The 57,671-nt window shown below is 28.3% G+C and carries 53 protein-coding genes and 1 riboswitch (1 of these 54 running past the window's edge); of the genes, 27 read left to right on the top strand and 26 right to left on the bottom strand.

Annotated elements, in window-relative coordinates; genetic code table 11:
• Positions 1-1,213, bottom strand: a 1,213-nt coding sequence (locus tag X275_RS03645) for an AAA family ATPase (protein WP_047267585.1), incomplete at its 3' end; no start/stop codon positions are given.
• 797 nt (positions 1,214-2,010) lie between these two features.
• Between X275_RS03645 and X275_RS03650 the strand changes: the two genes are divergently transcribed.
• The 8 genes from X275_RS03650 to X275_RS03685 are packed head-to-tail and all read left to right on the top strand — an operon-like array spanning position 2,011 to position 12,700.
• Positions 2,011-2,346 (top strand): L7Ae/L30e/S12e/Gadd45 family ribosomal protein, encoded by a 336-nt coding sequence (locus X275_RS03650; protein ID WP_047267586.1) that lies wholly within the window; start codon positions 2,011-2,013, stop codon positions 2,344-2,346.
• A complete protein-coding gene (gene infB / locus X275_RS03655; RefSeq protein ID WP_047267587.1) occupies positions 2,339-4,516 on the top strand; it encodes a translation initiation factor IF-2 in 2,178 nt (725 codons plus the stop codon). Before X275_RS03650 ends, infB begins: the two co-directional genes overlap by 8 nt.
• 57 nt (positions 4,517-4,573) lie before the next feature.
• Positions 4,574-5,854 (top strand): DegT/DnrJ/EryC1/StrS family aminotransferase, encoded by a 1,281-nt coding sequence (locus tag X275_RS03660; RefSeq protein ID WP_047267588.1) that lies wholly within the window; start codon positions 4,574-4,576, stop codon positions 5,852-5,854.
• 8 nt (positions 5,855-5,862) lie between these two features.
• Positions 5,863-7,704 (top strand): nucleoside-diphosphate sugar epimerase/dehydratase, encoded by a 1,842-nt coding sequence (locus X275_RS03665; protein WP_047267589.1) that lies wholly within the window; start codon positions 5,863-5,865, stop codon positions 7,702-7,704.
• A 13-nt stretch (positions 7,705-7,717) separates the two neighbouring features.
• Positions 7,718-8,623, top strand: coding sequence for a glycosyltransferase family 4 protein (locus X275_RS03670; protein ID WP_047267590.1), 906 nt, complete (start codon positions 7,718-7,720; stop codon positions 8,621-8,623).
• A 12-nt stretch (positions 8,624-8,635) separates the two neighbouring features.
• Entirely contained in the window at positions 8,636-9,832 is a 1,197-nt protein-coding gene (locus tag X275_RS03675; RefSeq protein WP_047267591.1) for a hypothetical protein, read from the top strand.
• 54 nt (positions 9,833-9,886) lie between these two features.
• Positions 9,887-11,557: a phosphoenolpyruvate carboxykinase (ATP) gene (locus X275_RS03680; protein WP_047267592.1), complete on the top strand. Its 1,671-nt coding sequence runs from the start codon at positions 9,887-9,889 to the stop codon at positions 11,555-11,557.
• Positions 11,558-12,700, top strand: coding sequence for an MFS transporter (locus tag X275_RS03685; protein WP_047267593.1), 1,143 nt, complete (start codon positions 11,558-11,560; stop codon positions 12,698-12,700).
• Positions 12,701-12,740: 40 nt separating this feature from the next.
• On the opposite strand, the gene sufU is transcribed toward X275_RS03685, so the two are convergent.
• From sufU to X275_RS03725, 8 genes are all read right to left on the bottom strand, one after another.
• On the bottom strand, positions 12,741-13,163 hold the full coding sequence (gene sufU / locus X275_RS03690) for a Fe-S cluster assembly sulfur transfer protein SufU (protein ID WP_047267594.1): 423 nt from the start codon (positions 13,161-13,163) through the stop codon (positions 12,741-12,743).
• Positions 13,160-14,374 carry an aminotransferase class V-fold PLP-dependent enzyme gene (locus tag X275_RS03695; protein ID WP_231588284.1) on the bottom strand — a complete coding sequence of 405 codons (1,215 nt, stop codon included), beginning with the start codon at positions 14,372-14,374 and terminating at the stop codon, positions 13,160-13,162. Before X275_RS03695 ends, sufU begins: the two co-directional genes overlap by 4 nt.
• Positions 14,328-15,554, bottom strand: coding sequence for a SufD family Fe-S cluster assembly protein (locus tag X275_RS03700; RefSeq protein ID WP_047267595.1), 1,227 nt, complete (start codon positions 15,552-15,554; stop codon positions 14,328-14,330). Before X275_RS03700 ends, X275_RS03695 begins: the two co-directional genes overlap by 47 nt.
• A 116-nt stretch (positions 15,555-15,670) precedes the next feature.
• Entirely contained in the window at positions 15,671-17,086 is a 1,416-nt protein-coding gene (sufB, locus tag X275_RS03705) for a Fe-S cluster assembly protein SufB (protein ID WP_047267596.1), read from the bottom strand.
• 1 nt (position 17,087) lies between these two features.
• Positions 17,088-17,858 (bottom strand): Fe-S cluster assembly ATPase SufC, encoded by a 771-nt coding sequence (gene sufC / locus X275_RS03710; protein WP_047267597.1) that lies wholly within the window; start codon positions 17,856-17,858, stop codon positions 17,088-17,090.
• Between the two features lie 198 nt (positions 17,859-18,056).
• Positions 18,057-18,770: a hypothetical protein gene (locus X275_RS03715; protein WP_047267598.1), complete on the bottom strand. Its 714-nt coding sequence runs from the start codon at positions 18,768-18,770 to the stop codon at positions 18,057-18,059.
• Positions 18,754-19,353 (bottom strand): hypothetical protein, encoded by a 600-nt coding sequence (locus X275_RS03720; protein ID WP_047267599.1) that lies wholly within the window; start codon positions 19,351-19,353, stop codon positions 18,754-18,756. Before X275_RS03720 ends, X275_RS03715 begins: the two co-directional genes overlap by 17 nt.
• 25 nt (positions 19,354-19,378) lie before the next feature.
• Positions 19,379-20,779, bottom strand: a complete 1,401-nt coding sequence (locus tag X275_RS03725) for an aminopeptidase (protein ID WP_047267600.1) — start codon at positions 20,777-20,779, stop codon at positions 19,379-19,381.
• A 434-nt stretch (positions 20,780-21,213) separates the two neighbouring features.
• Here X275_RS03725 and glpX point away from each other — a divergent pair, with 434 nt between their 5' ends.
• The 12 genes from glpX (at position 21,214) to X275_RS03785 (ending at position 33,958) form a co-directional block, all read left to right on the top strand.
• Positions 21,214-22,260 carry a class II fructose-bisphosphatase gene (glpX, locus tag X275_RS03730; RefSeq protein WP_047267601.1) on the top strand — a complete coding sequence of 349 codons (1,047 nt, stop codon included), beginning with the start codon at positions 21,214-21,216 and terminating at the stop codon, positions 22,258-22,260.
• Positions 22,261-22,262: 2 nt separating this feature from the next.
• The gene (locus X275_RS03735) at positions 22,263-23,066 is read left to right on the top strand and encodes an SAM hydrolase/SAM-dependent halogenase family protein (protein ID WP_047267602.1); all 804 of its coding nucleotides are present in this window, start codon (positions 22,263-22,265) and stop codon (positions 23,064-23,066) included.
• Between the two features lie 125 nt (positions 23,067-23,191).
• Positions 23,192-24,313 (top strand): sensor histidine kinase, encoded by a 1,122-nt coding sequence (locus X275_RS03740; protein ID WP_047267603.1) that lies wholly within the window; start codon positions 23,192-23,194, stop codon positions 24,311-24,313.
• A 175-nt stretch (positions 24,314-24,488) separates the two neighbouring features.
• Positions 24,489-25,793, top strand: coding sequence for a 30S ribosomal protein S12 methylthiotransferase RimO (gene rimO / locus X275_RS03745; RefSeq protein ID WP_047267604.1), 1,305 nt, complete (start codon positions 24,489-24,491; stop codon positions 25,791-25,793).
• Complete coding sequence (gene pgsA, locus X275_RS03750; protein ID WP_047267605.1) at positions 25,790-26,326, top strand: CDP-diacylglycerol--glycerol-3-phosphate 3-phosphatidyltransferase; 537 nt, start codon at positions 25,790-25,792, stop codon at positions 26,324-26,326. Before rimO ends, pgsA begins: the two co-directional genes overlap by 4 nt.
• Before the next feature lies 1 nt (position 26,327).
• Positions 26,328-26,915: an RNA 2',3'-cyclic phosphodiesterase gene (thpR, locus tag X275_RS03755; protein ID WP_047267606.1), complete on the top strand. Its 588-nt coding sequence runs from the start codon at positions 26,328-26,330 to the stop codon at positions 26,913-26,915.
• Positions 26,908-28,011 carry a recombinase RecA gene (gene recA / locus X275_RS03760; RefSeq protein ID WP_047267607.1) on the top strand — a complete coding sequence of 368 codons (1,104 nt, stop codon included), beginning with the start codon at positions 26,908-26,910 and terminating at the stop codon, positions 28,009-28,011. The genes thpR and recA overlap by 8 nt, the downstream gene beginning before the upstream one ends.
• Positions 27,989-28,456 carry a regulatory protein RecX gene (locus X275_RS03765; protein WP_047267608.1) on the top strand — a complete coding sequence of 156 codons (468 nt, stop codon included), beginning with the start codon at positions 27,989-27,991 and terminating at the stop codon, positions 28,454-28,456. Before recA ends, X275_RS03765 begins: the two co-directional genes overlap by 23 nt.
• A complete protein-coding gene (gene rny / locus X275_RS03770) occupies positions 28,456-30,027 on the top strand; it encodes a ribonuclease Y (protein ID WP_442914808.1) in 1,572 nt (523 codons plus the stop codon). The genes X275_RS03765 and rny overlap by 1 nt, the downstream gene beginning before the upstream one ends.
• Positions 30,028-30,074: 47 nt before the next feature.
• Positions 30,075-31,502, top strand: a complete 1,428-nt coding sequence (locus X275_RS03775) for a clostripain-related cysteine peptidase (RefSeq protein WP_047267609.1) — start codon at positions 30,075-30,077, stop codon at positions 31,500-31,502.
• 80 nt (positions 31,503-31,582) lie between these two features.
• The gene (locus X275_RS03780; RefSeq protein WP_047267610.1) at positions 31,583-32,584 is read left to right on the top strand and encodes a rod shape-determining protein; all 1,002 of its coding nucleotides are present in this window, start codon (positions 31,583-31,585) and stop codon (positions 32,582-32,584) included.
• A gap of 153 nt (positions 32,585-32,737) precedes the next feature.
• Complete coding sequence (locus X275_RS03785; RefSeq protein WP_047267611.1) at positions 32,738-33,958, top strand: GAF domain-containing sensor histidine kinase; 1,221 nt, start codon at positions 32,738-32,740, stop codon at positions 33,956-33,958.
• Between the two features lie 33 nt (positions 33,959-33,991).
• Here X275_RS03785 and X275_RS11335 read toward each other — a convergent pair whose 3' ends face one another.
• The 3 genes from X275_RS11335 to X275_RS03795 all read right to left on the bottom strand — a co-directional run bounded on the left by X275_RS11335 (position 33,992) and on the right by X275_RS03795 (position 35,092).
• Positions 33,992-34,156 (bottom strand): PDZ domain-containing protein, encoded by a 165-nt coding sequence (locus X275_RS11335; protein WP_197072590.1) that lies wholly within the window; start codon positions 34,154-34,156, stop codon positions 33,992-33,994.
• A gap of 109 nt (positions 34,157-34,265) precedes the next feature.
• The gene (locus X275_RS03790) at positions 34,266-34,757 is read right to left on the bottom strand and encodes a hypothetical protein (protein ID WP_047267612.1); all 492 of its coding nucleotides are present in this window, start codon (positions 34,755-34,757) and stop codon (positions 34,266-34,268) included.
• 5 nt (positions 34,758-34,762) lie between these two features.
• A complete protein-coding gene (locus tag X275_RS03795) occupies positions 34,763-35,092 on the bottom strand; it encodes a hypothetical protein (RefSeq protein ID WP_047267613.1) in 330 nt (109 codons plus the stop codon).
• A 277-nt stretch (positions 35,093-35,369) separates the two neighbouring features.
• Between X275_RS03795 and X275_RS03800 the strand changes: the two genes are divergently transcribed.
• Positions 35,370-36,611, top strand: coding sequence for an AAA family ATPase (locus tag X275_RS03800; protein WP_047267614.1), 1,242 nt, complete (start codon positions 35,370-35,372; stop codon positions 36,609-36,611).
• A complete protein-coding gene (locus tag X275_RS03805; RefSeq protein WP_047267615.1) occupies positions 36,608-37,204 on the top strand; it encodes an RloB family protein in 597 nt (198 codons plus the stop codon). The genes X275_RS03800 and X275_RS03805 overlap by 4 nt, the downstream gene beginning before the upstream one ends.
• A gap of 188 nt (positions 37,205-37,392) precedes the next feature.
• Here X275_RS03805 and X275_RS03810 read toward each other — a convergent pair whose 3' ends face one another.
• Together X275_RS03810 and X275_RS03815 are read right to left on the bottom strand one after the other, a co-directional pair.
• On the bottom strand, positions 37,393-38,820 hold the full coding sequence (locus X275_RS03810; protein ID WP_047267645.1) for a radical SAM protein: 1,428 nt from the start codon (positions 38,818-38,820) through the stop codon (positions 37,393-37,395).
• A gap of 31 nt (positions 38,821-38,851) precedes the next feature.
• A complete protein-coding gene (locus X275_RS03815) occupies positions 38,852-39,436 on the bottom strand; it encodes a TetR/AcrR family transcriptional regulator (protein WP_047267616.1) in 585 nt (194 codons plus the stop codon).
• Positions 39,437-39,926: 490 nt separating this feature from the next.
• A riboswitch (TPP riboswitch) is annotated at positions 39,927-40,037 on the top strand.
• A gap of 60 nt (positions 40,038-40,097) precedes the next feature.
• Here X275_RS03815 and X275_RS03820 point away from each other — a divergent pair.
• The 4 genes from X275_RS03820 (at position 40,098) to X275_RS03835 (ending at position 44,622) form a co-directional block, all read left to right on the top strand.
• Positions 40,098-41,075 carry a thiamine ABC transporter substrate-binding protein gene (locus tag X275_RS03820; protein ID WP_047267617.1) on the top strand — a complete coding sequence of 326 codons (978 nt, stop codon included), beginning with the start codon at positions 40,098-40,100 and terminating at the stop codon, positions 41,073-41,075.
• Positions 41,076-41,300: 225 nt separating this feature from the next.
• Positions 41,301-42,578 (top strand): SLC13 family permease, encoded by a 1,278-nt coding sequence (locus tag X275_RS03825; RefSeq protein ID WP_047267618.1) that lies wholly within the window; start codon positions 41,301-41,303, stop codon positions 42,576-42,578.
• Positions 42,579-42,598: 20 nt separating this feature from the next.
• Entirely contained in the window at positions 42,599-44,254 is a 1,656-nt protein-coding gene (locus X275_RS03830; protein ID WP_047267619.1) for a nucleoside kinase, read from the top strand.
• 11 nt (positions 44,255-44,265) lie between these two features.
• Positions 44,266-44,622, top strand: a complete 357-nt coding sequence (locus X275_RS03835) for a PadR family transcriptional regulator (RefSeq protein WP_047266708.1) — start codon at positions 44,266-44,268, stop codon at positions 44,620-44,622.
• 35 nt (positions 44,623-44,657) lie between these two features.
• Here the strand turns inward: X275_RS03835 and X275_RS03840 are convergent, their stop codons facing one another.
• Together X275_RS03840 and X275_RS03845 are read right to left on the bottom strand one after the other, a co-directional pair.
• A complete protein-coding gene (locus tag X275_RS03840; protein WP_047267620.1) occupies positions 44,658-45,794 on the bottom strand; it encodes a DegT/DnrJ/EryC1/StrS family aminotransferase in 1,137 nt (378 codons plus the stop codon).
• 3 nt (positions 45,795-45,797) lie between these two features.
• Complete coding sequence (locus X275_RS03845; protein ID WP_047267621.1) at positions 45,798-46,448, bottom strand: winged helix-turn-helix transcriptional regulator; 651 nt, start codon at positions 46,446-46,448, stop codon at positions 45,798-45,800.
• Between the two features lie 442 nt (positions 46,449-46,890).
• Between X275_RS03845 and X275_RS11025 the strand changes: the two genes are divergently transcribed.
• The gene (locus tag X275_RS11025) at positions 46,891-47,547 is read left to right on the top strand and encodes an HAD family hydrolase (protein WP_052913600.1); all 657 of its coding nucleotides are present in this window, start codon (positions 46,891-46,893) and stop codon (positions 47,545-47,547) included.
• Between the two features lie 67 nt (positions 47,548-47,614).
• On the opposite strand, the gene X275_RS03855 is transcribed toward X275_RS11025, so the two are convergent.
• From X275_RS03855 to X275_RS03900, 10 genes are all read right to left on the bottom strand, one after another.
• Complete coding sequence (locus X275_RS03855) at positions 47,615-48,367, bottom strand: N-acetyltransferase (RefSeq protein WP_047267622.1); 753 nt, start codon at positions 48,365-48,367, stop codon at positions 47,615-47,617.
• Positions 48,368-48,371: 4 nt separating this feature from the next.
• On the bottom strand, positions 48,372-49,448 hold the full coding sequence (locus X275_RS03860) for a Gfo/Idh/MocA family protein (RefSeq protein WP_047267623.1): 1,077 nt from the start codon (positions 49,446-49,448) through the stop codon (positions 48,372-48,374).
• Positions 49,445-50,749: a nucleotide sugar dehydrogenase gene (locus X275_RS03865; protein ID WP_047267624.1), complete on the bottom strand. Its 1,305-nt coding sequence runs from the start codon at positions 50,747-50,749 to the stop codon at positions 49,445-49,447. The genes X275_RS03860 and X275_RS03865 overlap by 4 nt, the downstream gene beginning before the upstream one ends.
• A gap of 131 nt (positions 50,750-50,880) precedes the next feature.
• Positions 50,881-52,272, bottom strand: a complete 1,392-nt coding sequence (cysS, locus tag X275_RS03870; protein ID WP_047267647.1) for a cysteine--tRNA ligase — start codon at positions 52,270-52,272, stop codon at positions 50,881-50,883.
• A gap of 2 nt (positions 52,273-52,274) precedes the next feature.
• Complete coding sequence (gltX, locus tag X275_RS03875; protein WP_047267625.1) at positions 52,275-53,735, bottom strand: glutamate--tRNA ligase; 1,461 nt, start codon at positions 53,733-53,735, stop codon at positions 52,275-52,277.
• Between the two features lies 1 nt (position 53,736).
• The gene (locus X275_RS03880) at positions 53,737-54,273 is read right to left on the bottom strand and encodes an NUDIX domain-containing protein (RefSeq protein WP_047267626.1); all 537 of its coding nucleotides are present in this window, start codon (positions 54,271-54,273) and stop codon (positions 53,737-53,739) included.
• A 1-nt stretch (position 54,274) separates the two neighbouring features.
• Entirely contained in the window at positions 54,275-55,420 is a 1,146-nt protein-coding gene (locus X275_RS03885; RefSeq protein ID WP_047267627.1) for a SpoIIE family protein phosphatase, read from the bottom strand.
• Entirely contained in the window at positions 55,395-55,820 is a 426-nt protein-coding gene (locus tag X275_RS03890) for a cytidine deaminase (protein ID WP_047267628.1), read from the bottom strand. Before X275_RS03890 ends, X275_RS03885 begins: the two co-directional genes overlap by 26 nt.
• Positions 55,795-57,129, bottom strand: a complete 1,335-nt coding sequence (locus tag X275_RS03895; RefSeq protein ID WP_047267629.1) for a hemolysin family protein — start codon at positions 57,127-57,129, stop codon at positions 55,795-55,797. The genes X275_RS03890 and X275_RS03895 overlap by 26 nt, the downstream gene beginning before the upstream one ends.
• Positions 57,130-57,139: 10 nt before the next feature.
• Positions 57,140-57,671: the 3' portion of a YitT family protein gene (locus X275_RS03900; RefSeq protein ID WP_047267630.1), read on the bottom strand. It continues 368 nt past the right edge of the window; only the last 532 of its 900 coding nucleotides appear in the window; its start codon lies beyond the right edge, outside the window — the gene reads right to left on this strand; the stop codon is at positions 57,140-57,142.

Raw genomic sequence — 57,671 nt, forward strand, 5'->3', positions numbered from 1 at the left:
CTTTTTTTTCAAATGTCATGAATCCAAGATAGAATAATAATGATTTTATATCTTTTATTTCTATCCTTTTTCCTGGGTTGAACATTGTTGTGAGTTCTGGTAATGTTGTTCTTCCTGTTAATAGTATTTCATTTAGTAATTTCCCTATTATTTTTTTTGGACTTTCTTTTGCTTCTTGTTTTTCTTTTTCTGTTAGTTCTTTTTTGTTGTTTTTGTCTATTTTTACTCCAAGTAATTCACCAAGACTAAATAAATTCTGTACTTTTTTGTAATCGCTCATTATGTTGTCATCTATTATTTTTTCTGGTGGTTTTTTTTCTGAAAAATATTCTGTTATAAAATAAAATACCATGTCTGGATTATATACTTTTTCTTTTGCGTTTATGTTGAATATATATCCATTATAATTTTCCTGCATTTCTTTTAATAATTTTTCTGAATATATGTCATAATATTTCAATAATTCTTTTACTTCTTCTTCTTTAAATCCAAGCATCTCGTTGAATTTTATATCTATTGTTTTATTTTTAGTTATATTAAATCCACTGGTTAATGAGTCTAACATTATTGGACTTACTCCTGTCATGAATAGTCTTTCTATTATTGTTTTTGTTCCTTTTTTTATTTCTTCATAGAATTTCCTTACAAATCCATGTTTTGTTACGCTGTCTTTGAATAAATCAAGATTGAAACTCAATAATTCATTTGCAAAATGATCATATTCGTCTATTAATAAGTATATTGGTTTTCTTATTTCATTCTTTATTCCGTCAAGAAATGAGCCAAGAATATCTGCTGGTTCTGTTAGTTCTTTTTCTATTTTTATTTTTAATTTATAATCATTTTTAAAATTATCAAGAGAACGTATAACTTTATTTTTAAAACTATTTATTAATTTTTCTTTATTTTCTGTTTGTATTCCAGAAAAGTCCATATACAAGATATAATAACTGCTTTTTAACGATGTTGGATTTTTTCCTATGTATAAGTTTTTAAATAATTTTTCAAATTTCCCTGCATAATTGATATCATAATACTTTGCAAGTGTATCTAAGAACAATGTTTTTCCAAATTTTCTTGGCCTTAAAAACACTATATTTTTTTCATTTAATGATTCTAATTTTTCTATATATTTTGTTCTATCTATGTAATAATAATTCTGCATTATTACTCTTTCAAAATTTTGTTCTCCATATGGTATTTTTTTTCTCATGGCTCACCTCCGGTGTTACACGCCTGCGGCGGGTTATAGGATAAAGATTTAAGATTTTTAAATTAAAACATTTCAATATTTTCAAAGAAAACATACACGCCTACGGCGGGTTTTTGGATTAAAAATTGGATTTTAATTAAAAAAACTTTTGAGCTGTCGCTCTCCTTTGGTAAAGATTAGGATAAAATCATTTTATTTTAAAAAATAAATTCTTAAAATATTTGCAAAGCAAATATTTTCGCTTACGCTGGTAATTTGATGTCTATATCTATTATATCATAATTATTCTATCAACATCTTTTTAATAATATCTTTATTTTAAAAACTCTATTTTAATGTTCATATGAATTTAAAATATTGGTTTAGAATAATAAAACTAAAATTGAAATTTTGATTGATGATATTTTTAAAATAGTGTTTCCAAAATACAGCTTATCTTTAATATTCATTATAGGAATTATTTTGTTTCTCAAATTAATAACCCCTTTCTATTTTATTTGCTATTTCAAAGGCCTTTTTCAGCTTTTCTTAGAAAATCAAGTTGAAGATAGAAGAATATAAAAAATCAAAATTATTATTTAGACATCGTAATTATTATTTTTTTCGAAGCAAAATATGTTAGAGTTAATGAATGAAAGATTTTTTTTAACTGCTTACAGTAGTTAAATTGTATTCTATTTTATAGATATTCCTTTGTTAAGGATTTGTTATTTAATTTCTATGATATAATGAACATTTCTTTATTCCTGTTTTATATGTTATAATTATTTTGAAAAGTGAGAATTGGGGGTAAAGAAATGAATGAACAAAAAATTATAAATTTATTAGGTTTTGCTGCTCGAATGCGAAAAATAATTTTTGGAAAAGATAATATAAGAGAATATATTAGAAATCCAAAGAGAAAATCAAAATTTATTATTATAGCTTCAGATGTTGGTGAATCAATAAAAGAAGAGACTATAAAAAAATGTAAGACATATAAAGTTCCTTATGTTTTGTTAAAAAACTTTTCTAAAATAGATTTAGGAAGATCTCTTGGTAAAGAGGAAATTAGCGTGGTAGGTGTGTTAGATGAAAATATAGTTAAAGGAATTAAGGATGTAGTGAATGCTGGAGGTGATTCAATTGTCTAAGACGCGGGTATATCAATTAGCTAAAGAATTGGGGTTTCAGGCTAAAGATTTTTTAGAAGAATTAAAAGACTTAGGATACAATTTAAAAAGCCATATGTCTTCATTGGAAGATGAAGATGTTAAAACAATAAAAGAATATTATAAAGAGAAATTAAATAAAAATAAGAAAAAAGAAGAAATAAAAAAAGAAGAGTTCAAAAAAGAAGAAGTCAAAAAAGAAGAAGTCAAAAAAGAAAGCAAATTTGATAAAAAAGATAAACATAAAAAAAATGATAAAAAACATATTCAGAAAAAATCAAAAAATGAAAAGACAAAATATAAAGAACAAAAGAAAGATGATGATGAAATAAAAGAAATAAAAGTTAAAAAATCTGAGTTAAAATTAGATATATTAGCTCAGAAGTTGGGAAAAGGGCAAAACGATATTATAAAAGAATTTTTTATGAAAGGTAAAGTCTTAAGACCTGGTCAAGCATTAACAGAAGATCAAGCCGAAGAAATCGCTATGATGTTTAATGCATTACTGGAAATAACTGAAGAAAAGATTGAGAATCAGAAGAAACACTTGGACAAAGTAGATCCAGAAGAAGTTTTAAAAGAAAGATGGGCAAAATTATATGAAGAAAAAGCAGATAAACTCATAGAAAGAGCTCCAGTTGTTACTATTATGGGACATGTTGACCACGGTAAAACCACGTTACTTGATAATATAAGAAATACAAAAGTTGCTGAAAAAGAAGCTGGAGGTATTACACAGTCTATAGGTGCTTATCAGGTTAATTATGAAGGTAAAAAAATAACATTTATTGATACCCCTGGACACGAAGCTTTTACAGAAATGAGAGCAAGAGGAGCACAAGCTACAGACATAGTTGTTTTAATAATCGCGGCAGATGACGGAGTAATGCCTCAAACAATAGAAGCATATAACCATGCAAAAAATGCTAATGTACCAATAATTGTAGCTATTAACAAAATAGATAAACCAAATGCTAATATAGATTTAACAAAACAACAAATGGTTGCAAAATTAAATCTAATACCTGAAGATTGGGGCGGTGACACAATAACTGTGCCAATTTCTGCAAAGGCAGGTCAGGGAATAGATGAATTATTGGAAATGATATTGCTTGTTTCAGAAATGCAGGAAATAAAATGTTATCCAGAAGGTTTAGCTCGTGGGGTTATTATAGAAAGTAAATTAGATAAGTTTTTAGGGCCAGTTGCAACAACTATAATAAAAGATGGAAATTTAAAAGTTGGAGATTATTTTGTTGCTGGTAGTACATTTGGAAAGGTTAGAAGGATGATAGATCCAAATGGTAAGAATGTCAAAGCTGCCGGACCTTCAGATCCAGTTCAAATATTAGGTTTTGAAGAAGTCCCTGATATGCATTCAATATTATATGGAGTAAAAACTCTACATGAAGCAAGAGAATATGTTGAGAAGAAAAAGGCTCTTGAGGAAAAAGTTGTTCAGAAAAGGCATATAAGACTTGAAGACGCTTTGAGAATGATGAGAGAGGATGGGGAACAAAAAACATTAAATATAATTTTGAAAGCTGATACATTTGGTTCGTTAGAAGCGTTAAAGAATGCTATTGCAAAACTTAAAAATCCTGAAATAGAATTGCAAGTTATTCACGGTGGAATTGGTGCAATAACAAAAAGTGATATTATGCTTGCAACAGCCTCTGATGCCGTTGTTTTAGGATTTAGAGTAAAAGCAGATAGTGGAGCGGTAAAATATGCAGAACACGAAAATATACAAATCAAAAGATATGATATTATATTTAATTTAATAGATGATTTAAAGAAGGCCTTACAGGGTATGTTAGAACCTGAAGAAAAAGAGGAAATTACAGGTTCTGGTGAAGTAAAACAGGTATTTAAAATAAAAAAAGTCGGAAATATAGCCGGGATACAGTTAAAGGAAGGTTATGTTGAAAGAGACGGCGGGGTTAGATTATACAGACAGGGTAAATTGGTTTATGATGGCAAAATAGAATCATTAAGACATTATAAGGATGAAGTAAAGAGAATAGATGCTCCAAAAGAATGTGGCATAAAAATACTGAATTTTGATGATATTAACGATGGCGATGAAATGGAATTTTATAGATTTATTCAAGTGGAAAGAACTCTGGAATTTGGAAAAAAGGATGAATAATAAATATCTTTAAAAAAGCTCGCTTTTAGCGAGCTTATTAATATAGGGGTGAGTGTTTTGAGTAATTCCTTAACTGTTCCGCTTTCTTCTGCTAGTTTAACAGATGCAGAAAAAAGAATAATAAATAAAATCTTTGATAGAAAAAGACTTGCACTTGGATCTTATTTGAATAAATTTGAGGAAATTATGAAAAATTATTTTAAAGTTAAAGAAGCAATAGCAGTTAATAGTGGGACATCAGCCTTGCATCTTATTTTAAAAGCTTTGAATATCAAAGAAAATAATGGTATGATTGTTACACCATTTACATTTATTGCTTCTGCAAATGTAGCGCTCTTTGAAAGAGCACATCCTGTATTTATTGATATAGACCCATATAATTATAATATCGATCTTGATAAAATAGAAGAGTCCATAAAAGATTCCAATCATCCAATATATAGACGAATAAATAAACTTAATGATATTAATTTTTTTATGGGTGTTGATATATTCGGGCAACCAATAGACTGGGATAAAGCTCTTGTATTATGTAAAAAAAATAATTGGAAAGTCATCGAGGATTCATGCGAGGCAATAGGTGCAAAATACAAAGGAAAATATGCAGGGACATTTGGTGAAGCGGGAACATTTGCATTTTATCCAAATAAACAAATTACCACAGGTGAAGGTGGTATGATTGTTACAGATAATTTCGAATTAGCAAAATTATGCCGTTCTATGGCAAATCAGGGAAGAGGAGATTCCGAAGAATGGCTGGAGCATGTAAGATTGGGATATAATTATAGAATGGATGAACTCTCAGCAGGGCTTGGATATATTCAAATGAAAAGATTGGATGAAATACTGGAAAAAAGAGAACAGGTTGCAAAAAATTATTATCAGTTATTTAAAGACGATAACAGAGTAATTTTACCTAAAATAGAAGAATATACAACAAAGATGAGTTGGTTTGTTTTTGTTGTAAGATTATCAATTGATTGGATTTCTGAATTTATTGATATTCCAGAATATGTAAAAAACGGAAATATACCTTTATATATAGATGCTGAGGATAGAAAAAATTGGAGAAATTTATTAAAAGAAATTAAAAGTATTACTTATAATGTAATAAATAGACTTAACATGAAAGGAATTCAATCTAAAAATTATTTTTCTCCTGTACATTTACAAAAATTTTATAGAGAATTATATGGTTATGAAGAAGGTGATTATCCGGTTACAGAACTGATATCATCATTAACTATAGCAATTCCATTTTATACTGATTTAACAATTGATAAACAAAGATATGTAGTACAAATGCTAAAAAAAATACTGAATGAGTTTAAAAAGTAGGGGAGAAAATGAAAAAGAAAATAGAATTAATGACTATAGATTATATAATTTTTCTTTTAAGTTATTTTATAGCATTATTTTTTAGATTTCAAACAGATTTTATTGAAATGCAAAAATATATATATCCCGTTATACTTTTTCCAATTATTATGGTTCTGGTAATGTATTATCATAGAATATATGATCATATATGGCGTTTTGCTACATTAAAAGAAATAAAACCCATCATTTATTCCTCGTTTTCAGGATATTTATTGAACTTTTTGATTATAGAAGCATTAAGAAGATTATGGTTTTATAATCTTGTAATACCCATTACTGTTGGTTTTATAACTGCATTACTAGGAGCTTTATTAATTATTTTCAGTAGAGTTTGGTGGTTTTCAAAGCAGAGAAATAACAACATCCAAAATAATTCAAATAAAAAGATAATTATAATAGGAGCTGGTGAAGCTGGTGTTGAACTTTTAGACGAATTTTTAAGACATCCTGAATATGGAAAAGTTATTGGTTTTTTAGATGATGATGAATCAAAGGTTGGTAGAAAAATAAGAAATATAAATGTACTTGGAAAAACCGATGAAGTAATGTCTGTTGTAAAAAAATTTGAAATCAATGAAGTAATTATAGCCATACCTTCCGCTACATCCGAGCAATTAAAAAATATAATAGATAGAATAGACACTAAAAATGTTAGATTAAAAACATTACCAGGAATTTTTGAAATACTAAATAATAAAATATCACTTGGTTTCTTAAGAGATGTAAATATAGAAGATTTATTGGGAAGAAAGGAAATAAAAGTAAATTTTGAAGAAATAAAGTATTATATAACGGGTAAAAACGTTCTTATCACCGGAGCAGGAGGAAGTATCGGATCAGAAATCTGCAGACAGATTGCTGCATTTAATCCTGAAAATTTGCTAATCTTAGGACGTGGAGAAAATAGTATTTTTCATATATCTAAAGAACTTAAAGAAAAGTTTCCAAACTTAAAAATAGTAGAAATTATAAGTGATGTAACTAATGAATATAGGATAAAACATATATTTAATAGATTTAATATTGATGTTGTGTTTCATGCTGCAGCACACAAACATGTTCCTTTAATGGAAAAAAATCCTTCAGAAGCATTCAGGGTTAATGCATATGGAACATATATACTTGCTAAAAATGCTATAGAAAATGGAGTAAAACGCTTTATTTTTATATCAACAGATAAAGCAATTAATCCAACATCAATAATGGGAAGTTCAAAAAGATTTGGAGAAATAATAATCAGATCTATAGCAAGATATTCTGATACAAAATTTGGAATTGTGAGATTTGGAAACGTTTTAGGAAGTAGAGGGAGTGTTGTTCCTATATTCAAAGAACAGATAGAAAAGGGCGGACCGGTTACAGTAACACACCCTGAAATGAAAAGATATTTTATGACAATTCCTGAGGCGGTTGCATTAGTACTGCAGGCTGGAGCCTTTTCAAATAAAGGCGAAGTATTTGTTTTAAATATGGGAGAGCCTGTATTGATAGATAAATTGGCAAAGGATATGATAAAACTTTCGGGGTATATTCCTGATCAGGATATAGAAATTGTGTATACAGGTATTCGTCCAGGAGAAAAATTATATGAAGAATTATTTTTAGATTCTGAAGAATTTTTAAAAACAAAAAATGAAAGAATCTTTATATTAAAAGAAAACAATATATTAAATAACTTAGAATTGATAAAACTTATCGAAGATATAGTAAAAATATTTGAAGAAAACGATTTTGAAATGGCAAATAGATTGATAAAAAACTATATACCAGAAGCAACATCAAAAATAAAATATGATATAGCTTATTGATAAGAGGTGTGAAATGTTGTACTTAACCGTTTTTTTATTATCTGTAGCAATTACCTATATTATGATACCTATTGCAAAAAAATTTGATATCGTGGATAAACCAGATGAAAATTTAAAAATACATCAAAAAGTTACACCGTATCTTGGAGGAGTATCTATATATTTATCAAGTATATGGTTTATAAAAGATATTAGATTTATTATTTTTGGAACATTGATGTTAATTTTGGGATTAATGGATGATATATATAATGTTTCTCCAAAATTCAGATTGTTTAGCGAGCTTATAGGAATTGTATTGACATTGATACCTTTTTATAACTCTATTGGTGTAATATATTTTATTATATTGACGATACTTGGAGTTACTTTAATAAATGCTGTTAATATGATAGATGGTATGGATGGAATTTGTGGAGGAAATACGCTATTTGTTATATTATTTTTAAGTATAATTTCAAAACATTTTGATTACGTATATATAGTTATGGCTATTATTGGCTTTTTAATATTTAATTTTTATCCCGCAAAAATTTTTCTTGGTGATGCAGGTTCGTACTTTTTAGGATATACTATATTCTATTTAACTGTTATAATGGTTTCAAATCATGGTTTTGGCGGTTTTGCAATTTCTGTAATAGTTTCAACGTTATTTTATACAGATATATTTTTCAGTTTTTTGAGACGAGTCCTGAACAATCGTTCTCCATTTTCTGGAGATAGAGATCATATTTATGATAAAATAAAAAGAAAATATAATACCACTATAAAAAAAACTGCAATAATTACATATATTTTTTCATTTTTATTTGGTATAATTGGAATTATAAGTTGGGATTACCCTTATGTTGGATTAGGATTGGCAATAATCGAATTTTTATTTTTAGGAATATATTTAAAGTTATATTCCTATGATTAATGGAGGGAAAATATGGCCTTATTAAAAGGTATAGATGGATCGTATTTTGAATTATATCCAAAGGTTATAAAGAAATTCTGGTTCGCAGATTCTATTGATGATGATGTTGAAGAAAAATATATATTTGAAATAAAAGCCAAAACAGGTAATTTTATATGGAGACCTGATGAATTTAGTGTTGAAATCTCTAATTCAATAGATGTGGAGCTGGAATATATTCCAACCCTTTTAACGATTTTTAGATTAAACAAATATTTTAATAGCAGAATGAAAACCATGTTTTCATTTATTTCAACGGATTCATTAATGCTTACTGAGAATATAATAAATCAAGAATTAATGATTTATACAATAAATGAAAGTGTGGACTTTTCCGCCATTTATATAAATAAAATTGGCAGATATTATGAACATCATTTTATATTTTCAAGATATGATTATCAAAGTGTATTTGATATAAATATTAAAACAACCATGACTGAAATAAAAAAGTTTTATAAATCATTGATAGGTGAATTTAATAAATTCAGATTAAATGTATTACCTGAAATTATAAATCAGGAAGCATTTTTAAAACACGTATCTGAAAGAATAAAGATTGTTGGTTATAATGAATTAAAAAATATTGAAGATAATATCTTTCAATTATATAATATTAATAATTTATCCCAGAGCATGTCACTCAACAATCCTGAAGAATCTTTAAAAACATTCACAAACTTTATAGCAGAAATGAAAAAACAAAAGAAAGATAATGATGATATAGATATAGAAATATTTATGGAAGATGATGAAAACAGTGATGAAAACGAAACATTATGGGAAATAATAGATGAAATCGAAGAAGAAATACGAAACATGCTCGATGAAAGTGAATATGAAAATGATTATACGTTAAGCCGTGAAGAAAAACTACAAAGCATATATATTGAAATACAAAAAAGCTATGAAGTGTTTAATAAAAAAGTTTTGGACGATGATGAAGAAAAAAAAGAAGAAAAATTATTAAAAAGTTTAATTCTGATTTATGGTATAGAAACTATTTATGAACTAAAGGATAAACTTAAAGCTGATTTTAAAAAGATAAATTTGGAATATTATATTGAAGAATATTTGAAAAATTCTGATGAAGGAATGATTATGGAGTATAAAAAATGGTATAAAAAACTGATGAAAAAAATAGGAAAAAACTTAAATCAAATAGCATAAAAAACAACATAAATATTTTTTTATTTTATTTTTCGAATCAGGAGGTATTTAGAATTGGCAACAAAAAGTTTTTTTACCAGAGATGAAATATCATATAAAAATCCAATATTTTCAAAAATAAGAACTACTATTGAAACTGCTTTTTATGGAAATAATGTAATAAAGGTTGATTCTCCAAAAGAAGCTTACAAACTGGCTAAAAATTCACCTGGAACAATTGTTACAGATATTAATGTTTACAAACCAGAATTATTGGCCCTTGATGAAGGAACAAAAATATTGATATTTAATGATGGTGCAATTACAGGAAGATATGCTGCAGGAAGAAAAATAATTGGAGAACCTGGTGTTGACGAAGAAAAATATGCAGAAATAATTAGAGAAGCTGTTTATAAAACAAGATTTAAGAAAATGTACCATGCTATATCCTTTACAGGATTACATGAAGATTTTATAGTTAAAAACCATTTGTTAATACCGGAAGGACATGAGAATATTTTATATAATTGGTTATTGAATTTTCAACCATTAACCGTTGACTTTATAAAAATTTATGAAAAATCCAGAGTCCTGAATGAAGGCGATATATATATTTTTTCTGATCCTGATTGGAAACATCCTGATTTTCCGTTGGGATTATCTTTTTTTGATCCACAACATAATTGTGCTGCAATATTGGGTATGAGATATTTTGGAGAATTTAAAAAAGGAACTTTAACTCTTGGATGGGGAACTGCTAATAGGAATGGTTATGCATCATGTCATGGAGGGCTAAAAAAATATACCCTAAAAGATAATGAAAATTATGTTGCTGCATTTTTTGGACTGTCTGGTTCAGGAAAGTCTACACTAACTCATGCAAAACATAATGGTAAATATGATATAACCGTTTTACATGACGATGCTTTTATAATTTCAATGGCCGATGGATCAACAATATCGTTAGAACCTTCATATTTTGATAAAACGGCTGATTACCCTGCAAATTCCGAAGATAACAAATATCTTTTGACTATACAAAATTGTGGAGCAACATTAGATGAGGAAGGAAGAATAATTCCAGTAACAGAAGATATAAGAAATGGTAATGGTCGAGCATTAAAATCAAAATTATGGTCTCCAAATAGGGTATATAAAATAGAAGAACCTATAAATGCTATATTCTGGTTGATGAAAGATCCGGTATTACCACCTATAGTAAAAATAAATGATCCAATATTGGCGTCAACTCTTGGAGCAACATTGGCCACCAAAAGAACATCTGCAGAAAAATTGGCTGAAGGAATTGATCCCAATGCTCTTGTATTTGAACCATATGCTAATCCATTTAGAACATATGCGTTGTCTGAAGATTATTACAGCTTCAAAAAATTATTTGAAAAAGGGATACAATGCTATATTCTTAACACGGGATATTTTATGAACAATAAAATTACAAAAGAGATAACCTTATCTGTTATAGAGCAAGTAGTAGAAGGGAAGGCAGAATTTAAAAAATGGGCAGAGGGAATGGAAATAATGGAGGTTGATGGATTTATACCAGATATGAACGATAAAAACTATATTTCAAATTTTATAAATTCAATGAAAAGAAGAATTGAATTTATAAAATCTCGGGAAACAGAAAGAGGCGGAATAGATAAATTGCCTTCTGAGTGCAGTGAAACAATAGAAAATTTAATCAATGTATGTAAAAAAAATAAAAAAGAGTTATTGGAGGAATAAATGGAACCGTTAGCAATATATATAACATTTACCAATTTTTTTACAAGTTTTTTTAAATCTTATTTTAAACCTTTGATTCCATTTTTTATGGAGTATTTTAATGTAAATGAACCAAAAATTTTTGTAATGATGGCATCGATTTTAACTCTGGTGTCCTCTTTCAGTCAAATTTTTTTTGGATATATTGCTGATAAATCAAATAAAAAACTCGTTTTCTTATATTTATCAGTATTAATAACAATGGTTCCTATATTATTTTTAGGTTATACAAAGTCGATATGGTTTTTATTTGTGATATTTTTAATTGGATATCTTGGAAGTGCTGCTCAAGAACCTCTTGGAGCAGGTATTAGTGGAACTATTGGAAAAGAAAAGAGTACTACACTTGCTATTTATATGGTAGGCGGAACATTTGGATATGCACTGGGTCCTATATTTATAACCTTTTTTGTCAGTCACTATAATTTGAAAAATGCTACATATATTGGAATCATCGGAATTCTAATTTATACAGTATTATTCTACTTCGCATATAATTATTTCAAAACTCATAAACATTTAAAACCCAAAAATAAAAAAGCAAAATTTTTTGAAAGTTTTAGAGATTTTAAATATATTGCTCCTATATGGTTTTTAACCATACATAGAGCTTTTATTAGCATAATGTTTAGATCGTATGTTCCGATAAAATCTAGAATGCTTGGATATGATCTGACAATAGGGGGACTTTTAGTAACATTAGGATTTCTTGCAGGAACATTTTCAAATTTATTAGGTGCTAAATTAGAAGAAAAAAAAGGAGTTAAATTTATAAATCTATTATATTTTTCTGCTTTTTCCATACTGGTATTTTTATTTTCAGCCTCTGAAAACATATGGATACTTGCAATTTCATACATTCTGGCTGATGCATTTATGTTTTTGACTATGTCAGTAAATGTTCATTATGCACAACAATTATTACCTGAAAATAAAAGCTTTGCATCAGGAGCATTAATGGGATTTACCAGAGCAATAGGAAATGTTTTGATCACAATATATTCGTTCTTCTTTGGGAACAATGTGGCATTTATTTTAAATAGCCTATGGATATTCGGTATTTTTGGAATAATATTAACTATAATATTAATAAAAAACAAATAATCCCTGATACAGGGATTATTTGTTAATAATAAACAGCTTCTTATTTTATTTCATCTAATGAATTTTCAAGGGTGTGCCAGGCGAGAGTAAAGCATTTTACTCTAACAGGAAATTTTGATATTTCAGAATATACTGAAACATTGCCAACTATCGACTCATCAAATTCATCTCCCTGAGCCATTTTTTCTACTTCTTCTAATATCTTTTCTGCTTCTTCTAAAGTTTTCCCTTCAATTACTTCACACAATAGAGCGGCTGATGATTGGCTTACAATACATCCATGACCACTAAATTTTACTTCTTTAATAACTTTATCTTCAACTCTTAAAAATAAAGTTATTTCGTCTCCACACGAAAGATTTTTCCCTTCTTCTTTTATAGTTGCGTTCTCTATTTTACCCTGAAATTGCGGATTTCTTGCATAATCCAATATTATATCTGAATATAAATCTTCTAAACTCATGAAAACCACTCCTTGATATATTTTAAGCCATCGATGAATATATCCACTTCTTCTTCTGAATTATAAAAATAAAAACTTGCTCTGCATACCGATTTTGTTTCAAGTCGTTTTAAAAGCGGTTGAGCGCATAGGTGCCCGCTTCTAACGGCAACTCCAAATTTATCACTTAAAATTTGTGCGACATCATGCGGATGAATATTATCTATATTAAATGATATTATCGATATTCTATTTTCTGGACCATATAATTTTACAAAATTTAATTCTTTTAATTTCTCTACAGCATATTTTGTCAATTTTTCAGAATGCATTTTTATTACATCTATTCCTATTTCATTAATATAATCTATGGCAGCTTTTAATCCTACAGCTCCGCCAACATTTGGAGTTCCTGCTTGAAATTTTTCTGGTAGTTCTGCAAAATCTGTTTCTTCCATACTTACCCAGTTAATCATTTCACCTCCATAATGAAATGGGGGTAATTTTTTTAACAATCTTTTCTTTCCATAAAATACTCCTATTCCCATAGGACCTAACATTTTATGACCAGAGAATGAAAGAAAGTCTACATCTAATTCACTAACATCTACTCCTAAATGCGGAACTAACTGTGCTCCATCAATATGAACTAAGATATCTCTTTTATGTGCAAATTCTATAATTTCTTTTATTGGCATTATTTGACCTGTTACATTTGAAAGACCTGTAATACTAATTAGTTTTGTGTTTTTGTTCACGTATTTTAGAAACTCTTCTAATACAAAAATACCTTTTTCAGGATTATAGTATCGTACAGAAAAACCAAATGTCTTTGATAATTGTTGCCATGGAACAAAATTAGAATGGTGTTCAATAGTAGTAATTAAAATTTCTTTGTTATCAAGCCATCCGCTTTTACCTATTGAATATGCAAACAGATTTATAGATTCTGTTGTTCCTCTTGTAAAGATAATTTCATGTGTTTTTGCATTTATAAATTTAGCAACCGTTTTTCTTGAATTTTCATACATTTCTGTTGCTTCATTGGAAAGCAAATGTGCACCTCTATGCACATTTGCATTATGATAATCATAAAATTCTTTGATTGTATCTGTAACTCTAACAGGTGTTAATGTTGTTGCAGAATTATCAAAATATACTAAATTTCTACTGTTTATTTTTCTTTTAAGAATTGGAAAATTCTCTATCAAATCTCTTTTGTATAACATCATTTAATTCCCCCGCTATCTTAGAATTATATTTATTAATAAAAGATATTGCTGGTTCAAATATTCCTGAAGCAATTTCTTTTTTTGCATCATTTTTACTATATCCTCTGGTCATCATATAATAAAGCTTATCCTCTTCTATGCTTCCAACACTCGCTGCATGACCTGCATTTACTTCATTTTCATCGACATATAATGATGGATATGCCATAACCTTTGCTTTGTTTGATAATACGAGATTGAAATCCTGCTCTCCTGCATCTGCATTTTTAGCTCCTTTTTTAATATCCAGATTACCCCTAAAAATAACTCTTGATTCATCCATTAAAACACCATGTCCAAGTATATGTCCAAATGTTTCTGGTGCATAATATCTTATTAAATAAAACATATCTATAACTTCAGACTCCTGGGAAAGATAATATGGATATACATTTACATTCCCATTTTCCTGAGCCATTCTCACAACTATATGTGGTGCAGTTATTTTTCCACCGATATTTATATCATATAAAGTTAATTTAGCTTTTTTACCAATATCAAAAAACATATTATCAGTTGAAATATCATTATTATATAAATTAACGTTTATCAATGTTAATTCTGAATTTTCTTTTAATTTTCCCCTTAACGAAGCTATTCTCGAACTACTTCCTTTAGATTTTACAAATCTAATTAATGTTGCTTTGCTGTTTTCCTCCAAATTTATAACTCCCAGATCATATAAAGGATTTTTGTTATCAATTAATGCTTCAAATGCATATATTTCATCTTCTTGATTTTCTTTTGTATGTAAATAATATCCTGCGTTAAAAAAAGTGTCTGTCATTAATAAAAATTTTCTATGTGAACCGTCAAAATCCATTTCGTTTAATATTTTCATTCCATCATTGTCCATATCATTTAAACTAATTAAATTTTCGGAGATCAGTGCATTAAAATCTGAAATATATTTTATTGGATCAAATCCATTTAGTTTTGCTCTTTTCCATTTTGGAAACCCTAATCTTTTATACTCTTCAAATTTATTTATACGAAATTTATTTAATTCTTTATTAGAAAAAAAATTTTTTGCTTCTTCCAATTCTATTATACCATAATCTTTTTCAGATTTTATTTCAGGCACACTCCATTCTGTTGCAAAAAAGTCATTATGATTCAACACTAAAGATTTTTCATACATAAATACACCTCCAATATTATCCCATCAATAAAACAAGTTTTTTTATTTTCATAGATTGCTGAACATTCGAGCAAATTAGCTGAATATTCGAGCTAATTACTAAATATTCAAAAACCTCATCCAATAGACGACTCTACTTCTAAATTAATTAGCTTATTTAATTCAAGAGCATATTCTAAAGGTAATTCTTTTACAAGCGGTTCTATAAAGCCTCTAACTATCATATTTTTTGCATCTATCTCAGATAAACCCCTTGACATTAGATAATATATTTGTTCTTCGGATATTCTTCCGATTTTAGCTTCATGTCCAACGTCAGCATCATCTGTGAATACTTCGATTAATGGAACAGTGTCACTTTTTGATTTATTATCAAGCATTAATGCATTACATTCGACAGATGATTTAGCACCTTTTGCATTTTCTCCTATTTTTACCCAACCTCTATAAAAAGCCCAGCCTCCACCAATACTTATACTTCTTGCATTTATTATTGAACTTGTATAAGGAGCAAGATGAAAAACCTTAGAACCTGTATCTAAATGTTGGTTTGGCCCTGCATAAGTCAAAGTAACTGAACTATTTTTTGCACCTTTACCTCGCAATATAGTCATAGGATACAACATTGTTTTAAAGCTTCCCAATGAACCAGAAACCCATTCCATAGAACCTTCTTCATCAACAATTGCACGTTTTGTATTCAGATTGTATGTATTTTTACTCCAATTTTGTATGGTAGAATATTTCATTTTTGCGCCTTTCTTTACATATATTTCAACCATACCAGCATGAAGATTCGTTACATTATAAAATGGTGCGGAACAACCTTCAATAAATTCCACTTCCGATCCCTCATCAGCAATTATTAATGTATGCTCCAGCTGACTCATACCTGGATTATTCATTCTGAAATATGCCTGCAATGGTAGAGGAACCTTTACTCCTTTTGGCACATATAAAAAAGAACCTCCACTCCATAACGCACCATGAAGAGCTGCATATCTATGATTATGTGAAGGAACTAATTTCATAAAATATTCTTTTACCAGATCAGGATATTCTTTTACAGCGCTTTCCATATCAAGAAAGATAACGCCTAAATCATTTAATTCTTTCTGTATATGTTGGTATACAACTTCTGAATCATATTGTGCACCAACTCCAGCTAATGCTTTTCTTTCAGCTTCAGGTATTCCTAATTTTTCAAATGTATCTTTTATTTCTTCAGGAACATCTTCCCATGAAGTTGATTTTTTAGCATCAGGCTTCATATATGCTACTATTTTACTTAAATCCAACTTTCTTATATCAACACCAAAATTAGGCTCATGGTAATTTTCAAATATTTTAAAAGCCTGCAATCTATGTTCTAACATCCATTTTGGTTCATCCTTTGCCTCTGAAATTTCTTTTATTATTTTCTCGTTTAACCCCGGAGGAGTTTTATAAGAATATTTCGCTTCATTTCTAAAATCAAATTTTGATTGATTTATCATCAAATCTTCATAATTTATATCATTTATATCTTTCATATTACCACTCCTTCACTGTATCTACATCAACATATTCACTCAATATATTATAACCCTTTTCTTCTATTTCTTCAGCTAATTTTGCATCGCCAGTATATACAATTTTTCCATCTACATAAACATGAACATAATCTGGTTGTAAATATTTTAATATTCTTTGATAATGTGTAATCATTAAGATACTCATATCATCTTTTTTAAGTTTATTAATAGCATCAGCAACATCACGCAACGCATCTACATCAAGTCCGGAATCAATTTCATCTATAATAACTAATTTTGGTTCCAAAAAGAATAATTGCAATATTTCACTTTTTTTCTTTTCTCCACCAGAAAATCCTGCATTTACGTATCTATCTAAAAATTCTGGTTTTATATTTATTTCTTTGCATAAATTAATCAATTTTTTATTCAATTCAATAGGAGATACTTTTTTATCTGGATGCATATGCCTATATGCATTAATTAAAAATTGTCTCATTTTAACTCCTTCAATTTCCTGAGGATGTTGAAAAGTTAGAAATAACCCCATTTTCGCTCTTTCATTTGTATCTAATTTCAATATGTCTTTACCTTCAAATAATATTTCACCATCTATAACTTCAAATTTTGGAGATCCCATAATTACATTTGATAACGTTGATTTACCGGATCCATTCGGACCCATTAAAACATGTATTTCGCCTTCATTTATATTTAAATTTACCCCTTTTAATATCTCCTTGTTATCTTCTATTACTTTTGCTTTCAAATTTTTCACTTCTAATAACATTTTAATTCCTCCTTTTTTTGTCGTATTTATTCTAATATTATTATACTAAATATGATTATAAAAGTCAAATTATATTTTGTACTTTTTGTAACTATTAAATAAAAAAATACTCTTTTTATTTCATTTATGAGATTAAACTCAGAAAAATAAAAACGCCAGTTGCTTCCTGGCGTTTTTATAACATTTATTAATTTGAATTTATATATATTTTAATAATACTTCTATTTTTTTCTTATCAAATTTTGTTATCCCGTTTTTTATCTTCGATAAATTTTTTAAATTAAATTTTAGTATAAAATGTTCTTTTAATTTATATTCAACAGAATTATTATTTTCAGGCTTATATATTACAATTTTATCATTTTCAAAAGATAATAGATATAAAGATAATGCTGAAGAGATAGAATTAAGTTCATGTTTTTCCAGCTTACAAAATATATTATTAATACTTAAAAATTCCGGGTTTTCCAGCCTTATATCCATCAATTGATATAAAAAATCAGATGGATTATTCAAAAAGTAAGTTTTTATGGTATTAATATATATTATATTATTATTATTATATATTTTTTTTATAATATTTTCTCGTATAAAATATAAATCTTTTTTATAAAGAAATACTATCGGAATACCAAAAATTTCTGCTATTTCAGAAATATACTTTATATATTTTTTTGAAAAAATATTTACGGTTAATATTCCTACTTTATTTTTAAATTTCTTTGAATTTTTAAATTGATTTATCAACGCAAATAATTGGTTTAATTTGAAAATATTTAAAGAAATTTCTCCATAATTAATGACATAAAAACAGTTATCATCATAAATAGGTTCGTTATAATTCTTATAAAATATATTCTTTATTCTTTTAAACAATAACTTTTCAATTATTGTATCAATAATATTCTTCATTTAAATCACCGACTTTTTTCAAAAAATATTCTAATTTATTATGCAATCTATTTCTATAGTATCCATGAAGCATAATAATATTATCATTTTTTTTATCTATTTCTATATATGCATATGGAGAATCCTTAAAAATAAAATAATTATTTCTATCTGGATATAAATATGAAATTTGATGTTTTTCCTTATAAATTTTGAATAGTAAAATCGGTATTTTTACAAGAAACATATTTGATATTATAAGATTAAAAAGATAATCATATGATGCATTATTTAATAAATCTATTCTTAGAATAATTAAATCTATATGCCTGATTTTAGCATAAAAATAATTTTCAAACTTAAATCCTTCATGTTGTAACATAAAAAGAATCCTATCTTCATCATTTATATTGATTATTCTATTCTCAAATGAATTCAATTCATCTTCTGTTAAACCATTAAAAATATTTACATTATCTTTATTCAAAATAACAGAAACCCCATTCTGGTCTAAAAAAGACCAGGAATGGGATGTTATATTTAAATTGATATTATCATTTTCAAATTCCATCAAATGAATCGGAGCTCCTGCAAAAATCTTCAAGATATTCCTCCATTTATAAATCCTTTTAATTTTTATTCAAAAATACTTTATATGCATAATATGTTTCATACAAATCTCCTTTTGAAGCTAATTCATATGGTGAATGCATTCCAAATAAGGCTACACCTGCATCAATAACGCTTAACCCCTTTTCGGCAAAGAATTTTGCTATTGTTCCTCCTCCACCTTGATCAACTTTACCTAATTCACCTGTTTGCCAGATAACACCATTTTCATTAAATATTTGTCTTAATTTCCCAAAGACTTCCGCATTTGCATCGTTTGTTGCTGCTTTACCTCTTGAACCAGTATATTTAGCAATTGCAATTCCATAACCCAATCTTGGAGCATTAGCTGGATCATGAACATCTTTGAAATTTGGATCATATGCAGCCGAAACATCTGCAGATAATAATGTTGAATTTATTAAACAATCGTCTATATCTAATTCGATATTAGAACTTCCCTGTAATTTCAATAATTTTTTTATAACTGTAATCCAGAAATGATGTTTGGCTCCTGTATTTCCATCGCTACCTATTTCTTCTTTATCAGTCAACAATATTGCTGCACTTCTAACTTCTGGATTTGATTCAAGCAATGCCGTTAACGCCGTATACGAACATATTCTATCATCATGCCCATAAGCAGCTATTAAAGATCTATCAAATCCTACATCTCTGGCCGGAAGTGAAGGAACTACTTCTAATTCTGCTGAAATTAAATCTTCTTCAACTATTCCATATTTTTCATGCAATATATTTAAAATATTTAATTTAACGCTATCCTTTATTTCTTCATCATAGGATATTGAAATTGTGCCTAATAATAAATTCAAATCTTCACCTTTAAATACTTCTGATACTTCTCCCTTTCTTCTATCAAGATGAGGTAACAAATCTGAAATCACAAATACTGGATCTTCTTCTGAATCACCTATTGAAACATCTATCTTTGTTCCATCATTTTTTATAACTACTCCATGTAATTCAAGAGGAATATTTAACCATTGATATTTTTTTACTCCACCATAATAATGTGTTTTTGCCATAGCTATACCAGAATCTTCCACTATAGGTTCAGGTTTCAAATCTAGTCTTGGTGCATCTACATGAGCACCTACTAAATTAATTCCATTAGTTAAACTGCCTTTTATTTTTATTGCAAATAATGATTTGTAATTATTTACATAATATATTTTATCTCCATCTTCAATTTCACCTTTTTCTAAAAAATAATTTAACGGTTTAAATCCTTCCTTTTCTAATTCTTTAACTGTATATTCTATAGCTTTTCTTTCAGTTTTAGAATAATCTATAAATTTTTTGTATCCCTTTGAATACTCATCAATTGCCTTTCTATCCCTCTTTTCCCAGACTGAAACTTTTTTTCTTGTCAATTTTTCCTGAAGTTTTTTCACATCCACAAATTACACCTCCTGAATTTTTAAATGCTCTCTATATTAAATTGTATCATATTGAAGTTTTTTTTCAAAGTATATATAGAGGGATATAGTTTATATTATTGATTATAAAACCGATTATTCACATTATATAGCTTAAAATAAAGGTTAAAAAATAATAAAATTTTTAGTATAATAAAATTAGTACGATGTCCAAAAAGTAAAGTTGCTCAAACCTTAATTGCTAATCTTCAAAAATAACATATTTTCGCCGGTCGTATCAGACTCACATCCATGTTCGGCTTCACTCAATTTTGCATCCATGCAAAATTGACCGGCTTCATATGCTATTTTTTCAGGCAATTTTCGAGTTTTCGCTTACTTTACTAATTGGACACCCAAAAATTAGTTGTAATGTTAAAATTATACTATAAAAAATAAGAATAGGGGGAAATGTAATGTCTGAAAAAGTTGATAGAGAAATAACTCTTGATTTAGTAAGAGTAACAGAAGCAGCCGCATTAACAAGCAGTTTACATCTTGGTATGGGAAATAAAAATGCAGTTGACCAAGCAGCTGTTGATGCTATGAGAGGTATGCTCGATTATATCGAAATAAAAGGAACGGTTATTATCGGTGAGGGGGAAAAAGATGAGGCACCAATGCTTTATATTGGTGAAAAAGTTGGCACATGGGATGAAACAGATGATGAATATGATATAGCAGTAGATCCAATTGATGGAACAAGACTTGTAGCTTATGGTCTTCCAAATGCAATAAGTGTTATGATTTTAGCAGAAAAAGGACGCCTTGCATACTTACCTACATTTTACTCATACAAATTGGCAGTTGGCCCAGAATTAAAAGGTTTATTAGATATCAGAAGCTCAATTCGGGAAAATTTAAGAGTTGCAGCAGCGGCTTTAAAAGTTCCTATAAGCGAAATAACTGTTGTGGTTTTAAATAGAGATAGACACAAAAGAATTATTGAAGAAATTAGAGAAGTTGGCGCCAGAATAAAATTAATAGGTGATGGCGATATTGCTGCTGCAATAGCAACCGCAATGCCAGATAGTGGTGTTGATATATATATCGGTATTGGTGGGTCTCCAGAAGCTGTTTTAGCAGCTGGTGCTTTGAGAACGTTGGGCGGTGAATTACAGGTTCAACTATGGCCTCAATCTGAAGAGGAAAAAGAAAAATTATTAAATGATGGATGGAATTTAAATAAAGTTTATTTCACAGAAGATTTGGCTGGAGGGGAAAATGTACTATTTTCTGCAACAGGTGTAACAGATGGAGACTTTTTAAAAGGTGTTCATTTTTATAAAGGAAAAGCCATTACAGAAAGTATTGTAATGAGGTCAAAAACAAGAACAATAAGGAGAATTACAACATATCACGATTTAAGATACAAAACTATAAGATTAAAATCAACTGAAGGCGATTTGAAATTGTTAAACATAAATAAAAAACGGGAAGATTATATAGGAGGCGGAATTTAGCTATGATTGCTTTTTTTACCGATTGGGGGAATGACAGCTATTATGTTGGGGTATGTAAAGCTGTAATAAAAAGCATAAATAAAGATATAGAAATAATAGATGTTTTACATGAAACAAAGAAATTTGACACTAAAGTTAATGCCCATATATTATATCGGTTTTCAAAAGATTTTCCTGAAGGCACTATATTCTTGAGTGTTATTGACGCTGGTGTCGGAAGTAACAGAAAACCTATTATTTTAAAAACACAAAAAAGAAATTTCTATTTTATCGCTCCGGACAATGGTATTTTAACTCTGATTGCCGAAGAGTACGGAATTGATAAACTGATCGAAATTAATAATCCAAAATATTTCTTTAAGAAAAATTACTCAACCACTTTTCATGGAAGAGATATTTTTTCACCTGCTGCTGCATATCTTTCAAAAAATGTCCCAATTGAAGAATTCGGGGAGGAAATAGATACGATTAATTTATTTAGATATAAACCTCCTGAAATAAAAAGTGAAAGTCTAGAAGGAGAAATAGTATTTTTTGATACATTTGGAAATATACAAACAAATATTCCTGCTGATTTTGGTGAAACCTTATTCAAAAAAGATGATTCCGTAATAATTCATATAGAAAATAAAACATTTAAAGCTTATTATGAAAGAGTATTTAGTGATGTATTACCTGGAGAATTGTTAATACATCCAGAAAGTTCAGGATTTTTAGAAATAGCTATTAATCAAGGAAATGCAAAAGAATTTTTAAACCTTAACTCTGAAGGAGTGGAAATAATATTAAGAAAAGAAATATCTTAGGTTGGGACTTATCAGAAAAAATATCTATATTGCATACAATTATACTTTTTTTGTTTATGTTCTTTTTTCATCTAATGAATTATTGGTACATTTTACCAATTAGTTTTTTTTGTTTATATATTATAGTGTATATTTTTGTTGAAAAGAGGCTTAGAAGAATCGTTCACAAAGGAAATTCATATAGTTCAAAGCATTATAATCTTGAATATTCTGGATTATTACGCGAATTAGATGAAATGATTAGAACATATTCTTTATTACTTTTAAGAGAAAGAGAAGGCTTAAAGGAATATTATGATAAATTCAATGCTATTTTTGATAGTATAGGTTCAGGATTGTTGGTTTTTGATGAGAATGGCATTTTACAAAAATCTAATCAAAGAGCAAAAGAAATATTTTATAATATACCTCTAAAATATGGCGTGAAATTATCCAATATATTTATTAGAAGTGGTATAAAATCAAACTTAGAGCCTGGAATCTATGAAGTTTATTCAAAAAAATTGAAAAAAAATCTTCAGCTTATTATAAGCAAAAAAAGCAATTTTGTTATCTTGGCTATAAATGATATTACTAATTATAAAAAATTAAAGAAAAATCTTGAAAGCACAAGACATTTTGCAAGGCTCGGTGAAATACTGGCCAATGCGGCTCACGGACTAAAAACTCCAGTATCCAGGCTAAAAATGTCTTTTCAAATGTATGAATTTACAAAAGAAGATGAATATTTAAAACAAATGAAAATAGAAATAGATAATATCCAAAATCTGATTAAAGAAACTCTTGATTTGTTCAAAGTTACAGAAGGTTTTAATAAATTTAGTTTAAACAAAGTAGTAAATGATGTAATTAAAAATTTTAAAAATACATATCCACAAATAAATTTTATAGTTCAAAATAATGTAAATATCGAGATAAACAGTGATGTATGGCTATTCAAATCTGCAATATTTAATATAATTCAAAACTCTATAGATGCAGTTTCAATGAAAGAAGGTAAAAGTTTTATTGTTGTAAAAACTATGGAAAAGGAAAAATGTTATAAAATAATATTTGCAGATAATGGTATTGGAATGACATCAGAGGAAAAACAAAAATTTTTAAAACCTTTTTTTACAACAAAAGAGTATGGAACTGGTCTAGGAACTGTATTTCTAGAACGTTTTATTATTTTTCAAAATGCAAAATTACGTATAAATTCGATTAAAAACAAAGGTACTATATTAAGTATTATTTTATATAAATAATACATGGAAATTATTATTATAAACGAAGTTAATATTGATTATAAATTTTATAAACCAGCAAATTAGGTTTGCTGGTTTATTTAATGTTAAATTTTCTTTATTTGTAATTATTAAATATCAATGAAATTAGAAAAATATGTTATAATAATATTTAGAATAAAATTAGGAGGATATTATGAAAGAAAAAGTATATATTCTAACATTAGGCTGCCCCAAAAATGAGGCAGATATGGATGTTTTAAAGGGTATTTTTTTAAAAAAGGGATTTCTTTTAACCACCGATCCAAAAGAAGCGGATTATTCTATTATTGATACATGTGGTTTTATTGAACCTGCGAAAAAAGAATCTATAAATGAAATATTTAATATAGTTTCGTTAAAAGAAAAAAATCCAAATATGAAGATAATACCAATTGGATGTTTAATTGAAAGATATTATGATGAACTAAAAAAAGAATTAACAGAAGTTGATGGTTTAATAGGTGTCGTGCCACCCGAAAAAATAGTTGAATCAATTGAAAGTGGAAACTTTTATTTAAAACTGCCAAAGCCATATGATGTATATAAATGTGATTACCGTGTAACTCCTGATAAACCATATGCTTATATTAAAATTGCAGATGGATGCAACAGAAAATGCGCATTTTGTTCCATACCATATTTTAAAGGGGAACCTGTAAGTAGAGATATAATGGATATTAAAAAAGAAGCGGAGTTTTTAACAAAAAATGGCATAAAAGAAATAATACTTGTTTCTCAAGATAATACGCTTTATGGTGTCGATTTATATAAAAAACAGGCGTTACCACATTTATTAAAAGAATTGAATTCAATTGAAGGGGATTTTTGGATAAGAGTCATGTATTTACACCCAGATTTTATTAACAATGAAATTATAGAATCAATAAATACATTAGATAAAGTAATACCGTATTTTGATATTCCTATACAACATGGTTCAGACAAAATATTAAAATTAATGGGTAGAATCAAAAAAAGTGATGAATTAAAAAATTTAATTTTTAGAATTAGAAATAATCCTGAGGCTATAATCAGAACAACATTAATTGCAGGATTTCCTGGCGAAACAGATGACGATTTTGAAAAATTATTATCATTTATAGATGAAATAGAATTTGACAAACTCGGAGCATTCATGTATTTTGATGAAGAAGGAACTCCGTCTTATCTATTACCAGAAAAAATCGATGAAAAAACAAAAGAAAAAAGATTTGAAGAGTTAATGGAATTGCAAAAAGAAATTTCAGCAGAAAAATTAGAAAGATTTATAGGTAAACAATTGAAAGTTTTAATTGAAGAAAAAGAAAATAATGTATATATAGGTAGAGCATATTTAGATGCACCTGAAATTGATGGAAATGTATTTTTTAAGTCCGAAAGAAATTTAAATATTGGAGATTTTGTGGTTGTTAAAATCTTAAATAGTTCAGAATATGATTTAGAAGGGGTTGCGATATGAAAATATGGACAATTCCAAATATTCTAACATTTATAAGAATTTTAGCAACAATACCTTTATTTATTATTACTTATAATGAAAAATTATATATTATAGCTTTCTTTATCTATATTTTAGTTTCTTTAACTGATTTGCTGGATGGGTATATTGCCAGAAAATTTAATCTTGTTAGTGATTTTGGAAAATTCATGGATCAAATAGCTGATAAAATTTTAATTAATGCATTATTTATAGCGTTTTTAGAAACACAGAAATTGCCTGGATGGTTTGTTGCAATTATTATAACAAGAGATATTTTCATTAGCGGTTTAAGAATGTTTTTAGCAAACAAAAATATTGTTATTGCTGCTGATAAATGGGGGAAATTTAAAACCTTTTCACAGACAATTCTAATAGCTTCTCTTTATCTAACTGCCATCTGGCCCTTTTTAAACAAACTAAACTCTATTTTAATTATTCTAACTGTGTTTTTTTCTTTATTTTCTGGATATAACTATTTAATAAAGAATTTAGTCTATCTTGAGGGGGAGTAAAATGAATAATAAAAATAAAAGCCTTCGAACATTTATTGCACTTGATGTAAATCAAAGTGTAAAGGATATTTTAAGAGATACTATCTTAAAGCTTGAACGAATGGGTTTTAAGGGAAATTGGACAAAACCAGAAAATATGCATTTGACATTATATTTCATGGGAGATACACATATTACTAAAATTACAGAAGTAGCTAAAAGAATGGAAGAAAGAATAATTGGTTTCCCTACATTTGCATTTAGTTTAAATAAAATAGGATATTTTAAAAACAAAAATTTTCCAAGGGTTATCTGGCTGGGTGTTGAAGGTGGAAATACATTAAAACAACTTCATAATGAAGTTATAAAGTCATTGAAATTATCAAATATTCAGGTTTTAGATAGCAATTTTCAACCACACTTAACAGTTGGAAGAGTAAAGAAGGCTCCAGAATTCTGGGAAAAACTCATTAAAGTTTTAGATGTTGAAAAAGTGATTATACCTGTACATGCTGTTCATATATATTCATCGACTTTAACAAAAAATGGGCCAATATACAAAAAGTTGTACACTATTGATTTTGAGGGAGGAATGATTATTAATGGCTAAAAAACCAGCAAAAAAAGAACCTGTAAATAAAGAGGAAATGCTTGATAAATTGGTAAAAGAATTAGAAAAAAATTATGGTGAAGGTTCAATAATGATTTTAGGAAAAGGACTGGAAGAAGAAAGAAAACTTGATATAGTTCCAAGCGGTGTTCTTTCTGTAGATGTGGCCTTAGGTGTGGGTGGTTATCCAAGAGGTAGAATTATAGAAATATACGGAAATGAATCAAGTGGAAAAACCACGCTCGCATTACATTCAATAGCTGAGGTGCAAAAGAGAGGTGGAATTGCTGCATTTATTGATGCAGAACATGCACTTGACCTCGAATATGCAAAAAAATTAGGAGTTAATCCTGATACTTTGATACTATCTCAACCTGATTTTGGAGAGCAGGCATTAGAAATTGTAGATAGTATTGTAAGATCTAATATTGTAGACTTAGTAGTAGTGGACTCAGTAGCGGCATTAGTTCCAAGAGCCGAAATAGAAGGAAACATGGGAGATTCTCATATGGGACTTCAGGCCAGACTCATGTCTCAGGCTTTGAGAAAGTTGGCTGGTAGTGTAAATAAATCAAAAACTATAATCATCTTTATTAATCAAACACGTATGAAAATAGGAGTCGTTTATGGAAATCCAGAAACAACAGCCGGTGGTGTTGCACTAAAATTTTATTCTACAATAAGAATGGAAGTAAGAAAAGGTACAACATTAAGGGAAGGAAAGGATGCATATGGTAACGAAATAAATATTAAAGTTGTTAAAAACAAAGTTGCTCCTCCATTTAAAGAAGTTAAAGTAGATATGATTTATGGACAGGGATTGGCAAAAGAAAATGATATATTTAATTTAGCCGTTGCAAATGACATCGTAAAAAGAAGCGGAGCATGGTTTTCCTATACAGATTTAAAAGAAAATGAAATCAGTCTTGGACAGGGAAAAATAAAAGCTCTTGATTATTTGAAAAACAATTCCCATCTCTTGGTAGAAATCGAATACAGAATCAGGGAAAAACTGGGGCTTATTATACCCGATGATTTAAAAGAAAAAATAAAAAATAATAATGAGGCACAAAATGAAGAAAAAGAAGAAAATTGATCCTTTTGATGAAGATGCCGCACAAAAAAGTGCAATCAATTTATTGAAATATAGAAACAGATCTGAATATGAAATGAAACAAAGATTAATCGAAAAAGGTTTCGATGAAATCGTCGTCAATAATGTTATTTCTAAACTAAAAAAATATAAATTACTGGATGATGAGTTATTTGCGTATTTATATACATATGATAAACTCACCATAAACAAAAAAGGACCTTATATTATAAAAATGGAACTTTTAAACAAATTTCATATCAGTGAAAATATTACCGAAAATGCTATTGATAAAGTTTTAGAAGAAATAAATATAAAAGAAATAATTCGTAATATAATATTGTCTCAAAAAAAAGATAAAAGAAGAATTAAAGAATACCTTTTCAAAAGAGGTTTTGATATTTATCTAATTGAAGAGGTATTAGATGAACTTGGAGGTGAAAAATGATGGAAGTTTTATATATAGCTATAATAATAATTTTAGCAATTATGTCAGGAGTTTTATATAAAATAGGTTTGAATAAAGGATTAGAAAAAGGAAATAAAGAATTCATTGAAAAATTAAAATCAGAAAAAGAACAATTGAAAATGGAAATAGAAATAGCAAAAAGAGAAAAAGATGAAATATTGAGAAATGCAAAAAAAGAAGCTGACAATATTGTAAAATCAGCACTTATTGAAAGTAAAGAAGAAATACAAAAGATGAAAGAAGAATTCAACAGAGAATTGAAACTCGAAAAAGAAGAATTAAAATCCATGGAAGAAAGATTAATCAGAAGAGAAGAAATGATCGACAGAAAAGAACAAAATCTTGAAGAATTAAAAAACAAACTGGATAGAGAAAAAGATGAAACATTAAGATTAAAAGAGGAATTAGAAAATAAGGTATATGAAATAGCAAATTTAACCATGGAAGAAGCAAGAGAAAGAGTTTTAAATGAAGCAAAAGAAAAATATGAATTGGAATTAGCTCAAAAATACAAAGCTCTTAAAGATGAATATGAAGAAGATGCAAAAAAGCATGCTCAATGGGTTGTAAGTATAGCTGTTCAAAGATATGCATCTGATGTTACTTCAGAAATAACAACATCTACTGTTGCATTACCAACTGACGATATGAAAGGAAGAATTATAGGAAGAGAAGGGCGAAATATACGTGCATTTGAGAAAATGACAGGATGTGATTTAATAATAGATGATACCCCTGAAGTGGTTGTTATTTCAGGGTTTAACCCTTTAAGAAGAGAAATAGCAAAGAGAACTTTAGAAGCATTAGTTGCTGATGGAAGAATTCATCCTGCCAGAATAGAAGAAGTATATGAAAAAACAAAAAAAGAATTGGAAGATATTATTAAAGAAGCTGGAAAAGAGGCAGTTATGCGTGTAGGTATTAAACCTTTACATCCTGAACTGGTAAAATTATTAGGAAGACTAAAATTCAGAACAAGCTATGGTCAGGATGTATTGGAACACTCCATTGAAGTTGCTAATTTTGCAGGGTTAATGGCTGCAGAATTAGGATTAAACGTAGAGCTAGCAAAAAGAGCAGCTTTATTGCATGATATTGGTAAAGCTATAGACCATGAAGTAGAAGGTTCTCATGCAATAGTCGGAGGCCAATTAGCAAAAAGATATAACGAAAAATTAGAAGTTGTTAATGCTATACAATATCACCATAATGAAGTTGATCCAATGACACCTGAAGCTGTAATTGTTGGAGCAGCTGATGCTGTATCAGCAGCACGTCCTGGTGCAAGAAGAGAAACTCTTGAAAATTATATTAGAAGAATTGAACAGCTTGAAGAAATAGCAAAAAGTTTCAGGCACGTTGATAAAGCTTATGCCATTCAGGCAGGACGGGAATTAAGAGTTATTGTACAACCTGATAAAATTGACGATGCGTTAGCAGATAAATTAGCAAGAGACATTTCAACTCAAATAGAAGAAATAATGGAGTATCCTGGAGTAATCAAAGTTACAGTTATTAGAGAAAAAAGGAGTGTTGCATACGCTTCATAAATAATAAATGGCGGCTTAATGCCGCCATAATTTATAAAGGTGATATTATGAAAAATATAAAAATTTTTACTATAATTATTATATTAATTATATTATCAACACTTACATCCTGTATTTCATTTCAAAAACAAAGTCCTTTACTTACAAAAGAATATTTAGAAGGAATGCCATTAATTTTAGAGTTTGCAAGACCAGTTACAAAAATTGAGATTTATAATGGAAATTCATTAATTTATAGTTATAATGGTGATATTATTTATAAATTAAAAACAAATCTGATTTTACATGATGATGCAACTGTAAAAATTACTGAATTCTATAAAAATAGAGAATATACAAATATTATAAAAAAAGTAAAACCTGATATCCAATTTTTGTTATATGGTGGTGCAGACAATAGTCTTGACAGTAAATATAATGACCCTATAACTGGAGAAAATGACTATTTTTTTGATCTTGATATATCTGAAATAAGGAAATCAATAAAAAAATCAAATATAAATATTGTAATAAATATTTTAAGTGATAGATATGCAAAGAAGGATGAAATTATATTTATATCGAATTTTAAAGGTAATTATTTTGAATATGTGTATGCTCCAGATAAACTTGACTTTTCAGCTGAACTTAGTTCAGCATCAACAAGTACAATGTTTAAATTCTTAGATATATTATCAGTTAAAAATAACAAAACAATAAAAATTTTGGATTTATGGGATCATGGTAATGGTTGGGCCTGGGAAGCTCGAAAAAGTATAAATATACAGCCTAAAGCTATTATTCAAGATGATACATCAAATAAAGTATTAAAAATTAAAGATATTAAATCTGTAATTCAATATTATGATAAAAAATATAGCACAAAAATTGATATTCTTGCGTTTGATGCCTGTAATATGATGAGTATAGAAATCATGTATGCATTTAAAGATTTAGTTGATTATTTTATAGGATCTGTATATTCAATAGCCGGACTTGGTTTTTACTATAATTTTTTTCATGATTTAGATGAAAATAATTTAAAGGAATCAATAGTATATAAAATTATAGAACAATATAATTATTACTATACCGTTGAATACCATCTTGATAGATTAAGCTTATCAGCGGTTAATTTAAATTATTTTTCATGGGATAGAATACCAAAAATAAATAACATAAATACTAATTATGCATTATATAAAAATGATAGTAATAACTATGTTTCAGAGCCTACAAATATGATTGATATCAATAATTTAATACTAAACAACGGAGAATATTTAGCTGATTATATTAATCCAGCAATTGTAAATTCCGTAGTGAGAATTGATGGCGTTGATTATCCACAATATAGCGGTATTGGAATAATGTTTGAAGATATATTTACTACAAATCCCAATGGTTATTATGATGATTATAAAGCACTTTCTTTCTATGATGAGTTTCAAAATTGGATTGAAACAACATGGAAAAATATTATAAAAAATCAATAATATTATTATTTTTTATTATTGTTTTTTAGAATAAAATACTGTATAATTATTTATGAAAATATAGTTTGGGAGGAAAAAATATGGCTAAACATGACTTAGGTATAGATTTGGGTACAGCTACTTTCATTGTATATAAAAAAGGTGAAGGCGTAATAATAAACGAGCCTTCCGTTGTCGCAGTTGATAAATTAACAAATACAATAAATGCTTTTGGCAATGAAGCCAAAGCAATGGTAGGGAAAACCCCATACGGAGTTGAAATAGTACATCCTATGCAGGATGGCGTAATTGCATATCCTTCCTTAATAGAACAATTATTAAGATATTTTATAAAGCAGGCAAAATCAGGTTTTTTACCTTCTAAACCGACACTTGTGATAGGGATTCCAGCTCGAACTACAGATGTAGAAAGAAGAGCGGTAAAAGATGCTGCAGAAAAAGTTGGTGCTAACAAAGCTTATCTTGTTTTAGAACCTATTATTGCGGCAATTGGTATTGGCCTTGATATAACAAAGCCGAACGGCCATTTAATTGTTGATCTTGGAGGCGGAACTACTGATATTGCTGTTATTAGTTTAAGCGGAAGCGTTATTTCAGAATCTATTAAATTAGCTGGAGAAGCAATGGACATAGAAATAATAAAATATATAAAAAGAAAATATAAATTTTTAATAGGTGAAGCCACGGCTGAATTCTTGAAAAAAGAAATTGGAAAGGCCCATAAAGATATTGAAACTCTTGAAATGGAAGTTAGAGGTCAGGATATTGCAAGTGGAATGCCTTCTTCAAGAGTTATAAATTCTGATGATATATTTGAAGCCATTGAAGGTGTTTTGAATGAAATAATTCAAAAAACAAAGTCTGTTTTAGAACATACTCCTCCAGAATTATCAGCAGACATATTGAAAAACGGCATATATTTAGCTGGTGGAACATCAAATTTAAGAGGATTAGCTCAATTATTCGAAGAAAAAACAGGTGTAAAAACTGTCGTAGCAGAAAATCCTCAATTGTGTGTTGCACAGGGTGCTGGTATTTTATTGGATAATCCTGAATTGCTAACTAAAGTAGCTGTAATATAATAATGTTATTATATAAAAAACAAATCTCCTGCTTTGTTCAGGAGATTTGTTTTTTATACTTATCAAAAAATATGAAATAATTTTCATTTAGTATTTGACAAGTGTGAAAAATGTGTTATAATTGTAAAGAAATAGAAAAATGGAGGTAGGGTGATGAAGTGTGAAAATGATATTTTATCCAATTTTGAGTTAATGGCAGAGTTATCTACAAAATTTACAGGGGAAGAAAATGAAAAAGAATTTATGAAAAAATTATTGTCTGTTGCTATTGAAAGCATTCCGGAAGCTGAAGCTGGAACAATATGGTTAATAGACAATACACTTTACAAGGCTGTTGCTGGATACAATTACAATGATGATGTGGTTAAAAATTTAGTGGTTCCACTTGAAGACGCATATATATATAAATATATAGATTTTGTTGATATTATAGAAATAAAATCATTTGAAGAATTCAAAAGTCCATCAAAATTATTTAAGGATACAGTAAAAACATTACATGCTAAACATGAAAGTATGATTACTCTTGCTTATCCTTTAAAAGTTTCTGGAAAAGTAAAAGGTCATATATATATAGATAATTTTAAACTTAAGAAGTTTAGTGAAACAGCTAAAAAATCCTTAAAAATATTTGGAAGTTTTGCTTCCACTTTTTTAACATTAAAATCTTTGCGTGATGAAGAAAAAAATGCCAATGAATTAAATAGCATCTATTTAAGTTTTATTACTCACGAAGTAAGAACGCCTTTAACTGCAATATTGGGATATGCTGAAAGTATATTAAGAGGGAAAGATGAACTTTCAAAAGAAGAAATCGTCGATCTGGTAAAACGAATATATATGAGTTCGAAACATATGAATTCACTTATAGCAGATCTTTCAACATTTAATAAATTAAATAGAGAAGAAGAATTAAATATTACAGAACTTCATTTGAAATTTCTTATATACGAATCTATATCCATTGTAGAACCCCAATTATCGCCAGAAGTTGAGTTAAATATTAAATTCAAAGAAAATATTCCTGAAATGATAGAAACAGACCCCTTAAAAATGAAACAAATATTGGTAAATATTGTTGGAAATGCTATAAAATATACAGACAGAGGTTATGTAAATGTAAATGTTGATTTTGATAAAAAAACAAAAGAATATATAATTTTAGTGGAAGATAGTGGACCTGGTATGCCTGAAGATAAATTAGAAGATATATTTAAGCCTTTTGTTAGATTGGCTAAAAATAAACCAGGAAGTGGTTTAGGACTGGCTATTGTAAAAAAATTAATAGAAAAGCTAAAAGGTAGAATACGTATCGATTCTAAAGTCGGAGAAGGGACAACTGTAGAACTTAGATTCCCACAGAAAATAAATTAACAATAAAACTCCCCAAAAGGGGAGTTTTATTGTTTAATAATTCCATACACCAATCTTTAATTTCAAATTCAACGTTTTATTTCCACGGTAAACAGTTAAAGTAATATCATCGCCATAATCATAATTATTGAGTTCTGCATATAATTCATCTGAATTTTTAATATCGTTTCCATTTACAGCGATGATTGTATTTATCAAGAAAACGGTGGACGTGATTACAATTGAAAAATAGTTCTTTCTAAAATCACTTGAAATTTTTCCTATGTTTCTTTATGAAAAAATATGTAAATCTAATTACACTCTTTCATTAAAAATTTGTTTTCCATGTATAAATAATTGTTTTTCCATCAGCACTTAAATTCCAATTGTCAATATCTTTCATATACTGTTTTATTATATGTAGTATGTTTTTTGCATTATTTTCTGTCTTTAGGTGGAATGTAATTGTATCTTCGCTATTTTTCGTTGGTTTATCACTTTCCAATGTAATTGTATATGTAAAATTTTTAAAAATTTCTTCATTAAAAAATGAGCTATCTAACCAATATGCATATTCTTTTACTGATTTTGGATAAGTTTTATTTTCTATAAAATATCTATCTATGTATCCTTTAAAAATATCAGATTTAGAAAAAAATAAAATTTTCATCATTTTGATTTTTTCTAAAATTTCATAGGCTTCAAAATCATCTCTATATTTATTGTAAATTTCTACTAATCCAGTTAAATCAAATTTTGCTGTATACTTTCTATTTTTATAATCTTTAACTCTCAAAACAACAATATTATGTTTTAGCATTTTTTTTAAATATCATATGTTGTTTCTTTAGAAAGAGAAGACATATCATTCCAATTTGGAAAAAACGAAGCGGTTTTATCTACGCTTGTTCCAAAAATTACAAAATCTATAGTTTCATCATCAAATTTAATTTCTACAGGATCGAAATAGTCATTTCCAAGATATTTTCCCCAAGATACAAAAATATCAAAAGAGTTATCTCCTTCATTTAACCTCAAAACTAACTTAGACTCCCTATCATAATCTGTAGCCACTGCCTTAGAAAAAATCATAATAGTTTTTTTGTTTGTCATCAAATCTTCTGTAACTTTATCAACCCAAACCCCAGCATACATATTCAAAATAACTAAAACAAATAACACTATTAAAAAAATTCATTATTTTTTCTTCTTTGTATTTTTCTTATCTTATATAAAATGAATATGTAATGTGAGATATAAATTTTGCTATATCCAATATTTTATTAGTTATATTAAGTAATAATTTATAGATAAATTTAATTTTATATATAAAATATGAATAAAAATTACAAATTTGACATTTAAAATATTATGGTATATAATTTTAGTATAATATATTGTTGGAAATATTTTATATTTGTGAGGTGTTATTATGTTAGTAGATTTTAGTTTTTATAATTTTAAATCCTTTGCAAAGAAAACGGAATTTTCAATGATAGCAGATAATAAAGAATCGAAAAATTCTTTTAAAACTGAAAAATTCAGATTATTAAAAACTGCAGCAATATATGGTCCAAATGCAGGAGGAAAAAGTAATTTACTTAAAGCTTTTAAATTTTATATATATCTTATTTTAAATTCAGCGATTTTTGGGTTTGAAATTCCCGATGAAAGGTTTAAGTTAAGTGAAAAGCTCGTAAATGAGCCTATGATATTTGAAGGGAGATTTATTATAGATAATGTTTATTATAGATATGGTTTTTCAATAAAAGATAGTAAAATTGAAAGCGAGTGGCTTTATCACAGACCTAAAGGACGTGAAGCAAAGATATTTGAAAGAGATTGGCAAGAATTCAAAAGAGGAAAATTTTCTGAAGGAAAAGGCGTTGAAGAAAAAACGAAAGAAAATACACTTTTTCTATCTTCTTTAGCTCAATGGAACAGCCAAATTGCAACTAAAATAGTTGAATTTTTTAAAAATATAAACTTTATTTCTCCGGATTTTCCTCCAGGAGTTACTTTAGATTTAATAGAAAAGGGTATAATTGATAAGGAAGAATTTTTAAATATATTAAAAAATGCTGATATAGGAATAAACGATTTTAAAAACGAAAGAATAGCATTAAAAATAGATGAAGAGTCTTCATTAAGTTCAAGAGATATTGGAATTATATCTATAAAAGATAAAAAGTTTTATTTGAATAAACTTGTGACATATCATCCGTTTTTTGATGATGAAGATAATTACATAAAGAATGTTGAATTTAATTTTTTAAAGGAAGAATCGGATGGAACAAAAAAATATTTTAATATTTTAGGACCTGTATTAGCAACCTTAAAAAACGGAACTGTTTTATTTATAGATGAACTTGATACAAGAATTCATCCATTATTATTAAGAACAATAATAGAACTCTTTCATTCAGAAAAAAACAAAAAGAATGCACAGTTGATTTTTACAACACATAATACAATTATTTTAGATTCGGAATTATTTAGTAGAGATCAGATATGGTTTGTAAGTAAAGATAAATATGGAAAATCAGAGTTATATTCCCTCCTTGAAATAAAAGGTGTAAGAAAAAATGCAAATTTTGAAAGAGAATATTTAAATGGAAAATATGGTGCTATTCCATATCTAAAGAAAATCTTAAAAGGATTTGATATCAAATGAATCGAAAAGATTATTTTGACAAAAAAGGCAAAAGAAAAAAAAATACAAGAGAAATTAAACCTTTGATTTTAATAGTATGTGAAGGTGAAAAAACAGAAAAATATTATTTTGATTCTTTTGAAGTATCAAATGCACATGTTAAAGTTGTAGGAGAAGGAAGAGGAGCAAATGTTTTATTAAAAGCAGCAAAGAAATATTTTAAAAAAGAAAAATTTGATCAGGTATGGCTCGTATTTGACAAAGATGAAATAGATGATCAAAAATTCGATGAATCTATAAAAGAAATTGAGAAAAAAGGTTATAATACTATATATTCTAATCCGTGTTTTGAATTGTGGTATTTATTGCACTTTGTTTTTTATCAAGCATCTTTGAGTAAAGAGCATTGTTTGAGAAAATTAAAAGAAAAACTTCCTGAATATGAAAAAAATATTGGAGATATGTATGAAAGATTAAAAGATAAAATGAAATTAGCTATAAAAAATGCTAAAAAATTGGAAGAACAAAAGAAAGATATAAATATTCATTCTAAAAAGAATCCATATACAAATGTTTATAAACTGGTTGAAGAATTGAGAAAATATGAAAGATAATATATCTATAATTCTAAAAACTGAATACGGAATATAATACTATAAGTTCATAAATAATTTTGTTAAATAGGGTAATTTTAATAATTGCATTTCTTCAGAGTATTTTGTTGAAGATATTGGAGTTTGGAATTAAATGTACATTAATTTTAATAAAATTAACAATAAAACTCCCCAAAAGGGGAGTTTTATTATCCTTTTTTATCTAAGGCAAGTTTTTCTTCATTGTTTGCATAACGTCTCATTCTTGTTTCATAATTATAAATTCCACGTTTTGAAGGATATTTTTCTGCATATCCTTTTTCATACCATAATTTATCAGCATAAGGTTTCCACCCTTCAGCTAATTTGTCAATTTCTGGTGCTAATTCTGTTATAACTTTTTCACTTCCCGGATGTTGAGGAATGGCATTGAACTTTTTAACCATAGATCTAAACACTTTTGGATTATCAATAATTGGACATGGTCTGAATAGATTGTTAGAATATGGTATAGTTCTTTTATAGGCTTCAAAAAATGGAGATTTTAAAATTTCAAGTATAGATTTTTCTCTGATATTATCAACAGCAAATTGTTGGAATACACATGGTTCTACGTAACCTTTAGCATTAATATGTAAGTATTTTGAACCAGCTGCTAAACAACCATGAGTTAAAAATCCATGATTCCAGAAATCAGCTACAAAAGCAAAATCTCCACCAAGTCTCATTTTTTCCGTAATTTCAAATCTTTCATATCTTTGCTCTGGGGTTGGAACTAAATCCATCGTTGGATCCATACCTACAGGCATGAATTGGAATATCCAAACATAAGAAACATTATGGTCTTTTAAGAAATTCCAAAATTCATTTCCCATAATTAAATCATGATTTTTCTTTGTAGCAGTAACTGAAGCTCCATAAATCACACCATATTTTGTTAATAATTCATACGCATGCATGATTTTTTTGAATACACCCTTACCTCTTCTCCAGTCTGTCATTTCCTCAAAACCTTCAATAGATATTGAAAGTGTAGCATTACCTAATTCTGATAATTTTTTTGCTTTTTCTTCATCTATTAATGTTCCGTTAGTATAAATCATAAAATATGAGTCGTTAAACTCTTCAAGCATATCAAATAAATGTGGATAAATGAATGGTTCTCCACCAGTTATAATAAAGAAATAAATTCCCAAATCATTAAATTGTCTTATAACACTAAATAGCTCTTCTTTAGAAAGTTGATATTTATGTCCGTATAATCCGGCATAACATCCTACACATCTCAAATTACATGCATACGTAGGACTAATTACTGCTAATTTTGGTAAAACAACATTATGTTCATGCATTTTTTCCTGTCTGATTTTTTCTCCAATCGCAAACTCATTGATAATTAAATTATTAATGACTTTTTCTACAACCTTTGGGTTTGATCTTCTAAAAAGGTTCGACCAATTAACAAGCATTGGATCTTTATTCTCTGCACCTTCTGCGAGTTTTTTTAATCCGCTTTTTGCAGGTTCTTTTGCAAAATTGGCAAGTGTTCTCAACAATTTTGCAAGATCTTCAACATCAGAATTTCTTACAACATTTGTTACAAGTTTTGATGCCTGTTTTAACATCATAGTTTTCATACTGTCAAGGATTTTCACAAAAATCCCTCCTTTATGTTATTATTTTTCCTATTATATATTCTAAAGATGCACTTAATTCTTCTTCTGAAAAATCAACACCAACAGATTTATAAATACCAATACCATCAAGCATTGCCTGTAATACAATAGCGGTTGTTTTATCTGGCACAAATTCTGTCCATACATCAAAAAGCTGTGTATAATAACCATGAAATAAGTCCCCAAGTTCTTTAAGTCTTTTCTTATTGTGAATGGAATTAATTAATATCTCGAAAAGCCTTAAAAGATCATCTGAAGGAAATTCCTTTATAATTTTAGAGTATAATTTAATTATAGCTTTAGCTTTTTCTTTTTTAGGTATTTCTTTAGGTAATAAATTTTTTAGATAGTTTTGTAACCTTTCAACCAGAATTCCAAAAGAAGCAATAATCAAAGAATCTTTGCTATCAAAATAAAGATATAAAGTTCCTTTTGAAACTCCTGTTTCTTTCGCTACATCTTCCATTGTAAAATGAGAAAGACCTTTATTCATAATGAGATTCAGAGCATGTTCTGCAATATTTTTTCTTTTTTGTTCTTTATATATTAATTTTTTTTTGTCAATTATATTCCCCATAAAAACACCTCACATGACTGACTGGTTAGTCAACTATATTATATTACATTTTACATTTCGTTTCAAATATGACAAATAGAGTCATAAAATTGAACTGTCATTATATCAGGTTATAAAAATCACAAATAAAGTAGAAAAAAATTTATAAAAAAATGACTGACTGGTTAGTCAAAAAATTTATAAAAAAATAAAAAAATCGTAACCTGTGAATAAAAAAATAAATATATAGAAATTTACAAGTATATTGATTTTTTTTATGAATAATGATATAATTAGATTGTCTAAAAAGTCAAATTCACTCAGACAGCTTGATTGCTTATCCTTAAAATTATTCATTCTCAGCCGTCGCTCAAACAATACATCGTGTATTGTTTCGCTCAAAATTACATCCATGTAATTTTGACGGATTTCATTCATAATTTTAAGGGCAATCTTCGAGTCTTCGTTTCATTTGAGACTTTTTAGACAGCCTAATGATATAATGTTATTGAATACCCGCCGGGGGAGCTCCTATACCGGGGCTGAGATTAAGGTGGAAACCTTAAGACCCCTGCACCTGATCCGGGTAATACCGGCGTAGGGAGAGCGGAAAAGGGTTAATAATTACGCCTTCCAGCCGGAAGGCGTTTTTTTTATTAAAAATTTTTTAAGGAGGTAGATTATGAAAAAAGTTTTATTGATTTTAATTAGTATTTTAATGTTGAGTATTATTTGGGCTAATACGCTTACAGTATATGTTTATGACAGTTTAGATTGGATAAAAAAAGGCGTTATTCAAAAGTTTGAAAATATGTATGGTGTAAGTGTGAATATTGTTGTTCTTGGTGATGGAGGTAATGTTCTTGCTAGATTAAAACTTGAAAAAAAGAAACCAAAAGCAGATGTTGTTATAGGATTAGATCAATCATTGTCCGTTTTGGCTATAAAAGAAAATTTAATATTGCCATATAAACCAATAAATATTGCAAAAATCAAGAATTCTGATTTGATATATGATAAAACATATCATTTGATTCCATATGATTATGGAGCAATAGCTATTGTTTATGATCCTGAAAAATTAGAAACGATACCAAAAACTTTTGAAGATATTACTAAATTTAATAAAAAATTAATCATTCAGGACCCAAGAACATCAAGTACTGGACAGGCATTTTTATTGTGGACTATTGCTGTTTATAAAGAACATTGGAAAGATTTTTGGAAAAGGCTAAAACCTGCAATTTTAACTGTTACACCTGGTTGGAGCGAAGCTTTTGCAAAATTCGAATCAGGCGAAGCTCCAATGATGGTAAGTTACGCAACTGATGGCGCATATTCATATTATTATTATAATTCAACAAAATATAAGGCATTTATTCCAGAAGAAGGTGCTTATGTTCAAATCGAAGGAGCTGGTATTGTTAAAGGAACAAAGAACTTAGAACTGGCAAAAAGATTTATAGAGTTCTTATTGTTTGATGAATTCCAAAAAAATATTCCTTTAAATCAGTGGATGTTTCCAGTTGTGAAAACAAAATTACCAGAAGCATTTAATTATGCAATTATACCCGAAAAAGTGGTTACTTTAAATTCTGAAGATTTAGAAAAGAATATGGGAAAATGGTTAGAAGATTGGGAAGAAATTATGCTTAAATAAAAAAAGGCTGTGAAATCAGCCTTTTTTTATTTAAAATAATAACATGTATATTATACAAAGTAATAAAAATCTATGTATTGTCGATTATTAAAAATGAGAGATTTTTAAGAAATATAATAGGGCTGTGAAACCAGCCTTATTATTATTTGATAAACTAAAATATAAATAGTATAATTAAAGTATAATTAAAGTATAAATATAGTACATATAAAAATGGGGGAAATTATGCTATTAAAAATCATAGCTTTATCAATTTTTTTCTTTACTTATTATTTAATAATATTTGGAAAAGGAAATAAGGCGGTTATTGCCTTTAGTATGGGATTACTTATATCCCTTGTTAAGGTTTCTGAAAATCTTCGTATATCTAATGCTGGAGAATTTATAGATTTTAACACACTTGGGATTCTTCTGGGGATGATGATTATTGTTGGTATTTTAAAAACGACAGGACTTTTTCAGGCTATAGCAATATACATTGTAAGAATATCAAAAGGAAGTGTTGTTTCTATATTTGTTTTTACCATGCTTGCTGTTGCCATTCTTTCCAGTTTTTTGGACAATGTAACAACTTTGATCTTGTTTTCTCCAGTAATAATATACATATGCCAGGAAATTGGAATAAAACCAGAAAATTTCTTATTCCCGATGATTTTTTCCGCTAATATTGGTGGAACTGCAACCATGATTGGGGATCCACCTAATATATTAGTTGGAAGTGCTTCTGGAGCTAGTTTTATTAAATTTTTAATAATCATGTTTATACCTTCTGCGTTTTCTCTTGTTATATCTATAGCTTACTTTTTATCAATAAATAGAGATTTAAAAAGTATAGAAAAAAAACAATTAAAAACTCTTTTACAGGCAGATCCAAAAAAAGCTATAACAGATTATATTTTATTAAAAAAAGGAATTTTGGTTTTTGGTTTAGTAATATTGGGCTTTTTTATACATGAATATCTGGATTACGAAGCAGCATTAATCGCTTTAACAGGTGGAGCTATAATGCTACTAATTTCAAAAAAAGATTTCGATGAAATATCTGGAGAGATTGAATGGGATACGTTATTCTTTTTTGTAGGGTTATTTGCCATAGTAAAAGCCTTGGAAGATGTTCATGTTATAGAAGATGTAACATTTTTGATATATAATCTTATTTCACACCCATATTTACTACTTTTAACTATATTATGGAGCACAGGAGTATTATCATCCTTTATGGGAGCAGTTCCTGTTGTAACCATATTTATTCCTATAGTAAAAGCCTTATTAGGCACTTTTGATAATAGTGAATTATTGTGGTGGGCTCTGGCTTTGGGCGCAAGCTTTGGTGGAAACGGAACAATAAGTGGTGCAGCTTCAAACATGGTTATAGTTGGAATGATTGAAAGTAATTTTGATAGAAAAATACGATTTATAGATTTTATGAAATTAGGAATGAAGGTGGCTGTTCTGGGACTAATAATCTCTTCAATTTATCTATACATATTAACAATAATATAATTTTTTCTAGGGGTGATAGAATGGGATATGTTATTAATACTGAATTTGGCGAAATCAAAGTTAGTAAAGGGGAACAATTTTTTAAGGTGGCTGATGAACTTCAAAAAAACAACAAACATACAGTACTCGCTATAAAGTTTAATAATGAAATTAAAGAACTCTGGAAAAAAATTCATGATAATGGGTTCGCAAGTCCAGTTGATATTACATCGAATGAAGGAATGAGGATATATAGACGAGCATTGCTTTTTATAATGTATATAGCATTAAGACGTATGCATAAAAAAGCTAGATTAATTGTTCATCATGCCATTGGACCAGGTTTATATTTTGAAATAAGCGGTATGAAAAATACTGAAAAAAATATATTGAAATTAAAAAGTACAATGAATGATATAATTAATGAAAATATTCTTTTTGAAAAAATTACATTGAGTAAGTTTGATGCTATTAAATATTTTGAAGAGGTTGAGGAATACGATAAAGCTTTGTTATTTAAATATAGAAAAAAAACGACAGTAAAGGTGTATAAATGCGAAAATTATATAAATTATTTTTATGAATACATGCCACCATCTACTGGATATATTGATAAATTTGATATAATATCATATGAAAAGGGGTTTATTTTGTTACATCCAACTAATATGAGCCCTGATAAGATTCCGGATTTTAAACCATTACCTAAATTATCAGCAACTTTTATAGAGTATAAAAAATGGCTAGATATTTTAAATATAAAAAGTGTAGGAGAATTAAATTCTCTAATAGCAAAAGGAGCAAAAAAAAGCGGTGAATTAATAAGAATTTCTGAAGCATTACATGAAAAAAAATATGCTAATATAGCTGATCAGATTATAAAAAGAAAAAATGTCAGATTAATATGTCTGGCCGGACCATCTTCTTCAGGCAAAACAACAAGCGCTAAAAGAATTTCTTTGGAATTAAAGGTTCATGGAAAAGAGCCACTACAAATTTCATTAGATGATTATTATATAGATTATGAAAAAATCCCATTAACCTCTGATGGAAAGAAGGATCTTGAATCATTGCGTGCTCTTGATATCGATTTATTAAATAAAAATTTAAAGGATTTAATAGAAGGAAAAGAAGTTAGATTACCAAAATATAATTTTATAACTGGAAAAAGAGAATGGACAGAGAAAAAAGTAAAAGTAGGGAAAAATCAGCCTATAATTATTGAAGGTATTCATGGATTGAATGAAAAATTAACCGAAAGTATTCCAAGGGATCAGAAATTCAAAGTTTATGTTAGTGCTTTAATTCAAATGAATTTAGATGAAATGAATAGAATACCGACAACTGATACACGATTAATAAGAAGAATAGTAAGAGACTACAATTTTAGAGGAGCTACAGCGTTGAGATCTTTACAATTATGGCCTGAAGTAAGAAAAGGAGAGGAAGAAAACATATTCCCATACCAGGAAGAAGCTGATGTGATGTTTAATTCTTATTTAATATATGAATTACCTATATTGAAATTGTTTGCTGAATCTTTGTTGCTGGAAATAGATAATACGCTACCAGAATATACTGAAGCAAAGAGATTGTTAAGATTTCTGGATTATTTCTTGCCGTTACCTGCAATACACGAAATACCAAGGATATCTGTATTAAGAGAATTTATAGGTGGAAGTGCATTTGAATATTAAGGAGGGAAAATATGCCAGGATTTGGAAAAGGTCAGGGAAGATTTAGAAGAGGTTGGATTGAATCTTTTGTTCTTTTAATAATTGCTGAAAATCCTGTTCACGGCTATGAAATTGCAAATAAATTATCAGATTTTGGAGTAATTTTAAACGGAATAGGCCAAATGGGAAACTTATATAGAACATTGGCAAAACTCGAAGAAATGGGACTTGTTAAAACTGATTGGGATATTACCGAAAGTGGACCTTCAAAAAAAATATATAAAATAACTAAAGATGGATTGGAATTTTTAAAAAATTCTAAAATCGAATTCGAAGAATTTAAGCATATAATAGATGTATTTATTAAAAGGGTTTCAAAATTTGAATAGTAATATAAATCTCCTGCTTTAAGCAGGAGATTTATTTATATATTGAAAAAATCTTTTATTGATTTCACTATAAATTCTTGTTCTTCAATGGTAAGTTCAGGAAATATAGGAAGTGCCAGTGTTGTTTTTGTGGCTTTTTCTGTTATTGGAAAATCCCCTTCTTTGTATCCAAGATATTCAAAACATTTTTGTTGGTGTAACCCTTTTGGATAATATATTGATGTTCCTATTTCTTTTTCTGTCAGAAATTTTCTTAATTCATCTCTATTGCCAGTTTTTAATGTAATTACATATTGATGGTATACATGCGACTTATCTTCAAACACTTCAGGATAATCTATTACTTTCGTTAGTTCGTATTTTTTGAAAAACTCATCATAATTTTTGGCTATATTTATTCTTTTTTCTATGTATTCATCGAGATGTTTTAACTTTATTCTTAATATCGCAGCCTGAATTTCATCAAGTCTTGAATTAAATCCAACTTCATCATGATAATATTTTTTTGCTGCTCCATGAATCCTTAATTTTCTAATTCTATTTGCAAGAGATTCATTATTTGTAAATACCATACCACCATCACCATATCCACCAAGGTTTTTAGTGGGGAAAAAAGAAGTAATACTTAAATCTCCAACAGAAAATCCATTTTTATTATTCCATTTTGATCCTATTGATTGAGCACCGTCTTCAATTATGTAAATTCCGTATTTTTCTTTTAAATATTGAAGTTTATCTAAATTTAATGTTTTTCCAAATAAATGTACTGGTATAATGGCTTTTATTCTATCTTTTTCAGGATGATTTTTGAGTATTTCTTCAACTTTATCAAGATCCATATTATAGTATTTTTCTTCCACATCTACAAATATTGGTCTCGCGCCATTTCTTGTAATACAACTTACAGTTGCAAAGAATGTGTATGGCGTTGTGATTACATAATCACCTTTTCCAATATTTAATGCCTTTACAGCTAAAAATAATGCATCAGAGCCATTTGCTACACCAATTGCATATTTTGTATTTGTATATTCTGCAAGTTCTTCTTCAAGCGATTTTACATTTGGGCCAAGAATGACTTTTCCACTCCTAAATATACTATCCAAGGTATTTAATATTTCTTCTCTCATTGTTTCGTATTGTCTGGTCATATCAAATAATGGCACATTCATTCTCTACTCTCCCTTCTCTAAAGATACATTTCCAGTTTCATCTATATTGAAAATATAAATATTTTTTATTTTATGTTTTTTTGCGTTTTCAAATATCCTTTCAGAGTGTCTGAATGAAGCAATAATAATCATATCATATTTTAGATCTTTTACTTCTTCTGGCGAATATATACTTATGCCATGCAATTTATCTCCCTGTTTTGATATTGAATCATCAATAAATCCAATTACGTTTATGTTTTCACCGGTTAGAACTTTTAATACAATTCCACCAACCACACCAGCGCCGTATAATAATATATTTTTATACCCCATATTCTCAATTTTATCTAGCACTTTTTTGAATGAATTTTTTGTTTCTGAATAAATTTTTGAAACTTCGTTTATAAACGAAACGGTTAAAAATTGTAGTCTTTTTTTTCCTTCTTCTGTCATTTTATAATTCATATTTCTTCGATTTTCTCCAATTTTTAAGATATAATCTTTATCTTCAAAATCTTTCAAATATCTATTTACCATGGACGGAGCTATACCAACACTTTTTGACAGCATTTCCTGTGAAATATGTTCATTCTGTGAAATTAACTGCAATAACATTAATTCTCTAAAATTTGGCGAAGGATTAAAAAACATATATTCTTCAAAGTTAAACATCATATCACCTCTTTTTCACTCACTGAGTGAATTATAACATGTTATTATTGTAAAGTCAATTAATTTATTTTAAATGGCATTGTTGATATAAAAATTTATAATAAAACATATCGGAATAATCATATGTATATTATATTATGATTTCGATTATAGTTAATCGGATTACGCTGTCTAAAAAGTCAAATTCACTCAGGCAGCTCGATTGCTAATCCTTAAAATTATTCATTCTCAGCCGTCGTTCAGATTTTTCATCCATGAAAAAGCTTCACTCAAAAAAACGTCCTGTTTTTTTGACGGCTTCCATTCATAATTTTAAGGGCAATCTTCGAGCCTTCGCTTCATTTGAGATTTTTTAAACAGCATATAAAATATTTGTAATTAGGTAAATTGTTATTAAGTATGAAATATGGTATAATATGTATATATTTTTTAGGAGGTTAATATGAAGAGATATGTAGCTTTTTTTGATTTAGATAGAACATTATTGGATAAATATAGCCCTCAACTTTATTATAAATATGAAATAAAATATGGCAAATTTTCTCGATGGAAATATTATAAAATGGGCTTATTTTCTATATTTTATAAAATGGGTTTTGAAATAAAAGATATGGAGGAAATAACAAGAAATGCTGCAGCAGAATATGCCGGGCAGGATGCTGAGGAAGCCTTTGGTTTTGCAAGACAATGGTTTATTGAAGAAGGAAAATATCATATCAGAAATAGCATGAAAAAAGAAATTGAATTCCATAAAAAAAATAATGCTTATCTTGTTATAATATCAGCATCCCCAGATTCTATTGTCAAACCCGTAGCAGAATATTTAAAATTTGATGATTTTATCTGTACTAAAACTATTATAAAAGATGGAAAAATAACTGGAGAAATTGGAACTTACATGTATGAAGGAAACAAGGTAAAAGAAGCTAAAAAACTATGTCAGAAATATAATTTCAATATGGAAGATGCATATTTTTATAGCGATTCTATATCAGATTTACCGTTGTTAAAGGTTGTTGGGCATCCCATATGTGTATCTCCAGATTTTAGATTGAGAAGGATCGCAAAAAAAAATAACTGGAAGATAATAAGAAAGTAGAAAAATGATTTATAAGAAAATAATTTATATATGTGCCAGATTAAAATCTGGCACTTCTTGTTTATCATTATAACTTTTTATAGTAACTTTGATTTTCTAATAATTGATCTTGTGGAACATCCTTGTAAACCTTTGCAGGGCTTCCAATTACAATCTTTTTTGCTGGAACATTTTTCGTTACAACAGAACCAGCAGCAACAAGTGCATCTTCACCTATTTCAATTCCTGGTAAAAGAGTGGAATTAGCCCCAATTCTTGCGCCTTTTCTTAAAGTTGCTCCTTTAAAATATTTCTTTCTTTTCTCGGTTCTTCCAAGAAAATTATCATTTGTAAATGTAACCTCAGGCGCAACAAAGCAATAGTCTTCTATTATTGATAATGCGGTAATATATGCATTTGTCTCTATTTTTACTTTTTTACCAATTTTTGTCTGATTTTCAACCGCAACACCTCTGCCGATAATTGTATATTCCCCAATTTCAACATCTTCTCTTATACTTGCTAAATCTCCAACAAAGACAAAGTTATTTAATTTCGCTCCTCTATATATTACACAATTTGCCCCTATAGTTACGTATTCACCAATCACCAGAGGTTCAAGCTCTTTTTCCTGTGTAACGGCAGAATTTGAAGCTTTAAAAGGTTTTTTGCCAAGAACGGTATTATCTGCGATAACGCTTCCTCTTTTTATAATTGTATCTCTTTTTATAACAACATTGTTTCCTACTTTTACATTTTCTTCTATTACAACATTTTCCTCAATTTCTATATTATGTCCCAACTCAACTGAATCATGAATTTCTGCAAATTCTGAAATCATAATTTCACCTTCCAAAATATTTTTTCATTTCAAGTGTAGAAAATTCAAATGGAAATTTAACAGGTTTTCCTTCTTTTGCAGATTTATATATCGCTAATACAATTTCAACTGCTTTTTTCCCATCTTCACCTGAGATATACGGTTTTCTGTCATCAACTATCGCATTATAAAAATCTTTGTAAAGAGGTACGTGGCCGGCTCCGTATACTGTGTCAGGATCTGGTAAGTTTTGAAAAGGATGTGAATCCTCATTTTCGAATCTCCATGTTTCGATTTTATTTACTGCCAGTCCACCGATAACAACAGTACCTTTTTCACCGAAAACTGACAGTGTTTCCTCCAGATTTTTTGGATATACATTTGCTGTGCCTTCGATGATTCCAACTGCACCATTTTTGAATTTTATTATAGCGCTTCCAAAGTCTTCTGCTTCTATATAAGGATGATTAAAATTTTCAATTTTTCCTGTAATTTCTTCTATTTCTCCAAATGTCCATTGTAACAAATCTATTCCATGTGTACATTGGTTCATTAAAGTTCCACCATCGAGTTCCCATGTCCCTCTCCATGGAGCCTGTTTGTAATATGATTTATTTCTATTCCATCTTATTGAAATTTGCCCATGCAATAATTTTCCAAATTCTCCATTTTCAATTTTTTTTCTCAATTCCTGTATGGGGGGATTGAATCTATTCTGAAAACAGACGCCAAGTTTTAAATCTTTTTCTTTTGAAAGTTCAATCATATGATCCATTTCTTTTGTGGAAAGAGCCATTGGTTTTTCAACGAGCACATGTTTTCCGCTGTTCATAGCATCTATCGATATTGGATAATGATATCCACTTTCTGTTGCTATTGATACCATGTCTATATCTTCTCTTTTTAAAACTTCTTTGTAATTGTTATAAACTTCTGGTCTTTTCAATCCTGCTTTTTCAATAATATTAGCAATATTTTCCGCTTTTTCAACAATAGGGTCGACAACCGCAACAAGTTCAAATAACTCGTTATTTTTTATTATAGCCTCTGTGTGTTTTTTTGTTGCAATCCTTCCACAGCCAATTAAAGCAAGTCGAATCATAACAATATCACCTTTTCCTTATTTTTCATTATATTCTTTGTTTTATTTTTTGTGTCAAATAAGAATGGTGCGTATTCAAGTACAAATTCATAATCAACATTCGAATGTGCAGTAGTTAATACTACAGCATCAACACCTTTCAATAACTCTTTTGTTAATTCCACACTTTTATATATTTTTCCTTCATGTATAAATTCTGAAATGTATGGATCATGAATAATAATATCAGCGTGTTTCTTTTCTAAATGCTCTAATACCTTTAAAGCAGGAGATTCCCTTAAATCATCTATATCATTCTTATATGCAATACCGAGTAACAATACTTTTGCTCCATTTAAACATTTCTTTCTATCATTTAAAATGTCCTGAAGTCTTGAAACAACATATTCCGGCATTGCGTCATTTATTTCTCCCGCCATTTCGATTAATCTTGTATGGTAATCAACAGCTCTTGCCTTATATGTAAGATAAAATGGATCTATTGGAATACAGTGCCCGCCAACTCCTGGTCCTGGATAGAAAGGCATAAACCCAAATGGTTTTGTTGCTGCCGCATCTATAACTTCCCATATATTAATTCCCAATTTTTTTGCAACAACAGCCATTTCATTTATAAGAGCAATATTTACAATTCTAAATGTATTTTCTAGAATTTTTGCCATTTCTGCTTCTTTTGGACTTGAAACTGCAAAAACTTCTGCTTCTAAAACGCTTTCGTATAACGCTTTTGCGTGTTTAGTGCATTCTTTAGTTACACCGCCGACAACTTTTGGAGTATTTTTAGTTTTGAATCTTAAATTTCCGGGATCTACCCTTTCTGGTGAGAATGCAAGATAAAAATCTGTTCCAACCTTTAAACCCGTTTCTTCTAAAATTGGAAGCATTACTTCCTCTGTCGTTCCTGGATATGTTGTACTTTCAAGAGTAACAAGCATATCTTTATGCAATCTTTTAGCAACCTCTTTTGTAGAAGCAACTACATATTGTAAATCTGGTTGTTTGAATTTATCAAGAGGTGTTGGAACACATATCATAACAGCATCACATTCAGAAATTTTGTCAAAATCTGTAGTTGCAATTATTTTTTTATTCTTTACTAAGTCTTCCAGTTCTTCGTTTACAACATCACCAATATAATTGATACCTTTATTTACCATTTCAACCTTTTTTTCTTGAACATCAAATCCAATAACGTTATAACCTGCTTTTGCCTTTTCAACAGCTAAAGGCAATCCTACATAACCAAGACCAATAACACCTATTTTAGCTTTTTTGCTTTTTATTTTTTCCATCAATGTCATACTAATCCCTCCAGAAAACTTTTTTCATTCACTGAGTGAATTATAACATATAATAATTGTAAAGTCAATAAATTTTTTGTTTGGCTAAAAACAAAATCCCCTGCATAAAGCAGGAGATTTTTGATTTTAATTTAATCTATTGTGTATTTTGTTCCTTCTGATGTATCTTTTAATGTTATACCTATATTTTTTAATTCATCCCTTATATAATCACTTAGCTGAAAATTTTTTTCTTTTCTTAATGAATTTCTTACATCAATTAATAAATTCATTAGTTCTTCTATTTTTAAATTTTTTTCCACACTTGTAGGTATTTCAAATATACCTAATACAGGTCCGAATTCATTTCTTATTAAATGATATGCTTCCAATAATCTTTGTTCGTTATTTTCATCATATGCTTTATTTAATTCGTTGACTAAGTCAAATATTAATGCAATAGCCTTTGGTGTATTAAAATCTATAGATAAATGATTTATGAATTCATCAATTTTTTCTTTCATATATTTTGATTTTGGAATATATGGAACATAATTATTGTATTTTTCTTCTACCCTTTTTAATGATTCATTTACTCTTTTTACAGATTTTTTCTGTGCGTTTAACCCTTCTTCTGTAAAGTCAAGTGGTGTTCTATAATGTTTTGATAATATGAATGTTTTAATTGTATCTGGATCATAAGCCTTTACTAACTCCCTGACAAGCCATATATTTCCTATGGATTTTGACATTTTTTCTCCAGAAAATCTGATCATTCCATTATGCATCCAATATCTGGCGAATGTTTTTCCATGTCTTGCTTCGGATTGGGCTTTTTCATTCTCATGATGAGGAAATATTAAATCATTACCGCCTGCATGTATATCAAAAGAATCTCCCAATAAACAGTTAGACATTACAGAACATTCTATATGCCATCCCGGTCTGCCATTTCCCCATGGACTTTCCCAGTATGGCTCCCCTTCTTTTGCCTGTTTCCATAGAGTAAAATCAAGTGGATTTTTCTTTTTTTCTGAAATTTCTATTCTTGAACCGGCAATCATATCATCTGGATTTCGATGTGATAATTCTCCATAATTTTTAAATTTAGATACATTGAAATATACGTCCCCTTCTGATTCATAAGCAAATCCTTTATTTATTAAATCTTCTATAAATTCTATTATTTCCGACACATAATTAGATGTTTTTGGATGATAATTGGCAGGTCTTATTCTTAAATAATATGAATCTTTCCAATATTCAACAATATATCTCTCTGCAATTTCTTCAAAAGGTACATTTTCTTCATTAGCTTTGTTTATTATTTTATCATCAATATCAGTGAAATTTTGAACCATTGTTACTTTATATCCAACATATTCCAGGAATCTTCTAAATGCATCAAATACTATCATGGGTCTGGCATTTCCAATATGTATTAAATTATATATGGTGGGGCCACAAACATACATTCTTACATGATCTTTTTCAATCGGTTCAAACTTTACAAGATCACCTTTTAATGTATCAAATATTTTTATATCTACCATTTTCCCACAACCCTATCAAGCCTTTGAAGAACTCTGCTTCTTCCTATTAAATGTATAGTTTTTACTAAATCTGGACCTTCAAAAGAATCTGTTAATATTTTTCTTAAAGACATATAAAATGGTTTTTTCTTTGGTTTTCCTTCTTTCATAGCTTCTTTAATATTTTTTAATATAGTTTCCACTTTCCAATCTGGATCGTTTAAAACCTTCTCATATATTAATTTTATTGTATTTTTTACACCCTCTGCTTGCAGAAAATCTTTTAATTCTGCATTTTCGAGATCTACTTCAAAATCTTTTAAGAATATTTCTAATTTTTCTGGTATTTGAGATAAATCCTCTACAGATTCTCGTACTATATCTACTGCTTCGGTTACCCATTTTTTGTTATTATCAAATTGTTCTTCTGATAATAATCCCTTTTCCAGAATAAATAATTTTGATAATTTTACAATTCTATCGAGTTTTGCTTCACGTATATATACACCATTCATCCACTTTAATTTTTCATTATCAAATATTGCAGGGCTTGAATTTACCCTGTTTAAGTCAAAGTTTTCTATCATTTCATTTAATGGCATTATTTCTTTTCCTTCTGGATGCGACCATCCCAATAATGCAAGATAATTTACCAACGCTTCAGGTAAATATCCTTTGTTTCTAAATTCCTCCACTGAAGTTGCTCCATGCCTTTTTGATAATTTTTTTCCATCCGGACCTAAAATCATAGACACATGAGCAAATTCAGGTATTTTAACACCAAATGCTTCATATAACGCAACCTGCCTTAATGTATTTGATAAATGGTCGTCCCCTCTTATCACATGGGTTATCTCCATGGTCATATCATCTATAACAACTGCATAGTTATATGTAGGCAATCCATTACTTCTCATAATAATAAAATCTCCTATTGCACCTTCACCAAATGTAACAGGTCCTTTTATTAAGTCGTTTATAGAAAATGGTTTTCTTGGCATTTTAAAAAACACCACTGGTTTTAATCCTTTTTCATTAAATTCTTTTTTTCTTTCTTCTGTATTATACGATTCTATTAATTCATATGAATAATGAGGCGGCTTACCATTTTTAATTAATTCGGCTTTTATTTTTTCCAGGTCTTCAGGATATACATAAGCATAATATGCTTTTCCTTTATTTATAAGTTCCTCTGTCATCTGTTTATAAATATAAGTTCTTTCGCTTTGTCTGTATGGACCATACTCGCCTTTTACATTTGGTCCTTCATCCCAATCCAGTCCTAACCAAGTTAAAGCCTCAATTAATTGTTCTTCTGATTCTTTTGTTGAACGTTCAATATCTGTATCTTCAATTCTTAATACAAAGGTTCCATTATGTTTTTTTGCAAAAAGATAATTGTATAATGCTGTTCTTGCTCCACCTACATGTAAAAATCCTGTTGGACTTGGTGCAAATCTAACCCTGACTTTCATTTTATATCCCTCCTAATATTTTTGCCCTTGCATATGCTGCTATTGTTTTTGCATCTGTTATTTCATTATTTAATATTTTTTCTTCAAATTCTTTTATGTGTATTTTCTTCACTTCAAGAAATTCATCCTCATCAAGATTCATTTTTGTATCTTCAAAATCTTTTACTAAATAAAGATGTATAATTTCATTTGAAAATCCGGGAGTTGTATGAATATATCCAAGATATATCCAGGTTTTAGCCCTTTTTCCAATTTCTTCTTCCAATTCTCTTTTACCACATTCAAGAGGTTCTTCACCTGCTTTATCAAACTTCCCAGCCGGAATTTCAAGAAGATGCTTTTTTATTGGAAATCGATATTGTTCAACTAAATATACATAATTATTTTCTATTGGTAACATAGCTACTGCTCCAGGATGTACAACAAATTCTCTTGTAGATTGTTTCCTATTTGGAAGTTCAACAAGGCTTTTTCTTACATCTAATAAAACACCTTTGAAAATATTTTCTGTTTTTATTTCTTTTTCTTCAAAATTCATATTATCCCTCCGGTTGCAGTACTAATACTGTAATATCATCATCTGGAAATTTCCAATCTAAAAGTATATTCAAAATATTTTTTAATCTATCTGTTATTTCTTCTGGTGTGTTGAATTTTTTTGAAATCAAGGTTTCATAAAGTTTTTTTTCATCAAAATATTCAACGTCCAATATTCCATCTGTATAAAATATAATAAAAGTATTATTATCAAACTCTTTATTTTTAATTTTTAAATTATTTTCCTCAATTAAGCCAATTCCTGCAGGAAAATTAGTTTCTGAATCAATTTCTATCCTATTGTTTTTTAAAAATATTATTTCTCTATGAGCTAAGTTTATATATTCAATCTTGTTTCTCGATAGTATAGAAAAAATTCCTGTAAAGTATCTACCATCAAAAAAGTATTCTTTAATATTCTTTTCTAACTGTAATATTATTTCTTTTAAATTATGTGTTTTAGAACTTTTTATTATATAATCAATTTCTTGTTTTACAATAATAGATAACAACGCAGATGTTACACCATGTCCTGAAATATCGTAAACATATGCAAAAATTTTATTTTTATCTATAGGTATAACTTCTATCATATCCCCAGAAGTGTTATGTGATGGTATATATATATAATCAAAGACTATATTATTTAATTTTCTGAATTTGGGTAATAAATTTTTCTGGATACTTCTGGCAATTCTCAAATCCTTTTCATAGTTTTCAATAGAATATTTTAATTTCCTTTGAGTTATATAAAAATCAAGATGTCTTTTTACCCGTATTAATAATTCATATGGGTGGGCTGGTTTTATTATATAATCCGAAGCACCAGCTTTAAAAGCTTTCTCTTTTATAGCTAAATCATTAATTGTTGTTAAAAATATTATCGGAATATTCATGGTTCTTCTGAATTTTTTGATTTTTCTGCATACTTCTACACCATCTAATTCAGATAATTTTTCTTCCAGTATAACAATATTAGGCTCAATATATTGAGCCATCTTTACACCTTCAAAAGCATTTTTCGCTTCATAAACCTCAAACTTTTCTTTAAATCCAAAATCTTTTAAAACTTTATTTTCATTTAAAAAAAGATGTCTTAGAAAAAATCGATGCTCTTCATTTTCATCGATTATTAGAAGTTTTATCATCTAATTCTTCACCAGAAAACCCATACGGCAGTATTTCTTCCACACTCATTACTTTAAATTCCCTTTTTAAATTTGTTAATATTATTTCATCAACTCCAAATTCAGCAATAACCTGCCTGCATGCCCCACAGGGGCTTATAGGACTATCAGTATCTCCAATTACCACTAACGCCTCAAAATCCGTTTCACCTTCAGATACAGCTTTAAAAATTGCAATTCTTTCAGCGCACATAGATAAGCCATATGATGCATTTTCAATATTTGTTCCGGTATATACTTTTCCGCTTTTTGTAATTAAAGCTGCACCAACTTTAAATTTTGAATAAGGTGAATATGAATTTTTCATAGAATCCTTTGCTTTTTCATATAACAGATCAAGAATGTCCTGTTTTATTTTCATTGAAATCCTCCTTAACTGTAATTTTAACCTTGTCTATTTTATTTTTTGATACAGAAACTATTTCAAATGTAACTCCTTCTAAGGTTATCTTTTCTCCCGCTTTTGGAAATCTTTCAAATTCTTCTAATAATAATCCTCCTATTGTTTCAAAATCTGTTTCTGGTAACTCAAGATCCAATTCTCTTTCAATATCGTTTATAGGTGTTGTTCCATTAATAAGATACGTATTTTTCGCCAGTTTTACAATATTTATCTCTTCTGAAACTATATCATATTCATCAAGTATTTCACCCGTTAACTCTTCCAGAATATCTTCAAGAGTGACAAGACCTGCAGTTCCACCATATTCATCCACAACAACCGCCATATGAGTATGTTTTTCCAGAAAAATTTTCATAACATCTCTGATTTTCATGGTTAAAGGTATAAACTCAACTTTATGCATAATATTTTTAATATTGATATCCAAAAATTCTTCATTTAACCCTTCTTTTTCCAATATTTTAAATACATCTTTAGCATAACAAACACCTATAATGTTGTCTATTGATTCTTTATATATGGGAATTCTGGAGTATCCTTCTTCATTTATTATTTTTATTAATTCTTTCAGATTTTCGTCTTCAGAAATAGCAATTATATCAACTCTCGGAGTCATTATTTCTTTTACAGATATTTCTTTTAACTCAAGTCCTCTTTTCATTATAAACTTTTCATCTTTTTCAATAACACCTTCTTCATGACCAATATCCAGATAATTCATAATTTCATCTTCTGTTATAAAAGGCGCTTCACTTATTTTTTCGCCACCAAATAATTTTATGAAAAAGTTTGATATATTAACCAACAACCATATAATTGGTTTAAGTATATAATTTAAAAAAGATATAACGGGAAACACAACATTGAAAAACTTTTCTGTATTTTCTCGGGCATAAACTTTTGGCGTTATCTCTCCAAATATTAAAATCATTAAAGTTAAAACTCCCGTTACAATTCCAACAACCTGTCCTGGATTCCCCGGAATTAACTCTATAATAAATGCAGTTGTCAACGAAGAAACCAATATGTTTACAAGATTATTCATTACAAGTATTGTTGTCAAAAGTTGATTTGGATGATGCAAAAAGTGATGTAATTTTTCTCTTGCATTCTCATTATCTTCATTTTCGATTAAATCTTTAACTTTTAATCTATTCATTGATGTCAACGCTGTTTCTGATGCAGAAAAAAATGCAGATAAAAACAGTAATGAAATAATTTTAACTATCATAATAATTATTTCAATATAACTATTAGGGTCTTCCACAATAATCCTCCTAACCTAATTTTTTAAAACCATATCCCAGCGTTTCTGAATTTGGAACAATACTTATGAATGCCTTATCATCAATATCTTTAATGATTCTTCTTAATTCTCCTATCTCACGCCTAGTTAAAACTATCATCAAGACCTTTCTTTCCCTTTGTGTATACCCACCTTTTCCTTCTAAAATTGTTACTCCTCTGTCAAGACGTTCAAATATCTTCTCTTTAATTTTATCATATTTTTCACTTATAACCAAGACTGTTCTTGTGGATTCAAAACCTTCAACAACAGTATCTATCATTTTTGACGTAACAAAGATGGCAATGATCCCATACATTGGAACAAGCGGATTTATTAAAAATGCAGACATTGTAACTATTGTATCCACTATTAATAAACCTTTTCCTGTAGATATATGCATATATTTGTTTATTATCATGGCTATTATATCTGTTCCACCAGTAGAAGCATTTCTCCATACAACCAATCCAATTCCTATTCCTGCTAAAACACCACCATATATTGAACTTATTAATAAGGGA

It is taken from the genome of Marinitoga sp. 1197 (assembly GCF_001021165.1).
Taxonomy (GTDB): domain Bacteria; phylum Thermotogota; class Thermotogae; order Petrotogales; family Petrotogaceae; genus Marinitoga.

What these genes read in the sequence shown, in the direction of transcription:
- X275_RS03815 (WP_047267616.1), bottom strand. Translation starts at nt 39,436, where the DNA reads ATGGGGAATATAATTGACAAAAAAAAATTAATATATAAAGAACAAAAA.
- X275_RS03860 (WP_047267623.1), bottom strand. Translation starts at nt 49,448, where the DNA reads ATGATTCGACTTGCTTTAATTGGCTGTGGAAGGATTGCAACAAAAAAA.
- X275_RS03890 (WP_047267628.1), bottom strand. Translation starts at nt 55,820, where the DNA reads ATGAAAATAAAACAGGACATTCTTGATCTGTTATATGAAAAAGCAAAG.
- rimO (WP_047267604.1), top strand. Translation starts at nt 24,489, where the DNA reads ATGAAAGAAAAAGTATATATTCTAACATTAGGCTGCCCCAAAAATGAG.
- sufB (WP_047267596.1), bottom strand. Translation starts at nt 17,086, where the DNA reads ATGAAAGATATAAATGATATAAATTATGAAGATTTGATGATAAATCAA.
- sufC (WP_047267597.1), bottom strand. Translation starts at nt 17,858, where the DNA reads ATGTTATTAGAAGTGAAAAATTTGAAAGCAAAAGTAATAGAAGATAAC.
- X275_RS03695 (WP_231588284.1), bottom strand. Translation starts at nt 14,374, where the DNA reads ATGATGTTATACAAAAGAGATTTGATAGAGAATTTTCCAATTCTTAAA.
- X275_RS03780 (WP_047267610.1), top strand. Translation starts at nt 31,583, where the DNA reads ATGGCTAAACATGACTTAGGTATAGATTTGGGTACAGCTACTTTCATT.
- X275_RS03790 (WP_047267612.1), bottom strand. Translation starts at nt 34,757, where the DNA reads ATGCTAAAACATAATATTGTTGTTTTGAGAGTTAAAGATTATAAAAAT.
- X275_RS03855 (WP_047267622.1), bottom strand. Translation starts at nt 48,367, where the DNA reads ATGATTTCAGAATTTGCAGAAATTCATGATTCAGTTGAGTTGGGACAT.
- X275_RS03795 (WP_047267613.1), bottom strand. Translation starts at nt 35,092, where the DNA reads ATGTATGCTGGGGTTTGGGTTGATAAAGTTACAGAAGATTTGATGACA.
- X275_RS03700 (WP_047267595.1), bottom strand. Translation starts at nt 15,554, where the DNA reads ATGTATGAAAAATCTTTAGTGTTGAATCATAATGACTTTTTTGCAACA.
- X275_RS03800 (WP_047267614.1), top strand. Translation starts at nt 35,370, where the DNA reads ATGTTAGTAGATTTTAGTTTTTATAATTTTAAATCCTTTGCAAAGAAA.
- X275_RS03825 (WP_047267618.1), top strand. Translation starts at nt 41,301, where the DNA reads ATGCTATTAAAAATCATAGCTTTATCAATTTTTTTCTTTACTTATTAT.
- X275_RS03845 (WP_047267621.1), bottom strand. Translation starts at nt 46,448, where the DNA reads ATGTTTAACTTTGAAGAATATATGTTTTTTAATCCTTCGCCAAATTTT.
- X275_RS03820 (WP_047267617.1), top strand. Translation starts at nt 40,098, where the DNA reads ATGAAAAAAGTTTTATTGATTTTAATTAGTATTTTAATGTTGAGTATT.
- X275_RS11025 (WP_052913600.1), top strand. Translation starts at nt 46,891, where the DNA reads ATGAAGAGATATGTAGCTTTTTTTGATTTAGATAGAACATTATTGGAT.
- rny (WP_442914808.1), top strand. Translation starts at nt 28,456, where the DNA reads ATGGAAGTTTTATATATAGCTATAATAATAATTTTAGCAATTATGTCA.
- X275_RS03670 (WP_047267590.1), top strand. Translation starts at nt 7,718, where the DNA reads ATGTTGTACTTAACCGTTTTTTTATTATCTGTAGCAATTACCTATATT.
- pgsA (WP_047267605.1), top strand. Translation starts at nt 25,790, where the DNA reads ATGAAAATATGGACAATTCCAAATATTCTAACATTTATAAGAATTTTA.
- X275_RS03835 (WP_047266708.1), top strand. Translation starts at nt 44,266, where the DNA reads ATGCCAGGATTTGGAAAAGGTCAGGGAAGATTTAGAAGAGGTTGGATT.
- X275_RS03765 (WP_047267608.1), top strand. Translation starts at nt 27,989, where the DNA reads ATGAAGAAAAAGAAGAAAATTGATCCTTTTGATGAAGATGCCGCACAA.
- X275_RS03885 (WP_047267627.1), bottom strand. Translation starts at nt 55,420, where the DNA reads ATGATAAAACTTCTAATAATCGATGAAAATGAAGAGCATCGATTTTTT.
- gltX (WP_047267625.1), bottom strand. Translation starts at nt 53,735, where the DNA reads ATGAAAGTCAGGGTTAGATTTGCACCAAGTCCAACAGGATTTTTACAT.
- sufU (WP_047267594.1), bottom strand. Translation starts at nt 13,163, where the DNA reads ATGAGTTTAGAAGATTTATATTCAGATATAATATTGGATTATGCAAGA.
- X275_RS03650 (WP_047267586.1), top strand. Translation starts at nt 2,011, where the DNA reads ATGAATGAACAAAAAATTATAAATTTATTAGGTTTTGCTGCTCGAATG.
- X275_RS03805 (WP_047267615.1), top strand. Translation starts at nt 36,608, where the DNA reads ATGAATCGAAAAGATTATTTTGACAAAAAAGGCAAAAGAAAAAAAAAT.
- X275_RS03685 (WP_047267593.1), top strand. Translation starts at nt 11,558, where the DNA reads ATGGAACCGTTAGCAATATATATAACATTTACCAATTTTTTTACAAGT.
- X275_RS03880 (WP_047267626.1), bottom strand. Translation starts at nt 54,273, where the DNA reads ATGAATTTTGAAGAAAAAGAAATAAAAACAGAAAATATTTTCAAAGGT.
- X275_RS03735 (WP_047267602.1), top strand. Translation starts at nt 22,263, where the DNA reads ATGATTGCTTTTTTTACCGATTGGGGGAATGACAGCTATTATGTTGGG.
- X275_RS03865 (WP_047267624.1), bottom strand. Translation starts at nt 50,749, where the DNA reads ATGACATTGATGGAAAAAATAAAAAGCAAAAAAGCTAAAATAGGTGTT.
- X275_RS03775 (WP_047267609.1), top strand. Translation starts at nt 30,075, where the DNA reads ATGAAAAATATAAAAATTTTTACTATAATTATTATATTAATTATATTA.
- X275_RS03810 (WP_047267645.1), bottom strand. Translation starts at nt 38,820, where the DNA reads ATGAAAACTATGATGTTAAAACAGGCATCAAAACTTGTAACAAATGTT.
- X275_RS03665 (WP_047267589.1), top strand. Translation starts at nt 5,863, where the DNA reads ATGAAAAAGAAAATAGAATTAATGACTATAGATTATATAATTTTTCTT.
- thpR (WP_047267606.1), top strand. Translation starts at nt 26,328, where the DNA reads ATGAATAATAAAAATAAAAGCCTTCGAACATTTATTGCACTTGATGTA.
- X275_RS03830 (WP_047267619.1), top strand. Translation starts at nt 42,599, where the DNA reads ATGGGATATGTTATTAATACTGAATTTGGCGAAATCAAAGTTAGTAAA.
- glpX (WP_047267601.1), top strand. Translation starts at nt 21,214, where the DNA reads ATGTCTGAAAAAGTTGATAGAGAAATAACTCTTGATTTAGTAAGAGTA.
- X275_RS03715 (WP_047267598.1), bottom strand. Translation starts at nt 18,770, where the DNA reads ATGAAGAATATTATTGATACAATAATTGAAAAGTTATTGTTTAAAAGA.
- recA (WP_047267607.1), top strand. Translation starts at nt 26,908, where the DNA reads ATGGCTAAAAAACCAGCAAAAAAAGAACCTGTAAATAAAGAGGAAATG.
- X275_RS03785 (WP_047267611.1), top strand. Translation starts at nt 32,738, where the DNA reads ATGAAGTGTGAAAATGATATTTTATCCAATTTTGAGTTAATGGCAGAG.
- X275_RS03840 (WP_047267620.1), bottom strand. Translation starts at nt 45,794, where the DNA reads ATGAATGTGCCATTATTTGATATGACCAGACAATACGAAACAATGAGA.
- X275_RS03675 (WP_047267591.1), top strand. Translation starts at nt 8,636, where the DNA reads ATGGCCTTATTAAAAGGTATAGATGGATCGTATTTTGAATTATATCCA.